Annotated in this window: 48 protein-coding genes and 1 tRNA gene (2 of these 49 running past the window's edge); 21 read left to right on the forward strand and 28 right to left on the reverse strand. The window is 66.1% G+C overall.

Annotated elements, in window-relative coordinates; all coding sequences use genetic code 11:
* A protein-coding gene (gene hemDX, locus AB3X99_RS11325; protein WP_368617049.1) for a fused uroporphyrinogen-III synthase HemD/membrane protein HemX crosses the window boundary here: on the forward strand, nt 1-510 show its end. 1,530 nt of this gene lie to the left of the window's left edge; the window shows 510 of its 2,040 coding nt (coding positions 1,531-2,040); its start codon lies beyond the left edge, outside the window; its stop codon occupies nt 508-510.
* 2 nt (nt 511-512) lie between these two features.
* Entirely contained in the window at nt 513-1,712 is a 1,200-nt protein-coding gene (locus AB3X99_RS11330; RefSeq protein ID WP_368616961.1) for a heme biosynthesis protein HemY, read from the forward strand.
* A gap of 87 nt (nt 1,713-1,799) precedes the next feature.
* Here AB3X99_RS11330 and AB3X99_RS11335 read toward each other — a convergent pair whose 3' ends face one another.
* The 3 genes from AB3X99_RS11335 to AB3X99_RS11345 all read right to left on the reverse strand — a co-directional run bounded on the left by AB3X99_RS11335 (nt 1,800) and on the right by AB3X99_RS11345 (nt 5,510).
* Nucleotides 1,800-3,119 carry an MFS transporter gene (locus tag AB3X99_RS11335; RefSeq protein ID WP_368616962.1) on the reverse strand — a complete coding sequence of 440 codons (1,320 nt, stop codon included), beginning with the start codon at nt 3,117-3,119 and terminating at the stop codon, nt 1,800-1,802.
* A 161-nt stretch (nt 3,120-3,280) separates the two neighbouring features.
* Nucleotides 3,281-4,039 carry an SDR family oxidoreductase gene (locus tag AB3X99_RS11340; RefSeq protein WP_069265421.1) on the reverse strand — a complete coding sequence of 253 codons (759 nt, stop codon included), beginning with the start codon at nt 4,037-4,039 and terminating at the stop codon, nt 3,281-3,283.
* 31 nt (nt 4,040-4,070) lie between these two features.
* A complete protein-coding gene (locus AB3X99_RS11345) occupies nt 4,071-5,510 on the reverse strand; it encodes an aldehyde dehydrogenase family protein (protein ID WP_368616963.1) in 1,440 nt (479 codons plus the stop codon).
* A gap of 321 nt (nt 5,511-5,831) precedes the next feature.
* Here AB3X99_RS11345 and ppa point away from each other — a divergent pair, with 321 nt between their 5' ends.
* On the forward strand, nt 5,832-6,359 hold the full coding sequence (gene ppa / locus AB3X99_RS11350) for an inorganic diphosphatase (protein WP_028207725.1): 528 nt from the start codon (nt 5,832-5,834) through the stop codon (nt 6,357-6,359).
* A gap of 71 nt (nt 6,360-6,430) precedes the next feature.
* Here the strand turns inward: ppa and AB3X99_RS11355 are convergent, their stop codons facing one another.
* The 3 genes from AB3X99_RS11355 to AB3X99_RS11365 form a co-directional block, all read right to left on the reverse strand.
* The gene (locus AB3X99_RS11355; protein ID WP_368616964.1) at nt 6,431-9,283 is read right to left on the reverse strand and encodes an EAL domain-containing protein; all 2,853 of its coding nucleotides are present in this window, start codon (nt 9,281-9,283) and stop codon (nt 6,431-6,433) included.
* 159 nt (nt 9,284-9,442) lie between these two features.
* Nucleotides 9,443-9,784, reverse strand: coding sequence for a GIY-YIG nuclease family protein (locus tag AB3X99_RS11360; RefSeq protein WP_368616965.1), 342 nt, complete (start codon nt 9,782-9,784; stop codon nt 9,443-9,445).
* Between the two features lie 71 nt (nt 9,785-9,855).
* A complete protein-coding gene (locus AB3X99_RS11365) occupies nt 9,856-11,028 on the reverse strand; it encodes a GNAT family N-acetyltransferase (RefSeq protein ID WP_069265509.1) in 1,173 nt (390 codons plus the stop codon).
* Between the two features lie 228 nt (nt 11,029-11,256).
* On the opposite strand from AB3X99_RS11365, the gene AB3X99_RS11370 reads away from it, so the two are divergent.
* Both AB3X99_RS11370 and AB3X99_RS11375 read left to right on the forward strand, forming a co-directional pair.
* Complete coding sequence (locus AB3X99_RS11370) at nt 11,257-13,368, forward strand: NAD(+) synthase (protein WP_368616966.1); 2,112 nt, start codon at nt 11,257-11,259, stop codon at nt 13,366-13,368.
* Nucleotides 13,369-13,443: 75 nt separating this feature from the next.
* Nucleotides 13,444-13,782, forward strand: a complete 339-nt coding sequence (locus tag AB3X99_RS11375; protein WP_027795598.1) for a P-II family nitrogen regulator — start codon at nt 13,444-13,446, stop codon at nt 13,780-13,782.
* A gap of 176 nt (nt 13,783-13,958) precedes the next feature.
* Here AB3X99_RS11375 and AB3X99_RS11380 read toward each other — a convergent pair whose 3' ends face one another.
* The 5 genes from AB3X99_RS11380 to AB3X99_RS11400 all read right to left on the reverse strand — a co-directional run bounded on the left by AB3X99_RS11380 (nt 13,959) and on the right by AB3X99_RS11400 (nt 18,990).
* Nucleotides 13,959-15,134 (reverse strand): porin, encoded by a 1,176-nt coding sequence (locus tag AB3X99_RS11380; RefSeq protein ID WP_069265406.1) that lies wholly within the window; start codon nt 15,132-15,134, stop codon nt 13,959-13,961.
* Between the two features lie 579 nt (nt 15,135-15,713).
* Nucleotides 15,714-16,496: an ABC transporter ATP-binding protein gene (locus AB3X99_RS11385; protein WP_368616967.1), complete on the reverse strand. Its 783-nt coding sequence runs from the start codon at nt 16,494-16,496 to the stop codon at nt 15,714-15,716.
* 30 nt (nt 16,497-16,526) lie between these two features.
* Nucleotides 16,527-17,249 carry an ABC transporter permease gene (locus tag AB3X99_RS11390; RefSeq protein WP_028210520.1) on the reverse strand — a complete coding sequence of 241 codons (723 nt, stop codon included), beginning with the start codon at nt 17,247-17,249 and terminating at the stop codon, nt 16,527-16,529.
* A gap of 19 nt (nt 17,250-17,268) precedes the next feature.
* Nucleotides 17,269-17,958 carry an ABC transporter permease gene (locus tag AB3X99_RS11395; RefSeq protein ID WP_368616968.1) on the reverse strand — a complete coding sequence of 230 codons (690 nt, stop codon included), beginning with the start codon at nt 17,956-17,958 and terminating at the stop codon, nt 17,269-17,271.
* A 255-nt stretch (nt 17,959-18,213) separates the two neighbouring features.
* The gene (locus AB3X99_RS11400; protein WP_368606932.1) at nt 18,214-18,990 is read right to left on the reverse strand and encodes an ABC transporter substrate-binding protein; all 777 of its coding nucleotides are present in this window, start codon (nt 18,988-18,990) and stop codon (nt 18,214-18,216) included.
* Between the two features lie 435 nt (nt 18,991-19,425).
* Between AB3X99_RS11400 and AB3X99_RS11405 the strand changes: the two genes are divergently transcribed.
* Nucleotides 19,426-20,124 (forward strand): pirin family protein, encoded by a 699-nt coding sequence (locus tag AB3X99_RS11405; protein WP_368616969.1) that lies wholly within the window; start codon nt 19,426-19,428, stop codon nt 20,122-20,124.
* A 119-nt stretch (nt 20,125-20,243) separates the two neighbouring features.
* On the opposite strand, the gene AB3X99_RS11410 is transcribed toward AB3X99_RS11405, so the two are convergent.
* The gene (locus AB3X99_RS11410; RefSeq protein WP_368616970.1) at nt 20,244-20,813 is read right to left on the reverse strand and encodes a periplasmic heavy metal sensor; all 570 of its coding nucleotides are present in this window, start codon (nt 20,811-20,813) and stop codon (nt 20,244-20,246) included.
* A 234-nt stretch (nt 20,814-21,047) separates the two neighbouring features.
* Here AB3X99_RS11410 and AB3X99_RS11415 point away from each other — a divergent pair, with 234 nt between their 5' ends.
* Entirely contained in the window at nt 21,048-21,779 is a 732-nt protein-coding gene (locus tag AB3X99_RS11415) for a response regulator (RefSeq protein WP_028207713.1), read from the forward strand.
* A complete protein-coding gene (locus AB3X99_RS11420) occupies nt 21,763-23,079 on the forward strand; it encodes an ATP-binding protein (protein ID WP_342947894.1) in 1,317 nt (438 codons plus the stop codon). The genes AB3X99_RS11415 and AB3X99_RS11420 overlap by 17 nt, the downstream gene beginning before the upstream one ends.
* 122 nt (nt 23,080-23,201) lie before the next feature.
* Here AB3X99_RS11420 and AB3X99_RS11425 read toward each other — a convergent pair whose 3' ends face one another.
* Both AB3X99_RS11425 and AB3X99_RS11430 read right to left on the reverse strand, forming a co-directional pair.
* On the reverse strand, nt 23,202-23,468 hold the full coding sequence (locus AB3X99_RS11425) for a hypothetical protein (protein ID WP_028207711.1): 267 nt from the start codon (nt 23,466-23,468) through the stop codon (nt 23,202-23,204).
* 177 nt (nt 23,469-23,645) lie between these two features.
* Nucleotides 23,646-25,325, reverse strand: a complete 1,680-nt coding sequence (locus AB3X99_RS11430) for a diguanylate cyclase (RefSeq protein WP_069265401.1) — start codon at nt 25,323-25,325, stop codon at nt 23,646-23,648.
* 765 nt (nt 25,326-26,090) lie between these two features.
* Here AB3X99_RS11430 and AB3X99_RS11435 point away from each other — a divergent pair.
* Both AB3X99_RS11435 and AB3X99_RS11440 read left to right on the forward strand, forming a co-directional pair.
* Nucleotides 26,091-27,854: an ABC transporter permease subunit gene (locus tag AB3X99_RS11435; protein ID WP_069265400.1), complete on the forward strand. Its 1,764-nt coding sequence runs from the start codon at nt 26,091-26,093 to the stop codon at nt 27,852-27,854.
* Nucleotides 27,855-27,894: 40 nt separating this feature from the next.
* A complete protein-coding gene (locus AB3X99_RS11440; RefSeq protein ID WP_069265506.1) occupies nt 27,895-29,244 on the forward strand; it encodes an AAA-associated domain-containing protein in 1,350 nt (449 codons plus the stop codon).
* A gap of 83 nt (nt 29,245-29,327) precedes the next feature.
* Here AB3X99_RS11440 and AB3X99_RS11445 read toward each other — a convergent pair whose 3' ends face one another.
* From AB3X99_RS11445 to AB3X99_RS11455, 3 genes are all read right to left on the reverse strand, one after another.
* Nucleotides 29,328-29,822, reverse strand: coding sequence for a hypothetical protein (locus tag AB3X99_RS11445; RefSeq protein WP_342947991.1), 495 nt, complete (start codon nt 29,820-29,822; stop codon nt 29,328-29,330).
* A 68-nt stretch (nt 29,823-29,890) separates the two neighbouring features.
* Entirely contained in the window at nt 29,891-30,403 is a 513-nt protein-coding gene (locus AB3X99_RS11450) for a hypothetical protein (RefSeq protein WP_368616971.1), read from the reverse strand.
* Nucleotides 30,404-30,743: 340 nt separating this feature from the next.
* On the reverse strand, nt 30,744-31,826 hold the full coding sequence (locus AB3X99_RS11455; RefSeq protein WP_368616972.1) for a sigma-54 interaction domain-containing protein: 1,083 nt from the start codon (nt 31,824-31,826) through the stop codon (nt 30,744-30,746).
* A gap of 390 nt (nt 31,827-32,216) precedes the next feature.
* Here AB3X99_RS11455 and AB3X99_RS11460 point away from each other — a divergent pair, with 390 nt between their 5' ends.
* The 4 genes from AB3X99_RS11460 to otsA all read left to right on the forward strand — a co-directional run bounded on the left by AB3X99_RS11460 (nt 32,217) and on the right by otsA (nt 36,622).
* A complete protein-coding gene (locus AB3X99_RS11460) occupies nt 32,217-32,534 on the forward strand; it encodes a hypothetical protein (protein WP_368606590.1) in 318 nt (105 codons plus the stop codon).
* A 309-nt stretch (nt 32,535-32,843) separates the two neighbouring features.
* Nucleotides 32,844-34,229 carry a sigma-54 dependent transcriptional regulator gene (locus AB3X99_RS11465; protein ID WP_069265395.1) on the forward strand — a complete coding sequence of 462 codons (1,386 nt, stop codon included), beginning with the start codon at nt 32,844-32,846 and terminating at the stop codon, nt 34,227-34,229.
* Between the two features lie 477 nt (nt 34,230-34,706).
* Entirely contained in the window at nt 34,707-34,928 is a 222-nt protein-coding gene (locus AB3X99_RS11470; RefSeq protein ID WP_069265394.1) for a hypothetical protein, read from the forward strand.
* A gap of 221 nt (nt 34,929-35,149) precedes the next feature.
* On the forward strand, nt 35,150-36,622 hold the full coding sequence (gene otsA, locus AB3X99_RS11475; protein WP_083245302.1) for an alpha,alpha-trehalose-phosphate synthase (UDP-forming): 1,473 nt from the start codon (nt 35,150-35,152) through the stop codon (nt 36,620-36,622).
* Between the two features lie 170 nt (nt 36,623-36,792).
* Here otsA and AB3X99_RS11480 read toward each other — a convergent pair whose 3' ends face one another.
* The 9 genes from AB3X99_RS11480 to AB3X99_RS11520 form a co-directional block, all read right to left on the reverse strand.
* Nucleotides 36,793-37,383 carry a hypothetical protein gene (locus AB3X99_RS11480; RefSeq protein ID WP_069265393.1) on the reverse strand — a complete coding sequence of 197 codons (591 nt, stop codon included), beginning with the start codon at nt 37,381-37,383 and terminating at the stop codon, nt 36,793-36,795.
* A 110-nt stretch (nt 37,384-37,493) separates the two neighbouring features.
* Complete coding sequence (locus tag AB3X99_RS11485; protein WP_368616973.1) at nt 37,494-38,900, reverse strand: MFS transporter; 1,407 nt, start codon at nt 38,898-38,900, stop codon at nt 37,494-37,496.
* Nucleotides 38,901-38,971: 71 nt separating this feature from the next.
* Nucleotides 38,972-39,475, reverse strand: coding sequence for a YbhB/YbcL family Raf kinase inhibitor-like protein (locus AB3X99_RS11490; RefSeq protein WP_133181928.1), 504 nt, complete (start codon nt 39,473-39,475; stop codon nt 38,972-38,974).
* A 186-nt stretch (nt 39,476-39,661) separates the two neighbouring features.
* On the reverse strand, nt 39,662-40,111 hold the full coding sequence (locus AB3X99_RS11495) for a very short patch repair endonuclease (protein WP_069265390.1): 450 nt from the start codon (nt 40,109-40,111) through the stop codon (nt 39,662-39,664).
* A 40-nt stretch (nt 40,112-40,151) separates the two neighbouring features.
* Entirely contained in the window at nt 40,152-41,480 is a 1,329-nt protein-coding gene (gene dcm / locus AB3X99_RS11500; RefSeq protein WP_368616974.1) for a DNA (cytosine-5-)-methyltransferase, read from the reverse strand.
* Between the two features lie 138 nt (nt 41,481-41,618).
* Nucleotides 41,619-41,882: a hypothetical protein gene (locus AB3X99_RS11505; RefSeq protein ID WP_069265504.1), complete on the reverse strand. Its 264-nt coding sequence runs from the start codon at nt 41,880-41,882 to the stop codon at nt 41,619-41,621.
* Between the two features lie 118 nt (nt 41,883-42,000).
* Nucleotides 42,001-42,273, reverse strand: coding sequence for a hypothetical protein (locus tag AB3X99_RS11510; RefSeq protein WP_368616975.1), 273 nt, complete (start codon nt 42,271-42,273; stop codon nt 42,001-42,003).
* Between the two features lie 116 nt (nt 42,274-42,389).
* Nucleotides 42,390-42,464, reverse strand: a tRNA-Arg gene (locus tag AB3X99_RS11515).
* 184 nt (nt 42,465-42,648) lie between these two features.
* On the reverse strand, nt 42,649-42,831 hold the full coding sequence (locus AB3X99_RS11520) for a rubredoxin (RefSeq protein WP_368616976.1): 183 nt from the start codon (nt 42,829-42,831) through the stop codon (nt 42,649-42,651).
* A 233-nt stretch (nt 42,832-43,064) separates the two neighbouring features.
* On the opposite strand from AB3X99_RS11520, the gene AB3X99_RS11525 reads away from it, so the two are divergent.
* The 4 genes from AB3X99_RS11525 to AB3X99_RS11540 all read left to right on the forward strand — a co-directional run bounded on the left by AB3X99_RS11525 (nt 43,065) and on the right by AB3X99_RS11540 (nt 50,323).
* The gene (locus tag AB3X99_RS11525; protein ID WP_368616977.1) at nt 43,065-44,993 is read left to right on the forward strand and encodes an ATP-binding cassette domain-containing protein; all 1,929 of its coding nucleotides are present in this window, start codon (nt 43,065-43,067) and stop codon (nt 44,991-44,993) included.
* A gap of 296 nt (nt 44,994-45,289) precedes the next feature.
* The gene (locus AB3X99_RS11530; RefSeq protein WP_368616978.1) at nt 45,290-47,281 is read left to right on the forward strand and encodes a DNA topoisomerase IV subunit B; all 1,992 of its coding nucleotides are present in this window, start codon (nt 45,290-45,292) and stop codon (nt 47,279-47,281) included.
* 38 nt (nt 47,282-47,319) lie between these two features.
* On the forward strand, nt 47,320-49,635 hold the full coding sequence (gene parC, locus AB3X99_RS11535; protein ID WP_368616979.1) for a DNA topoisomerase IV subunit A: 2,316 nt from the start codon (nt 47,320-47,322) through the stop codon (nt 49,633-49,635).
* A gap of 229 nt (nt 49,636-49,864) precedes the next feature.
* Nucleotides 49,865-50,323 carry a CopD family protein gene (locus AB3X99_RS11540; RefSeq protein WP_069265385.1) on the forward strand — a complete coding sequence of 153 codons (459 nt, stop codon included), beginning with the start codon at nt 49,865-49,867 and terminating at the stop codon, nt 50,321-50,323.
* Between the two features lie 39 nt (nt 50,324-50,362).
* Here AB3X99_RS11540 and AB3X99_RS11545 read toward each other — a convergent pair whose 3' ends face one another.
* A complete protein-coding gene (locus AB3X99_RS11545) occupies nt 50,363-51,313 on the reverse strand; it encodes a LysR family transcriptional regulator (RefSeq protein ID WP_368616980.1) in 951 nt (316 codons plus the stop codon).
* A gap of 150 nt (nt 51,314-51,463) precedes the next feature.
* Between AB3X99_RS11545 and AB3X99_RS11550 the strand changes: the two genes are divergently transcribed.
* The 3 genes from AB3X99_RS11550 to AB3X99_RS11560 are packed head-to-tail and all read left to right on the forward strand — an operon-like array spanning nt 51,464 to nt 55,145.
* Entirely contained in the window at nt 51,464-52,783 is a 1,320-nt protein-coding gene (locus AB3X99_RS11550) for an MFS transporter (RefSeq protein WP_368616981.1), read from the forward strand.
* Nucleotides 52,784-52,827: 44 nt separating this feature from the next.
* Entirely contained in the window at nt 52,828-54,099 is a 1,272-nt protein-coding gene (locus tag AB3X99_RS11555; protein WP_368616982.1) for a Zn-dependent hydrolase, read from the forward strand.
* A gap of 23 nt (nt 54,100-54,122) precedes the next feature.
* Nucleotides 54,123-55,145 (forward strand): histone deacetylase family protein, encoded by a 1,023-nt coding sequence (locus AB3X99_RS11560; RefSeq protein ID WP_368616983.1) that lies wholly within the window; start codon nt 54,123-54,125, stop codon nt 55,143-55,145.
* A 20-nt stretch (nt 55,146-55,165) separates the two neighbouring features.
* On the opposite strand, the gene AB3X99_RS11565 is transcribed toward AB3X99_RS11560, so the two are convergent.
* Nucleotides 55,166-56,272, reverse strand: the 3' portion of a protein-coding gene (locus tag AB3X99_RS11565) for a chromate transporter (protein ID WP_368616984.1). It continues 99 nt past the right edge of the window; only the last 1,107 of its 1,206 coding nucleotides appear in the window; its start codon lies off the right edge, out of view; it ends in the stop codon at nt 55,166-55,168.

A 56,272-nucleotide genomic window follows, 5' to 3' on the forward strand; every position in this document is an offset into this window, starting at 1 on the left:
CTCGCCATCAAGCTCGACACCGCGCTCGGCCAGATCGACTCGCTGCCGCTTTCAGGCGAGGCGATCGTCGCGCATACGAAGCCGGAGGCTGCACAGCCTGCCGATATCGCCCAGGTTGCCGCGGCGACCAGCCAGCCGAAATGGAAGGTGTGGATCGACACCTTCGTCGACGGCGTGGGCAAGCAGATCGCGAGCCTCGTGCAGGTGCGCCGCATCGACAACGCGGACGCCATGCTCGTGTCGCCCGATCAAGGCTATTTCGTGCGTGAGAACCTGAAGCTGCGTCTGCTTTCGGCGCGCCTGTCGCTGCTCTCGCGCAACCAGGACACGCTCAAGTCCGACCTCGCGGCCGCCGACGCCACGCTCGCACGCTACTTCGACAGTGCGTCGAAAGACACGCAAACGGTGCGCGGACTGCTCAAGGAAGTGAACGACGGCTCGGCCGCCGTCACGCTGCCCACGCTCGACACGAGCCTGAAGGCGATCCAGCAATACCGGAGCCGGGGGTAAGCATGGCGATCCGTGGACTCCTCTGGCTCGCGCTTCTGTTCGCGATTGCCGTCGCGCTCGCGACTGTCGGGCGCTTCGACACCGGGCAGGTGCTGCTCGTCTATCCGCCGTATCGTGTGGACGTCTCGCTCAACCTGTTCGTGGTCGGCATCGTGGTGGCGTTCCTGCTGCTATACGCGATCCTGCGTTTCGCGCGCAACATCGTGACGATGCCGCGCCGCGTGGCCGCCTATCGCGCGCGCATGCGCGCCGAGAAGGCGAACTCGGCGCTGCGCGATGCCGTGGGCAATCTCTACGCGGGCCGCTTCTCGCGCGCCGAGAAAGCCGCACGCGATTCGCTCGCCGACGCGAAGAATACGAGCGCCGCGGGCCTGATCGGCGCGACGGCTGCGCACCGTCTGCATGAATACGCGCGCCGCGACGAATGGCTCACCCAGGTCGACGACCCCGACCTCCAGGAAGCGCGCCTCATGGCGACCGCCGACATGCGCGCCGACGGCCGCGACGCCGATGGTGCGCTTGCCGCGCTCACCGAAATGCGCACGCAGGGCGGCCGCCGCATCCACGCGCAACAGATCGCACTGCGCGCGCAGCAGCAGCTCAAGAACTGGAGCGAAGTGCTCAAGCTCGTGAAGACGCTGGAAAAGCGCGAAGCGTTGCACCCGGCCGTGGCCGTGCGCCTGCGCCAGCTCGCGGCGGAAAATCTGCTGCGCGACCGTCGTCACAACGCCGATGCGCTGCTCGAACTGTGGCAGTCGCTCTCGAACGTCGAGCGTCACTCGCCGCGTCTCGCCGACTGCGCCGCCGAACTGCTGATCGCGCTCGATCGCCAGGCCGACGCGCGCAAGATCGTCGAGGAAGCGCTCGCGCAGAACTGGGACGCGCGCTTGCTGCGCCGCTATCCGGACACGGCGGGCAGCGACGCGCTGCCGCTCATCCAGAAGGCCGAGGTTTGGCGCAAGGAGCGCCCTGAGGACGGCGACCTGCTGTTCGCGCTGGGCCGCCTGTGCCTGAAGCAACAGCTCTGGGGCAAAGCGCAGTCGTTCCTCGAAGCCGCGCTCAAGTCCGCGGACGCCACGCAGAACGAGCCGCTCAAGATCCGCTCGCATCGCGCACTCGCGCGTCTGCACGAGCAGCTCGGCGACGGCGAGAAGGCCGCTTCGCACTATCGGGAAAGTGCGCTGTCGATGAACGTGGTGTAAAGCAGCCCGCGACGAATCCGAAGCCGCAATAAAAACGACCGCCTGCAAAACAGGCGGCCGTTTGTTTTTGCTGAAGCCGTAATGCGCTTAGCGGTTCACGAGCTTCGCAGGCGCCGAAAGCGCGAGCAAACCGCCCAGGATCATGGACGCCGCCAGCATGTACATGCCCGAATCGTTGGCCTTGGTGGCCTCTTTGAGCCAGCCCACCGCATACGGGCTCAGGAAGCCCGCGAGATTGCCGATCGAGTTGATGAGTGCGATACCGGCCGCCGCGCCCGTGCCCGCGAGCCAGGCCGTGGGCAGGCTCCAGAACAGCGGCAGCGTGGTGAGAATGCCCATGGTCGCGATGGTGAGCGCCGTCATGGCGAGCGTCGTGTCGTGGGCCCACGTGACCGAAAGGACGAGGCCGAGCGCACCGATGGCGGCCGGCACGGCGATGTGCCAGCGGCGCTCGCGCGTGCGGTCGGCGCTCTTCGCCACCAGCACCATGCCGACCACGGCCGCGGCGAACGGAATCGCCGAAAGCAGGCCGATCGTGAGCGCGTCTTTCACGCCCGTCGCCTTGATGATGGTGGGCAGCCAGAAGCTCACGCCGTAGAGGCCCATCACGAACGAGAAGTAGGTGAGGCTCATCACCAGCACGCGCGCGCTCGTGAGCACGGTCATGATCGGCGGGTCCTCCTTGGTGGCATCTTCAGCGGCGATGTTGCGCTCGAGCAGCGCGCGCTCTTCTTCCGTGAGCCACTTCGCTTTTCCGATGCGGTCGTCGAGCACGAAGAACACCAGCACGCCGACGATCACCGAAGGCAGCCCTTCGAGCAGGAACAGCCACTGCCAGCCTTGCCAGCCGTTCGCGCCGTCGAAGGACTTGAGAATCCAGCCCGACACCGGACCGCCGATCACGCCCGACAGCGCGATGGCAGTCATGAACCACGTGGTCATGCGCCCGCGGCGGTGCGCCGGATACCAGTAGGTGAGATAGAGGATGATGCCGGGGAAGAAGCCCGCCTCGCACAGGCCGAGCAAAAAGCGCATCACGTAGAACATGGTGGGCGTGGTGACGAACATCGTCAGGATGGAGACGAGGCCCCACGTGACCATGATGCGCGCGATCCACACGCGCGCACCCACGCGATGCAGGATGATATTGCTTGGCACTTCGAACAGAAAGTAGCCGACGAAGAATATGCCCGCGCCGAAGCCATAAACCGCATCGGAGAGATTGAGCGCCGAACTCATCTGCAGCTTGGCGAAGCCCACGTTGACGCGGTCCAGATACGCGACCACGTAACACAGCATGAGAAGCGGAATGAGACGCCACGCGACTTTGCGGTACGTGGCTTCTTCGAAGGCGGAGGGCGGGGCACCCGCTCCCGCTTGCGGCAGATGATTCGCTGGACTGGCCATGGTGTCTCCTAAGCGATCTTGCTCGTTGGCGTGTTTGTAGTATTGCCGCCTTGATACGGCGGGTATTCGACGCGAAAGCACGATCATTCTATACGCGCCGCCGTGGCGCGACGGCGCGTATCTGTCGGGGAAAACACCGATCGGTCAGCTGGCGGGCGCCACTATACGCAGCGCCCGCCATCCACTTCGATGCAGGTGCCGGTAATGAACGCCGCCTCATCCGAAGCGAGATAGAGACACGCATTCGCCACGTCCTGCGGCGTGGAAAAGCGCCCGAGCGGAATGGTCGCGACGAAGCGCTGGCGGTTCTCGGGCGTGTCGGGCACGCCCATGAACTCCGCCGTGAGCCCCGTATCGCCGATCACGGGATTCACGCAGTTCACGCGAATCTGGTCGGGGCCCAGCTCGGCCGCCAGCGCCTTGCTGGCCACGATCATCGCGCCCTTGCTGCCGTTGTACCAGACGAGCCCGGGCCGGGGCCGGATGCCGGCCGTCGACGCGATATTGACGAACGCGCCGCCGCCGCGCTCCCGAAAGTGCGGTACGAACGCGCGCACGCTCCAGTAGAGGCCCTTCACGTTGACGGCGTAGACGCGGTCGAACTCCGCTTCGCTCACTTCGAGCACGGGCTTGTTGCGATGCGTAGTGCCCGCGTTGTTGACGACGATCTGCACGCTGCCGAAGTCCTCGATGGCCGCCTCGCGCAGCGCGTGCCAGTCGGCTTCGCGCGTGATGTCGCCTTGCACGGCAATGGCCTTGCCGCCTGCGAGCGCGATCTCGCTCGCCACGCGCTCGGCGGCGTCACCGTTCAGATCGTTGATGACCACGTTCGCGCCTTCGCGCGCGTAAGTCCTGGCGATCCCTTCGCCGAAGCCCGAGCCGCCGCCGGTCACGACGGCCGTCTTGCCTTTGAGTCGCATGGTGTCTCCGTATGTATGAGTATCGACATGTTCAGCCGTGCCGGATCGCAATCGTCTTGAGCACCGTGAAGCCATAGAGCGCTTCAAAGCCTTTTTCGCGCCCGTGTCCCGAGTGCCGCGTGCCGCCGAACGGCAATTCGACGCCGCCGCCCGCGCCGTAGTTGTTGACGAACACCTGGCCCGCGCGCACGCGCCGGGCGAGACGCATCTGGCGCGCGCCGTCGCGTGTCCAGATGCCGGCGACGAGGCCATAAGGCGTGCCGTTGGCGAGCGCGAGCGCTTCTTCCTCGCTCTCGAAGGGCATGGCCGCGAGCACCGGGCCGAACACTTCCTCCTGGGCGAGGCGACTTTGCGGCGGCACGTCGCGCAGGAGCGTCGGGACTTCGTAGAAGCCGCCGCTGGGCGCATCGGCTTCGAGCGTGCCGCTTGCCGCCGTGGCGATGCGGCTCGCGGTCGCTTCGTCGAGAAAGGCGCGCACACGCTGGCGCTGCTTCTCGTTGATGAGGGGGCCGCAGTCGAGATCGGCACTGGCCGGACCCACGCGCAACTTGCCGAACGAGGCGGCGAGCCGGTCGATGAGCGGCTCGTAGGCGTTGCGCTCGATCAGCACGCGGCTGCCCGCCGAACAGGTCTGCCCCGCGTTCTGCACGATCGCGGCGACGAGCACGGGCAGCGCGGCGTCGAAATCGGCATCGGCGAAGACGATTTGCGGCGACTTGCCGCCCAGTTCGAGCGTGACGGGCACGTGGTGCTCGGCGGCCATCTGCGCGACGAGCTTGCCCGTTTGCGGCGAGCCCGTAAACGAGATGTGGTCGATGCCCGGATGCGCGCTGAGCGCCGCGCCCGCCTCATGCCCGAGCCCGGTGACGATGTTGAGCGCGCCCGCGGGCAGACCGGCTTCGCGCGCGAGTTCGGCTACGCGCAGCAGCGACACGCAGGCGTCCTCGGCGGGCTTCACCACGCACGCGTTGCCGGTGGCGAGCGCCGCGCCCACGCTGCGGCCGAAGATCTGCATCGGGTAATTCCAGGGCACGATGTGGCCCGTCACGCCGTGCGGCTCGCGCACCGTGAGCACCGTGTAGCCGGCCTGGTAGGGCAGCGTTTCGCCGTGCAGCTTGTCGGCGGCGCCGGCGTAGAACTCGAAATAGCGCGCGAGCGCGGCGGCGTCGGCGCGCGCCTGCTTGAGCGGCTTGCCGGTGTCGCGCGCTTCGAGCTGCGCGAGTTCTTCCTTGTGCTGGCCGACGAGACCCGAGAGCGCGAACAGCATGCGCCCGCGTTCGGCGGCGCTCAGTGCGCCCCAGGCGCCCTCGAAGGCTTTGCGTGCGGCCGTGACGGCCGAGTCGATGTCGGCTGCATTGCCGCGCGCGAGTTGCGCGAAGGGCTGGCCGGTGGAGGGATCGATCGCGGCGAGCGTCTCGCCGCTGGCGGGCGATTGCCACTCGCCGCCGATGAAGTGCTTCGCTTCTTCCATGTATGCGCCTCGTAAGTAGGGAGTGAAGCGGGGATGAAACGCGGAAGGGAAACGCAAAAACGGGAAACGTCGCCGAAGCGTGGCTCGGATCGCCCCAAGGAGGGCCGCGCCGGCAGATCGATTATCGCGCCAATTGCGGGCGCCACGCGCGGGAATTCAGCAGCCACTTCATCTGCGTGCGGGAAAGCCCTGGGCCGAACTGCCGGCCGCCCTGGCCGATTGGCTATAATGGCGTCCATCCTCCAACGTCCGCGACGTTCGGTTCCGCGCCGTTTTTCCGCGCAAGCCGTCGATTTTTCCCCTTCTCAACAGAGAGCGCTCATGAGCTTTGCAAATGTCCCCGCCGGCAAGGATCTGCCGCAAGACTTCAACGTGATCATCGAGATTCCCGCGCAAAGCGATCCGGTGAAATACGAAGCCGACAAGGACCTGGGCCTGCTCGTCGTCGACCGTTTCGTCGGCACGGGCATGCGCTATCCCGTGAACTACGGCTTCATTCCGCAGACGCTCTCCGGCGACGGCGACCCGGTCGACGTGCTCGTGATCACGCCGTTCCCGCTGCTGGCCGGCTCGGTCGTGCGCTCGCGCGCGCTCGGCATGCTGCAGATGACCGACGAGTCGGGCGTCGACGCGAAGCTGATCGCGGTCCCGCACGACAAGGTCTGCCCGATGACGGCCAACCTCAAGTCGCTCGACGACGTGCCCGAGTACCTGAAGGACCAGATCAAGCACTTCTTCGAGAACTACAAGGCGCTCGAAAAGGGCAAGTGGGTCAAGGTCGAAGGCTGGGTCGGCATCGAAGCCGCCCACAAGGAAATCACCGAAGGCGTGGCGAACTTCAAGAAGTAACTCGCGCTTCAGGGTTGATCGAAAACCGCACGTGCCTGCCAGGGCCGTGCGGTTTTTTCATGGGCGCCCGATCAACCCACTTCGGCGACGTCGCGCAGCTCCGGCCCGCGCAGGATGTCGAGCCGCGCGGGCCTGCCCACGCCGTAGCCCTGCGCGTAGTCCACGCCCATCGCGATCATCCAGTCCACGATGGCGGCATCCTCCACGCACTCGGCGATCGTCAGCTTGCCCGCGGCATGTGCGACCTGGTTGATCGATCGCACGATGGCCTGGTCCAGCGGGCTGTCGATGATGCCGCGTATGAAGCTGCCGTCGATCTTCAGATAGTCGACGTGCAGATGCTTGAGGTAGTTGAACGACGACATGCCCGCGCCGAAGTCGTCGAGCGCGAAGCGGCAGCCCTGCGCGCGCAGACGTTCGATGAGCGTGATCGCGTCGTCCAGGTTCGTGATCGCGGCGGTTTCGGTGATCTCGAAACATACGCGCTCGAACGGGATGGACCAGATGCGCTGCTGCTCCTCGATATAGTCGGCGAGTTGCTCGTCGCCGAGCGAGGCGCCCGAGAGGTTGATCGACCAGGTGCCGTAATCGTGCGTACCTTCGGCAATCATCGCGAACGCGCTCGCAATCACCCAGCGGTCGATGGCCGGCATGAGGTCGAAGCGCTCGGCTGCGCCGATGAACGCGGAAGGCTCCACGAGCGCGCCTGAGGCGGACTGCATGCGCAACAGCAGTTCGACGTGCGTGTCGTCGGGCCCCGATGCCGATGTGGACGACTGCGCGAGCGAGAGGATCTTCTGGCCGAAGAGGCAGAACTGGCCGTGCTCGAGCGCCGCCTTGATGTCGGAGACCCACGCCATCTGCGCGTGGGTTTGCGAGAGCTCCTCGTCGTCATAGCGAAAACGGTGCACGCGGTTGCGGCCTTTCTTCTTCGCCATGTAGCACGCGACGTCCGCGGCTTTCATCACTTCCTTCACGGAAGCGAGACCCGCCGCCTCGCCGACGAGGCCGATGCTCACGCTCGTCTGCACGATGCGCCCGGCGCCCGTGAAGCGGATCGCGGCGATACCCGCGCGCAGGCTTTCCGCGAGCAGCGACGCGTGCGCCGCCGTGCAGTGGGGCAGCACGACGCCGAATTCGTCGCCGCCGAGGCGCGCAATGATGTCCTCGCCGCGCAACTCGCTCTTGAGCACGCGGCAGACCTGGCGGATCAACTCGTCGCCGGTCGAGTGACCGCAGGTGTCGTTGACGACCTTGAACTGGTCGAGGTCGAGAAACATGACCGCGTGGCCGGGCTGTCCGGGCGGTGCGCCCCCGCTGGCTTCCAGCAACGCGGCGAGGCGCCGCTCGAACTCGCGGCGGTTGTAGATGTCGGTGAGCTCGTCGTGGGTCGCCTGGTACGCGAGGCGGGCGGCATGCTCGCGCAGCGCGCTCACGTCGTAGAGCACGATGACGGTGCCGATGACGCGGCGTTGCGCGTCGCGCAGCTTCGACACCGAATAGTCGACCGCGAGGCGCGAGCCGTTCGGGCGCATCACATGCAGACTCGCGCCGCCTGCGTTGCCCGTCGCTTGCGAATTCATCAGGATGGCGAAGCCCTGCGGTTCTTGTGCGTCGTTGCGCACGTCGCAGATCGCATCGAACGGTTGCCCGTGCATCTCGGCGGCCGCGCGGCCGAGCATGCGTTCGGCCACCGCGTTGCAGTAGGTCACACGCGCGTGCTCGTCGGTGCGGATCACGGCTTCGCCGATCGAGGCCAGTGTGACCTCCGCCAGTTCGCGTTCCGTATAGGCCTTCGCTTCGGCAGTCTTCAGCTCGGAAATGTCGAACAGGCAACCGACCATGCGCACGGCGCGCCCGCGTGCATCGCGCACCGCCTGACCGCGCGCGCGGCACCAGCAGTAGCTGCCCTCGAGCGTGCGCAGACGAAACTCCACGTCGAAAGTCGTTGCGCGCGCAAGGTGTTGGCGCAGCGCGTGGCGCACGAGGGTGAGGTCGTCCGGGTGGACGAGCTGGGTGAGGCCCGTGTCGCTTTCGAAGCGCGTGCCCACGTCGTAGCCGAGCTGCTCGTAGAGCCAGTTCGAGAAGTAGCATTGCCGGCTGCCGACCTCCCAGTCCCAGAGTCCGGCGTTGATGCCTTCGAAGCCTAGCGTGAGGCGCTCCTCGTTCTTGCGCACTTCGGCTTCGAGGCGGTCGCTGCGCGCGAGCGCGCGGCGGATGAACTGCGAGAACACGCCGAGCAGCACGATCGCGGAGCCGGCGAGCGCGAGCGTGAGGAGCGAGCGTGTGGCGCGCGCCGCGTCGTCGAGCGAGCGGGAGAAGCCGCTTTCGATGGGCGCGAGCTGGCTGTCGATCTCGCGCAGTTCGTGCACGAGGTTCGCGGACTCCGGCGCGTGCAGTCTGCCCGCCTGCACGAGCGCGTGCAGGCGTTCGCCGGTATCGGCAAGACGCAGAATATGGCGGTCGCCAATCTCCCAGAACGCGACGGCCGGGCGCATCCACGGCGTGTTCTTGAGCGTGCGGTAGCCCCAGGTCATGCCGTCCATATCGGCGGGCGCGATGCGGCCCAGCTCGAAACCGTGCCGGATCGCCGCGATGTCCGGCTGCGCGCGGTTCATCTCCAGCCGTGCCGCGCGGTCGCCGAGCGGCACGGCAATGCCGGCGAGGAACGTGCGGTAATCCGCTTCGTCGCCGGTGCGCGCGTAGCGTTCCAGCGCGTGGACCGCGTCCTTCTGGCCCTTCGACCAGCTGCTTTCCCCCGCCACATAGGCGAGCAGGATCGACATGATCGCGAGGCTGACCGCCGCGATCACCGCCATGACGGCAGCGAGCAGCCATAGCGGCAGCAGGACCGCGGTCGTGCGCCGCAATCCGTGCCAACCGGGGGCAAGCCGGGTCGTCTCCGTTTTAATGGGTCTCTTCATGCTTCACCGGTCCCCGTCGGCTTGCGAGGTGAAATGAGAGCGCGCGCCGGGGGCCAGGACCGGCGTCTTGTGAGCAATAACGGCGGGGGCAGCGGCGGCTTTAGGATTTAGACGGCGCGTTCGATGAAAAGAGCAAACGCTCTTCCGGGAGGCGTTTGCTCATTCTGGCGCTGCGGTTTCCGGGGCTGCTTCCGCGGCCGTTTCCGCGGCCGTTTCCGGCGGCGGTGGTGGCGGCGGCAGGACCGATTCGAGCGTGCGCACGCCGGCCGCGAGCGCGCGCTTTTCGCGCGGGGTGAGGCGCTTGACCCAGTACTCGGCGCTCGAGGCGCGCGCCCGGTCGGCGAACTCGAATTGCGCGAGCACCTGTACCGGCTTGCGCGAGCGCGTGTAGCGCGCGCCCGTGCCGCTCGCGTGCTGGGCGAAACGGGCGGCGACGTCGATGGCGATGCCCGTGTAGACGCTGCCGTCGGCGCATTCGAGCATGTAGAGGAACCACGGCATAGTTCTGGAAGCGATGATCGTTATGGGCGTGGGCGTTTCAGGACACGTCGTGCGCAAGTTTTACGGATGAATCACGCACGAAACGGATTGCGCTCATTGAGCTCGTGCATGTAGGCGTGAATGTGGTTCGTCTCGCTTTCGAGAAAGCGCGCGACGGCATCGGAGAACGCCGGATGGGCGAGCCAGTGTGCCGAGCGCGTGGCGGTGGGCAGGAAACCGCGCGCCATCTTGTGTTCGCCTTGCGCGCCGCCTTCGAACACGTCGAGCTTTTCCTCGATGCAGAATTCGAGCGGCTGATAATACGCGGTCTCGAAGTGCAGGCAGGGCACGTGTTCGAGCGCGCCCCAGTAGCGGCCATAGAGCGTGCCGCCCTGGCCATTCTCACCGCGCTGCCAGACCACGAGCGAACTCGCGATCGGCTTGCCTTCGCGCTCGGCGATCACGAGCAGCAGATTCTCGGGCATCGTCTCGCCGATCATGCGAAAGAAGTCGAGATTCAGATACGGCGACGAGAAATGCTCGCGGTAGGTTTGCCGGTAGCAGCGACTGAAAAAGCGCCACTCGGTGTCGCTGATGTCCTCGCCGCGCACACGCCGCATCGTCACGCCCGCGTCGTGCACCTTGCGACGTTCCGCGCGGATGTTCTTGCGCTTCTTCTGTTCGAGAGTCGAGAGGAAGTCCTCGAAGTCGCGATAGCCGTCGTTGAGCCAGTGAAATTGCACGCCTTCGCGCTGCATCATGCCGAGGTCGGTCAGTGCCTCGGCGTCTTCGGTGGTCGGAAAGAGCACATGCAGCGACGAGACGTCGGCCTGCTCGGCGAAGGCGAGCAGCGTCGCGGCCAGATGGCGGCGCGCGGTCGTGTCGGCGGCGATCAGGCGCGTGCCCTGCACCGGCGTGAACGGCACGGCGCACAGGAGCTTCGGGTAGTACTCGAGGCCGTTGCGCTTGTACGCGTCGGCCCAGGCCCAGTCGAACACGTACTCGCCGTACGAGTGGCCCTTCAGATACACGGGCGCGGCGGCGGCGAGGCGGCCCGTGCGCGCGTCGGTGAGCGTGACGAATTGCGCGGCCCAGCCCTCGTTCGGCGTGGTGCAGCGCGTGGCGTCGAGCGCCGCGAGGAATTCGTGGCGCAAAAAGGGCGTAGGCTGCGCCTGACGCGCGAGCAGCGCGTTCCATTCGGCGGCGTCGACCTCGGACGGTGAGCCGAGGATGCCCGTGCGATAATCGAAATGTTCCTGTTTCATGCGTGCCCGTTGGCGTGGGATGCGGCTTGGGTCGTTCAGCAGCGCCTGCAGCGGCAAACGGTCATGGTAAAGCAAACGTCCCGAGCGGGTGAGGACCGCCGCGCTTCGTGCAGCGGCGTCAGCCAGGCAGCATCGAGCGGTTTCAAAGCGGCTTCAAGCGGCACCAGGCAGCCCAAACGTCAGAGCGCGCGCTTTCGTGCGCAGCGCGCCCGCCTCAAGGTTATCGAAATGAAAGAGCGCTTCTTCAATCTCTATACGCACGGCTTTGCGCGCGTGGCCGTGGGCGTGCCGCGCTGCCGTGTGGCCGATCCCGCATTCAACGCCAGCGAGACGCTCGCGCTCGCGCGCCAGGCCGCGGCGCGGGGCGCGGCGCTTGTCGCGTTCCCCGAGCTGGGGCTTTCGGCCTATACCTGCGACGACCTGTTCCATCAGCAAGCGTTGCTCGACGCCTGCGAGCGCGCGCTCGCGCAGATCGTCGAAGCGTCGGCCGCGCTGCCGCTCGTGATGATCGTGGGGCTGCCGGTGCGCGCGGGGCATTCGCTCTTCAACTGCGCAGCGGTCGTGGCGGGCGGGCGTGTGGCGGGCGTCGTGCCCAAGAGCTTCCTGCCGAACTACGGCGAATTCTACGAGCCGCGCCAGTTCAGCGCCGCCGATAGCGCGAGCACCGACACCGTGCGCCTCGCCGGCGCGGATGTGCCGTTCGGCGCGTCGCTGCTGTTCGAGGTGCCGCAGGTTGCGGGTCTGCGCTTTCACGTGGAAATCTGCGAGGACGTCTGGGTGCCGATCCCGCCGTCGTCGTTCGCGGCGCTCGCGGGCGCTTCGGTGCTCGTCAATCTTTCGGCGTCGAACGTCGTGGTGGGCAAGGCGGGCTACCGTCAGCAGCTGGTCTCGCAACAGTCGGCACGTTGTCTCGCCGCGTATCTGTACACCTCGGCGGGCAAGGGCGAATCGACCACCGACATGGCCTGGGACGGCCACGCGCTCGTGTGCGAAAACGGCGAACTGCTCGCGCAGTCGGAGCGCTTCTCCGACGACTCGCACCTCATCTTCGCCGATGTCGATCTCGCACGGCTGCAGCAGGAGCGCATCCGCCAGACCACGTTCGGCGATTCGATCCGCCGCCACGCCGATGAAGTCGCGAAGTTTCGCGTGATTTCGTGCGAGCTGGCCGGCGAGGGCGCCTGGCAGCGCGACACGCTCGCGCTCTCGCGCCGCGTGGAGCGGTTCCCCTATGTACCGGCCGACCCGAAGCGGCGCGACGAGCGCTGCAACGAGGTCTACAACATCCAGGTGCAGGCGCTCGTGCAGCGGCTTTCGCAGGCGGGCATCAAGAAGGTGGTGATTGGCGTCTCGGGCGGGCTCGACTCCACGCATGCGCTGCTCGTGTGCGCGAAGGCGATGGATCGCCTCGGGCTGCCGCGCGCGAACATTCTCGCGTACACCATGCCTGGTTTCGCCACGAGCGAGCGCACGCTGCGCCAGGCGCGCGAACTGATGGCGCTCGTGGGCTGTACGGCGCGCGAAATCGACATTCGCCAGAGCTGCATGCAGATGCTCGAAGACCTCGGCCATCCGTACTCGGAAGGCAAGCAAGCCTACGACATCACGTTCGAAAACGTGCAGGCCGGCGAGCGCACGAATCACCTGTTCCGCCTCGCCAACTTCAATCACGCGATCGTGATCGGCACGGGCGATCTCTCCGAGCTTGCGCTCGGCTGGTGCACATACGGCGTGGGCGATCACATGTCGCACTACAACGTGAATGCGAGCGTGCCGAAGACGCTCATCACGCACCTCGTGCGCTGGGTGGCCGAAACGGGCCAGATTGGCCAGAACGGGGAGAGCGGCCGCGACGTGCTCGAAGCGATTCTCGCCACCGACATCAGCCCGGAGCTAATCCCCGGCAAGTCCGATGGCGCGCCCGAGCAGAAAACCGAGAACACGATCGGCCCCTACGAGCTGCAGGACTTCAACCTCTACTACACGCTGCGCTTTGGCTTCGCGCCTTCCAAGGTGGCGTTCCTCGCGCGCCACGCGTGGGGTGACCGCGAAGCGGGTGCATGGCCCGAGAACGCGAAGGTCGCACGCAATCAGTACGATCTCGCGTCAATCAAGCGCAATCTGCGCATATTCCTCGACCGCTTCTTCCGCCAGAGCCAGTTCAAGCGCACCTGCATTCCGAATGCGCCGAAGGTCGGCTCGGGCGGCTCGCTCTCGCCGCGCGGCGACTGGCGTGCCCCCAGCGATTCGGAGTCGGTGGTCTGGCTCGCCGATCTGGAGCGCGTGCCCGATGAAGCGGGCGGGCCGAGCGCGGCGCCTGCGGGCAAGCCCTCGGCGTGAGCCCCGGCCGCACAGCGTAGAATCCCGATATGTTCCGAAATTTCCGACAAATCCGATAACGAGACGAGGTTCGCCATGAAACGCATTACTGCCGTGATCAAACCGTTCAAGCTCGACGAAGTACGCGAGGCGCTCGCCGAAGTGGGCCTCACGGGCCTGACCGTCACCGAGGTCAAGGGCTTCGGCCGCCAGAAGGGCCACACGGAGCTTTACCGCGGCGCCGAATACGTGGTCGATTTCCTGCCAAAGGTGAAGATCGAGGTGGTGGTCGCGAACGACCAGGCCGACCAGGTGATCGACGCGATCATCGGCGCGGCGCGCACCGGCAAGATCGGCGACGGCAAGATTTTCGTGACTGACGTGGAGCGCGTGATCCGCATCCGCACGGGCGAGGAAAACGAAGCGGCGGTTTGAGACCGTGCGCCTTCGAAGCACCTGATGCACCAATAGAAAAGGGGACGGCGCCGCTCGCGCGGCCCGTCCCCAGAATAAAAAACGGTGCGATACCCTTTCGGACATCGCACCGATACGCGCCTCTCGCAGCAGCGTGAAAACGTCGATGTAGCTGTTCTTTCTACACTCGTTTCGAATTAGAACGAGTGCTGGATACCTGCGTACACGCCAACCTGGCTGTGGCCCGGAACCGGGTTGCCCGTGCTTGCAGCCGTACCGAAGTTGTTGGCGTTCAGACCGAAGTTGGCCGTCTTGCTGTTCTGCACCGTGCCTGCCTGGATGTCGAGCAGCGTGCGCTTGGACAGGTTGTACGAGCCGCCGATCGTGTACAGCGTGGCGTTGCCGCCGCCGTTGTTCGCGTTGACGTGGTAGACCGCTGCGATCAGCGCTGCAGCCGGCGTCATTTGCCACGTCACACCGCCCCACTCGTGGTCGAGCGTGGTCGGCTGGCCGATGATGCCCGGATTCATGCCCGACGAACGGATGGCTTCGTAGCCGCCCTGAACCTTGAACGCGCCGAGGAACAGGTTGAACATGGCCATGTAATCGCGCGAGTAAGCGAACACGCCGTTGCCGTTACCTTGCGAGGTGGAGAGCGGCGTCTTCGTGCTGCCGTCCAGCGCGTTGTACAGGCCGCCCAGCTGACCATTGTTCGGATTGCGGATTTCGTCATACAGGCCGCGGATCTGGAACAACGAGCTCGTGTAGGTCAGTTGCAGGCCAGCTTCACGACCCGACGGCGTCGTGTTGTTGCCGTTCCAGTTCGTCGCGTTCGAGAACGCGTACTGGCCGTAGACGTCAAAGCCGAACCAGTTCGGCGACTGGTACGAAATGTTGTTGCTCGATTGCGGCCAGTTGCGGCCACGGACCATCGAGGCCGACGACCAGTTCGACTGACCGAACGGGTCGAAGTCCCAAATGCCGTTGGAGATGAACAGCATGCGGCCAGCGAGCAGCGTACCGAACTGGTCGTTCGCGACACCGATAGTCGCCCAGCGATTCCAGAGCGAGCCGGCCGAGCCGAGCGTGCCGTTGGCGGTGCTGAAGCTGCCTTCCAGGTGGAACAGAACCTTGTTGCCGCCACCGATGTCTTCAACGCCCTTCATGCCCCAGAGGCTGGTGCCCCAGTAGCCGCTCTCGAGCTGAACCTGGCTGGAGCCGTGGGTGGCTTGACCATTTGCGCCGCTGCCGGCACCAATGCCGTTCATATACGCCACACCCATGTCCAGGCGGCCGTAGAGCGTGACGCTGCTTTGTGCATGCGCGATCACGCCAGCCGACATCAATGCTGCGGCGAGCAAAGCTTTCTTCATCTTCTCCTCCATACCCTGTCAAAGAGTCAACCTTAGTACTGCGAAAGACGTCCGTGCGCTTGGCGGCGCTGCGAACAGAAATCGTCGCGTAAGGGAGAATTACCCCGAGGACCGGCGTACGGGCTGGTGCCGCTGCATGACCCGGGCTGGGTCGTCTTGCAGGTCCCCTGGTTGACTGGCATCTCCCGTTCTTTTTGAAGTGAAACTACTTTTAATGAACTTTGTTTTGCTACTTTGGTTACTAATTTAGCAAAAAAGGTCCGCGCTGGCGAACTAATTCGTGCTCGCACCCCGGGATGTCGTCAAATTGCAATATGGTCTTCCTGGATGGTGGTCAGAGAGGTACTACAACCAGGTCGAAACCCTTGTGGGACAAGGGACTCACGTCAATTGAATGGCTGAGTTCAGGATTGCCACTATTGACGGAAGATTTCGCAAGGAGTAATGCGAAAAACGCCGTTTTTAAGGCTAAACGGACGGCTTCTGGAGGATGAAAGTCCCAAAAAGAAAAGGCGCTGTAAGCGCCTTGTAAAACTACTTTTGCTACATCGCCGAAAGGCGGCGACCCTGCGAGTCGTCTTATTTGAGGCTGCCTGAAAGGAACTGGCGCAGGCGCTCGCTCTTCGGATTGGCGAAGACCTCGGCCGGCTGGCCTTCCTCTTCCACGAGACCCTTGTGCAGGAACATGACGTGGTTCGAAACGTTGCGCGCGAAACCCATTTCGTGTGTGACCACGATCATCGTGCGGCCTTCCTCGGCGAGCTTCTGCATGACCTTGAGCACTTCGCCAACGAGTTCGGGATCGAGGGCCGAAGTGGGCTCGTCGAACAGCATCACGTCGGGGTGCATCGCGAGCGCGCGGGCAATCGCCACACGCTGCTGCTGGCCGCCCGAGAGGTGCGAGGGGTATTGCTTCTCCACGCGCGGCGCGAGACCGACCTTCTCCAGATAGGCGCGCGCGCGCTCTTCGGCTTCCTTGCGCGGCAGGCCCAGCACGTGCACGGGCGCTTCGATCACGTTCTCGAGCACCGACATGTGCGACCAGAGGTTGAAGTGCTGGAACACCATGGCGAGCTTGGTGCGCACGCGCTGGAGTTGCTTTGCGTCGGCGGGGTGCAGTGCGCCCGTGCGCTTGTCCGCGCGAGTGGCGACTTCCTCGCCATCCACCACGATGCGCCCTTCGTTGGGCTGCTCGAGGAAGTTGATGCAACGCAGCATGGTGCTTTTGCCCGAACCGGACGAGCCGATCACGCTGATCACGTCGCCGGCATTGGCCTTCAGGGACACGCCCTTGAGGACTTCGTTGTCGCCGTACTTCTTGTGGATGGAGTCGACGAACAGCTTCTGCTTCTGGGAATTCATCAATTGACCTTTAAACACGCCCTGGCGGGCTCACTTGCCTTGCGGTCGCAGGTACGCGAGCCAGCGGCGCTCTGCGCGGCGGAACAGCCACACGAGCGTGAAAGAAATGATCAGGTACAACAGCGCGGCGATGCCGAATGCGCCGAACGACTGATACGTCGCCGAGTTCACGTCGCGCGCGATCTTCAGGATGTCCGGCACGGTCGCCGTGAAGGCCACGGTCGTTGCGTGCAGCATCAGAATGACTTCGTTGCTGTAGTAGGGCAGGGCGCGGCGCAACGCCGAAGGCAGAATCACGCGGCGGTACAGCGTGAATTGCGACATGCCGTACGCGCGCGCAGCCTCGATCTCGCCGTAGGGCGTCGCCTTGATCGCGCCCGCGAAGATTTCGGTGGTATACGCGCAGGTGTTGAGCGTGAACGCCAGCAGCGTGCAGTTCATGCCGCTCCTGAAGAACGCGCTCGTGAGTTCGTGGTTGCGCACGATCTCGAGGCTGTAGAGGCCCGTGTAGCACAGCAGCAGCTGCACGTAGAGCGGCGTGCCGCGAAAGATGTACGTGTAGAGCCACACGAGCCCGGCGAGCCACTTCTTCTTCGACACGCGCGCCACGGCGAGCGGCACCGAGAGGCAGAAGCCGAGTCCGATCGAGATGACGAGCAGCCACAGCGTAATGGCCACGCCGCTGAAATGGTAGCCGTCGGAGAAGAGGTAGTTGCGCCAGTACTGCTGGATCAGTTGGACGAAGTCTTGCATGGTCTTGGCCTCGCGCGATTCAGAGATCCGCCTTGCGCACACCGGTGGAGTAGCGCTTGTCGAGATACATCAGCACGAAGTTGGAGACCGTGGTGATGACGAGATAGATCGCGCCGGCGAGCAGCGTGAAGAAGAAGAAACGCAGCGTGCCCTTGCCGGCGTCCTGGCTAGCCTTCACGACGTCGGCGAGGCCGATGATCGAGACGAGCGCCGTGGACTTCAAGAGCACCTGCCAGTTGTTGCCGATGCCGGGCAGTGCGAAGCGCATCATCTGCGGGAACATGATGCGCGTGAACACCTGCCAGCCCGTCATGCCGTAGGCGTGGCCCGCTTCGAGCTGGCCGCGCGGCACGGCGAGGAACGCACCGCGGAACGTCTCGGTGAAGTACGCGCCGTAGATGAAGCCGAGCACGACCACGCCCGCGAGGAACGGATCGATGTCGATCTGATCCCAGCCGAGCATGTCGGTGAGATTGTTCAGCCAGATCTGGATGCTGTAGAAGAGCAGCAGCATGAGCACGAGATCGGGCACGCCGCGAATGAGCGTGGTGTAGAGCGTGCCCGCGCCATGCGCGACGCGGTTTTTGGAGAGCTTGGCCGCCGCGCCGATCAGCCCGAGCACGAACGAGAGCGCGAGCGACAGCACGGCGAGCTTGACGGTCTGCCAGGTGCCGGCGAGGATCAGCGGGCCGTAGCCTTGAAGAAACATGGGCAAGTCCTTGACGATGCGTTTCTCACACCGCGAAAGGCGCGGCTGTCTGCCGCGGTTCAAATCCGTTCATGGCCGCGCGGTTTATAGCCTGGTCGCGCGCGGCCGATGCAATTGCGCTCGTGAGCGCGCCTGTGACTGTATACGAAGCCCGGTGGCGGTCTATCGGGGAGCCCCCGGGGCTTTTGATGTGTCGTGGCGCGAGGCGCGAGCGGTGGTGTCTCGTTGTTTATTTACCTGCGTGTGCTTTCCCGTTCACTTGCCTTTGTAGATATCGAAGTCGAAGTACTGCTTCGCGATCTTGTCGAACGTGCCGTCGGCGTGAATCGCGGCCAGCGCCGTGTTGAACTTCGCCTTCAGGTCGGCGTCGTCCTTGCGCAGGCCGATCGCGGTGCCGTCGCCGATCGTCGCCGGGTCTTCCACTTCCGGGCCCGCCCACGCGAAGCCCTTGCCGCGCGGCGTTTTCAGGAAGCCGAAATCCGCCTGGACCTCGTCTTGCAGCGTGGCGTCGAGGCGCCCGGCGATCAGATCCTGGTAGACCTGATCCTGATTCTGGTACGAGATCACGTTCACGCCCTGCGGCGCCCAGTGCGCCTTTGCGTACGCTTCCTGGGTCGAGCCCTGCTCGACGCCCACGTTCTTGCCCTTGAGCGAAGCCGGCGTGGGCAGAAGCGGCGAGCCCGTGCGCGCGAGCATGCGTGCGGGCGCATCGAACATCTTCGCGGAGTAGTCGATCTGCTGGGCGCGCTGCGGCGTGATGGTCAGCGACGACACGATCGCATCGAACTTGCGGGCCTTGAGCGCCGGGATGATGCCGTCGAGGTCGTTCTCGACCCAGACGCACTTCACGTTCATGCGCGCGCACAGGGCTTTCGTGAGGTCGACATCGAAGCCGACGATCTGTCCGTTCGGCGCTTTGGATTCGAACGGCGCATAGCTGGCGTCCACGCCGATGCGCACGGTTTTCCACTCTTTGGCGGCGGCGCTGCCTGCGATCAGGGCGAGCGCCACGCACACTGCAAACTTCTTCATCATTCTCCTGTCGAGCCGGAGCGAGTGCTTTTTTTAGCACTGACTCCGTCCCATGCACGACTGATACGGGCGGCGCGGCGCGGTAGGGGCGCGCGGCCGACGCAAGGCGGACCGGCTCGTGGCCGTTGGCCGCCATTCTAGGTGATCAAAAATGCGGGTCGGAAAGCGCGACGCACTCCGGCCCCTGCGGCAGCGCGCGCTGGCGGGGCGGATAATCGCCACGGGGTGTCCACCCCGGGGCCATCAGGGCTCACGCCGGCCGAAAAGCGCGGTATTTTACCCGAAGCCGGGGGGCGTGCGGGTCTGACGCAGGGCGACGTCGGCAGCGCAGCGCATTGATGTTGCTGGTGAAACGATGCGGTGCGCCGCTGCGGATTGTGCAAGTGGGCCGCCGCCCTTACCTTCGGACATCGACATGATTGACCGGAGATTGCCATGCTGACTATCCGACGCGCCGACGAACGCGGCCATGCCAACCACGGCTGGCTCGACTCGTACCACAGCTTTTCGTTTGCCGACTATTTCGACGAAGCGCACATGCACTACGGTGCGCTGCGGGTGCTCAACGACGACCGCATCGCGGGCGGCCAGGGCTTCGGCGCGCACGGCCACCGCGACATGGAGATCGTGACCTATGTGCTTTCCGGCGCGCTCGCCCACCGCGACAGCATGGGCAACGGCTCGACCATCCGCCCCGGCGACGTGCAGCGCATGAGCGCCGGCACCGGCGTGATGCACAGCGAGTTCAACGGCTCGAAGGAAGAGCAAGCGCACCTGCTGCAGATCTGGCTGCTGCCGCGTGAGCGGGGCGGGGCGCCCGGCTACGAGGAGAAGCGTTTCGACGACGCCGACAAGCGCGGGCGGCTGCGCCTCGTCGCCTCGCCCGACGGGCGCGACGGCTCGGTGACCGTGCAGTCGGATGCCGCGATCTACGCGGCTCTGGTCGACGGCGACGAGCGCGTCGAGTATTCGGTGCCTGCCGGGCGGCGCGTCTATCTGCACGTGGCGCGCGGTGCGCTCGACGTGAATGGCCAACGCCTCGAAGCCGGCGATGCCGCGATGATCGAGACCGAGGCGGCCGTCGCGCTTGCAAACGGTGCCGCGGCCGAAGTGCTGCTGTTCGATCTCGCCTGAGCCGTTGACTGGCAGCGGCAAGCGGCCGCCCGCGCCATGAAAAAAAGCGCCGCGGGGTGCGAATCCCGCGGCGCTTTGTCGCGCCGCTTTGTCGCGCAATGCGCGCGCGTGTGTGCCGATTACTGCTGGGCGGCCGGTGCCGAAGCGCCGCCCTTGTGGTGCTGCTCCCAGCGCTCGCGCATCTGCTCGTGGCGCTGCTCCATCTTCGCGAAGCGTTCCTTGATCGCCGTGCTCACGGTCGTCTTCTGCTGGTCGTTCAGGCCGTTGTAGAAGGCGAGCCACGCTTGCGTGGTTTGCTCGCGCAACTGCCGGTTCTGCTGCTCGACCTGCTCGTGCGCCGTGTGCATGGCGTTCAGGTCGAGGATCGGCTGATTCTTCATCGAATCGAACTGCTGCTTCATCTGCTCATGATTCTTGCGCATGGCTTGACCGTTCTGCTTCATCGTGTCGAGCGCGGCCTGCCATTGCTTTTCCTGCGCGGCGTTCAGGTTCAGCTTGTCGTGCAGCTTCTTGAAGCCGAGCATGAAATCGCCGTGCATGCCGGGGCCGTCATGCATGCCCGGAGCGCCGTGCATCATGCCCGGACCGCCCGGGGGCGGCGGGGTTTGGGCGTTGGCGGCGGTGGCGCCCAGGGTGAGCGCGAGCGAGGCAGCGGCGATGGCGAGAAGGCGCGAAGTCGTCTTGTACATGGTGATGCTCCTGACAAATCCATGAGGGTTTTATCCGGTCTGGCGCGGCGCTTTCGGAAAGTGGTGGCGCTCGCAACCGGTGTCCCTAGCGTATCGACCGGGCAGCCAGCGCGTGTTACGCGGGGGGGCGCCGAGATTACGCGACATTACACGCGCCTTTCGCGGTAACACCTCGTAACCCAGCTGGAAGAGCTGTAAGCAAACGGCCCGTGCGCGCGCGTTACACTTCATCCCATGGCTACTCAAATCCTTGTCGTCGACGACGACCTCGAACTACGCGACCTCCTGCGCGACTATCTCGCGCGCCAAGGCATGGAAGTCTCGGTGCTGCACGACGCCGGCTCGCTGGAGCGGCGGCTCGAGCGCGAGCGCCCGGACCTGATCGTGCTCGACCTGATGATGCCGGGCGTGGACGGCCTGACCGCGCTGCGCAAGCTGCGCGCAGCCGGCGACGACATCCCCGTGATCATGCTGACGGCGCGCGCGGACGACGTGGACCGCATCGTCGGCCTCGAACTGGGCGCGGACGACTACCTCGGCAAGCCGTTCAACCCGCGCGAACTGCTCGCGCGCGTGCAGGCGGTGCTGCGCCGGCGCCGCACGGTGCCTTCGGCCGCGGCGCCCGAGCAGCGCGAGCCGTACGCGTTCGGCCGCTTCACGCTCGACTTCCAGTCGCGCACGCTGCAGCAGGAGGGCAAGCCCATCATGCTGTCGGGCAGCGAGTTCGCGCTCCTGAAGATTTTCGTGAATCACCCCATGCGTACGCTCACGCGCGAGCGTCTGCTGGAATTGCTGCACGGTCCCGAGTACGACGGCACCGACCGCGGCATCGACGTGCAGGTATGGCGTCTGCGACGCATTCTCGAAAGCGACCCGTCCACGCCGCGCTTCATTCAGACCGTCCGCGGGCGCGGCTACGTGTTCGTTCCCGACGGAGAGCAGGGCAACCATGCGCCAGCCGGTTGATTCGCTGTTCGGGCGCCTCGCGGTCATCTTCATCGGCGTTCTACTGGTGTCGCATGTCGCGTGGTTCACGCTCATGCGCGTCGAACACAATCAGATGCAAACGCGCTACGCCGTCGAGGAAGCGACCTTCCTCGTCGACGCGGTGCGCCAGCACGTCGAGCGCGAGCCCGACCAGCCGCTGCCTTCGCGCGTGCAACTCGTCGATCCGGCGAGTCCCGCCGTGCCGCCGGTCACCGACCGCATGCCCGAGCCGCTGCGCCGTTTCATCGACGACGTGCGCGAACGCATGCCGCCTGGCACCGACGTGCGCGTCGGGCCGCCCGGCGGGCCGCCCACGCTCTGGGTGCGCGGGCCGCAGGACGCCCGCTGGATCGTGCTGCCGGGCCAGCCGCTGCGGATCATGCGGCCGCTCGACAAGTTTCTGCCTTGGGTCATCACCATTTTCGCCACCGCTGTGGTCGCCGCGCTCGTGGCCGCGTGGATGCTGCAACAGCCGCTGAGCGCGCTCGCGCAGGCCGTGGGGCGCTTTGGCCGCGGCGAGCCTGTGCCGCCCGTGCCCGAACGCGGGCCGCGCGAGCTGCGTCAGCTCACGCTGGGCTTTAACCAGATGGTCAAGGAAGTCGAGCGTACGGAGAAAGACCGCGCCGTCATGCTGGCGGGCGTGGCGCACGATCTCAAGACGCCGCTTGCCCGGCTGCGCCTGCGCGCCGAAATGATGGACGAGCAAAAGGTGCGCGACGGCGTGGTGCGCGATGTCGAGTCGATGGCGCATATCGTCGACCAGTTCCTCGTGTTCGCGCACGACGGCGCCGATCGCAGCGAGCCCGTCGAGGTCGACGACCAGTGCGAGCGTATCGCGCGCAACCACCGCACGGCGAGCGGCGAGACGATTGCGATCGAAACGCGTCTGCGTGCGGGTCCGGAGTTTCGCCTGCCTGCGGCCACGCTCGAACGCGTGGTCTCGAACCTGCTCGACAACGCGCATGCGTACGGCGCACCGCCTGTCGTGATCGAGAGCGAGCGCGGCGCGACGGGTTTTTCGCTCACCGTGCGCGACCACGGCAAGGGCATCCCCGACCAGGAGCTGACGCAGGCGAGCCGGCCGTTCGTGCGCCTCGACCCGGCGCGCGGCGGCAACGGCCACAGCGGCCTCGGCCTCGCGATCGTCGAGCGGCTCGTGCGCCGCGCGGGCGGCGAGCTTTCGATCGGCAACGGCGAGAGCGGCGGGCTCGCGGTGCGCATGACGTTTGCGTTCGACGTGGTGGAGCGCACCGTCACCGAGGCGGCGCAGATCTGGTAAATCGCGCTGGAATGGTTTGGCGCAGGCCCTCAGCGAACGGGCGGGGCATGGCCGGAGGGGCTCGCCCGAAGGCGCCGGTACAGCGACGCCAGGTTCAGCCAGGTCAGGTTTGGCGCAGCCGCTCAGGCCGTAAAGAGCGTATCGAGCGCGGCGGCGGCCTCGTTGTCCACCGTGTTGTAGGTCACGGTGTCGGCCTCGAAGATGTAGTGCGTGGTGTACTTGCCGAGGCGGGCAAGAATCTCTTCCTGAATCAGCTCGGGCGTGGCGTCGAGTTTCAGGTACCACGCGGTCGATGACAGGCGCGTCTGGAACGCGCCGTACTCGACCATCAACTGGTCGAACGCGAGCGCATCCTGATCGCGGCAGACAATGACCAGATTTCCCTTCATGCATGCCTCCAGATTTGTGCGGAACACCGAAGTGACGCGGTTTGACTCATGCGCACCGTATGGACTGGCGCGCACCGTTCATCCCATGATACCGCGCCTCGCCGGTTGAGCCGGGCGAGCCCCGCAGCCTGGTACGGACATCGCTCGTGTGATGGGTTGGGCAAGCTCGTTGCGCACTCACCAGGTCGGCGCCGCGGCGCGCGGCGGCACGACGCCTTCGGCCGTCATGGCCTCGCAACGGTCGCGCCCGGCCGCCTTCGCCATATAGAGCGCGAGGTCGGCGCGGCTCATCAGACGCTCGGGCTGATCCTGCGCGGCCGCAAGTTCGGTCACGCCGATGCTCACGCTCACGCTCGCTTCCTCGGGCAATTCCACGCAAATGCGTTTGCTCACCTGCTCGCGCAGGCGATCGAGCACCATGAGCCCCGTGGCAAGCGAGGTCGCGGGCAGCAGGATGCCGAACTCCTCGCCGCCCAGGCGTCCGACGGCGTCGTCGGCGCGCAGTTCGGCGCGGCAGGTCTCCACGAAATGCTGGAGCGCGCGGTCGCCCGCCGGGTGGCCGAAGCGGTCGTTGATCTGCTTGAAGTAGTCGAGGTCGGCAATCGCCATGCACAGCGGTTCGCCTGCCTCGTAGGCCGTGTCGATCTCGCGGCGCAGCAGGTCGAGGAAGTAGCGCCGCGAGAGCGCGCCGGTCAGGGCGTCGTGGCGCGCCTCGGCGGCGAGCAGGGCGTTCGCGGCCTGCAACTGCCCGGCGAGATCGCGGCTCGCGTGGTGCAGACGCCGCTCGCGCACCCACGACACGGAGATCACCGCCGCGAGCGCCGCGGTGCCCGCGAGCGTGAGGAAAATGAGGAGCCGGTCGCGCCGATGGTTCGCGATCAGCTCGGACCACGCATTGACCGGATCGACGAGGTGCGCCGAGAGCCCGGAGTTCAGGCCGCCGCGCTGCTCGTAGAGGGCAGGCGTGCGCTGGCCCGGCAAGGCGACCATTTGCGCGGCGTCGGCGCGCGGGATCCACGGCGCTTCGCTCAACACGGGTTTCGATGCCGAGCGCAGCTCGAGCGGCGCGAAGTGCTCGCGCAGATAGGTGTTCACGCGGTCCAGCGCATTCATTTCGGCGACGTGTGAGCCCGGCAGTGCGCGTCCTTCGAGCGCGCTGTCATGGGCCATGATGATGACGCCATTGTTGTCCGCGACGAAGGTGCCGGGGCGGGTGACCCAGTGGCGCAGCCGCGCGATGCTGACCTTCGCGACTACGGCGCCGACCAGCAGGCCGTCGTCATAGGCGGGCGCGGCGACGAAAATGCCTGGCTCGCCGCTTGCCGTGCCCACGCCGTAGGCCTCGGAAAACGCCCCGAGCAGCGTGTCGTTCAGATACGCGCGCGGACGCATGTCCACGCCGACGTAGGAGATTTTTTCGAGCGCATTGCTCGACGCGATGCAGATGCCGTTCGCGTTGACGAGCCAGATTGCATCGAGCCCGGAGAAGCCCTGGGCGTCGTGGAGGAAGCGGTCGACCCCGGCGAGCGCCGGCACGCCCTGCAGCTCCTTGCGCCGCGCCAGTTCCGTCGAATCGCTCGACGCGGCATAATGCGCGGCCCCAGTGAGCGCCTGCTGGACGACGCGGGTTTCGGCCATCGTCGCCGGAATGGCGCGCGACATGGCGAGGTCGCTGGCGATCACTTCGGCCATGTTGTCCACGACCGAGCGCATCATCTGGCGCTGTGCGGCGAGCGCGGCCTCGAACTCCTGGCGGACCATGCGGTCCGCGAGCCAGCCGGCCGCCGCCCAGCAGACGAGCGCGACCACCACGACCCCGAGGGGCCCGGCTGCCTGACGCAAGAGTCTCCTGTTCATCGGCCTTCTGGTTCGTGAGTGGTATTGAGGCGTGGGTGTCGGCGCCCGGGGCGTAGGAGCGCTACTGACGGAGCGTGTCGATTTTACCCCTCGAAACGGGGCTGGCGAGCCCGCTATCTAAGCGTCAGTGCGGCGTTGCGAGGCGGCGCGAGCGGGCGGCGGCGAGAGCGTGGACCGCTAACATGCAAGGCGCATGCCGTCAGCACGGCGACACGCGGCGATGAGCGGGGTCGCCGGGGCGTTAAACGCGGTTGGCGCGGCTTCGCGTGAACGGTTCACGCGCGTGCCAGCGTGTGGCGCGCAAGCGACGCCCACTGGCGTTGGCGGCGCGAATGAGGCAAGCGCGGAGGCGGCCCCGGCGTCGTTGTGTCATCAAGGCGTCATCGATGCGTCATCACGATGACGTGCACATCCCGCGCGCGGCGCCTTCTGGAAGCTCTCCAGAAGGCCGGCGAAAGCGCCGCGAAAGCCCGTGTGGTCTGGCTTTCGAGGCGCGCCGGGCGCGGTTGTGAGTGTCATCAAGGTTGTAGTAGTGTCGTGCCGTTTCAGTCGAGGCAAGCCCCCCGCCAGTTGCCAGCCGCAACTGCGGCGCGGGCGGTGCGTACCACCGCGGCATCGTCGCCGTGTCATCAACGCCAACGAAATTCTGAGTCCATGCGCCTTGCCTTTGTCGATCCGCCATCCCCGCAGCTCGTGCAGTGCCTTTCCGGCGGCACGGACGTCAAGTCGTCCGCCTTTCTGAAACCCGGCGCGGAGGGCGTCTGAATGGAGTTCAGCTTCAACCTGAACCGCACGGCCAACGCCTCGGCGTGGCGCGTGCTGCCGAACCGCTGGGACTTCGTGGCGTTCCCGCTGATGATCGGCCTGATCGCGATGGCGGCCGTGGGCTTTCACGAAACGATGGCGCCCATTGCCACGTTGAAGGCGCAGCCCATCTCGCTCGATCCCGCGAACCTGCCCGAGTACGCCATGCGCACCACGCTGCGCATGCTTGCGGCGATGGTGGCGTCGCTGATCTTCACGCTCGTCTACGGCACGCTCGCGGCGAAGAGCCGCCGCGCGGGCCAGGTACTCGTGCCGATTCTCGACATCCTGCAGTCGGTGCCGGTGCTCGGCTACATCTCGTTCACGGTCACGTTCTTTCTCGCGCTCTTTCCCTCGCGCGTGCTGGGGGCCGAGCTCGCGGCGATCTTCGCGATCTTCACGAGCCAGGCCTGGAACATGACGTTCAGCTTCTACCAGTCGCTGCGCACGGTGCCGCGCGATCTGGATGAAGTCTCGCGCGGGTTTCATCTGACCGCATGGCAGCGCTTCTGGAAGCTCGAGGTGCCGTTCTCGATGCCGGGCCTCATCTGGAACATGATGATGTCGATGTCGGGCGGCTGGTTCTTCGTGGTGGCCTCCGAAGCGATCACGGTGGGCAACAACACGATCACGCTGCCGGGTGTCGGCGCGTATCTGGCCCAGGCGATCGCGGAAAAGAACCTGCACGCCGTGGGCTGGGTGATCCTCGCGATGGTCGTCGTGATTCTCGCCTACGACCAGTTCCTGTTCCGCCCGCTCGTCGCGTGGGCCGACAAGTTCCGCATGGAGAACACGAGCTCGGGCGACGCGCCCGAATCGTGGCTGCTCGACCTGATTCGCCGCACCCATCTCATTCATCAACTGCTCGTGCCGCTCGGCTGGCTCTTCGCCAAGGCTGCGCGCATGCCGATCAAGCTGCCGTCGTTTCCGAACGTGACGTTCGCGGCGCCCGTCGCGCGCGGCCGCCCCGGCTTGCGCGCACGCATTGGCGACGCCGTGTGGGCCGTGCTCGTGATCGCATTGACCGTGTTCGTCGTATGGCGCGTGGTGACCTTCGTACGCACGGGTGTGACGCTCGACGAAGTGTGGCACGTGCTCGGCCTCGGCTTCATCACGCTCTTTCGCGTGGTCTTGCTGATCGCTATCGCTTCGGTGATCTGGGTGCCGCTCGGCGTGCTGATCGGCCTGCGCCCGGCGCTCGCCGAGAAGGTGCAGCCGCTCGCGCAGTTCCTCGCGGCGTTCCCGGCGAACCTGCTGTTCCCGGTGTTCGTAATCGTGATCGTGCGCTTTCACCTGAACCCGGACATCTGGCTGTCGCCGCTAATCGTCCTCGGCACCCAGTGGTATATCCTGTTCAACGTGATCGCGGGGGCCAGCGCCTATCCGAACGACTACAAGGAAGCGGCGAAGAACTTCCGCATTCGTGGCTGGCAGTGGTGGCGTCAGGCCATGCTGCCGGGCATTTTCCCGTACTACGTGACGGGCGCCATCACGGCTTCGGGCGGCGCGTGGAACGCGAGTATCGTCGCGGAGTTCGTGCAGTGGGGCGACACGAAGGTCGTCGCGCACGGCCTCGGCGCCTACATCGCGCAGATGACGGCGGCCGGCGATTACCCGAAGATCATCCTCGGCATTGCCGTGATGTCGCTCTTCGTCACGCTGTTCAACCGCCTCTTGTGGCGCCCGCTGTACACGTACGCCGAGTCCCGTCTGCGGCTCGACTGATCGACGACTGATCGAACAACGAATGATCGAAGGTAACGCGATGCAAAACCCCAAGACGCTGAGCGCCGCGCACGGCGATGTGCAGACGGCCCCGAACCCGCCGCGCCTCGGCGAAGAAATTCTGAACGTGAAGGACGTGTGCCGGGGCTTCAAAAAGAACCAGGGCGAGCTGCTCGTGCTCGACGACGCCAACCTCCAGCTGCGCGAGGGCGAGATCGTCGGGCTGCTGGGCCGCTCGGGCTCGGGCAAGTCCACGCTGCTGCGCATCATCGCGGGCCTGATCTCGCCGACCTCCGGCGACGTCACCTGGCGCGGCAAGCCGCTCGAAGGGCCGGCCGAAGGCGTGGCGATGGTGTTCCAGACCTTCGCGCTGTTCCCGTGGCTCACGGTGCTGCAGAACGTGGAAGCGGGCCTCGAAGCGCAGGGCGTAGGCGCAGGCGAGCGCCGCGAACGGGCGCTGGCGGCCATCGACCTGATCGGTCTGGACGGCTTCGAAAATGCGTATCCGCGCGAGCTTTCGGGCGGCATGCGCCAGCGCGTGGGTTTCGCGCGCGCGCTCGTGGTCGACCCGATGCTGATGCTCATGGACGAGCCGTTCTCCGCGCTCGACGTGCTCACGGCCGAAACGCTGCGCACCGACCTGCTCGACCTGTGGACGCAAGGCCGCTTGCCGATCAAGTCGGTGCTGATCGTCACGCACAACATCGAAGAAGCGGTGTTCATGTGCGACCGCATCCTGGTGTTGTCGTCGAATCCGGGCCGCGTGGTGGCCGAGATCAAGGTACCGTTCAAACATCCGCGCAACCGTCTCGACCCGGCGTTCCGCAAGCTCGTGGACGACATCTACGCGAAGATGACCGCGCGTCAGACCGACGAGACGACCAGGAAGGGCCTCGAACTCGGCAGCTGGCTGCCGCGCGTGTCGACCAACCTGATGGCCGGTCTGATCGAAACGCTCGCGATGGCGCCGTATCACGGCCGCGCCGACATGCCGGAAATTGCGCGCTCGCTGCATCTGGAAGTGGACGACCTGTTCCCGATCGCGGAAGTGCTGCAGAACCTCGGTTTCGCCGACGTGCGCGAAGGCGACGTGCTGCTCACGCCGCCCGCGCGCGTGTTCGCGGAGTTCGGCACGCAGGAGCGCAAGATGATGTTCGCCGAACATTTGCTGCGCCACGTGCCGCTCGCGGCGCGCATCAAGAAAGTGCTCAACGAGCGCCCGGGCCATCGCGCGCCGCGCGTGCGTTTCGAGCAGGAGCTGGAGGACTTTCTCTCCGATGGCGCGGCGGAAGAAACGCTCGACACCGTGATCGACTGGGGGCGTTATGGCGAGATCTTCTCGTATAACGACCAGTCGGAAATCTTCAGCCTCGAAGACGTGGAGTCCTGAGCGACGCGCTTTTCGCCAGGCATTAAAAGCGGTCGCGGGGTGCGTTCACCCGGCGACCGTTTTTCGTTTGCGGATGAGGCAGGCTATTGCAGCGTGCCCCAGCGCTCCACCGCGGGCTCGGCCGTGGCCCACTTCCAGCCCGACTGGTCCTGACAGGCGCTCGCGGTGAACCACTGCTCGGGCGCGTCGGCTTTCTCGCCGTCCTGCACCGAGAATACGAAGTCCTTGCACAGCGTGAGGGCGTTGGCGAACGCGCGCGTCACGCGCACCTGGCCGTGGCCGTTCTCCACGGGCAAATCGTGCTTGATGCGCCAGAGGTCCATGCCGCCCACGGGCAGGCGGCCGGCTGTTTCGGCGATCAGTGCCTGCTGGTCCGCGTGCATGTTTTTCATGAAGCGGCCGACGGCTTCGTCGGTGGCCGCCTGCACGGCAATGCCTACGCCGATGCCCACGGCAGGATTCGCCGTGACGATGCCCGTTGCCGCCGCAGCCGCAGCGCCGCTTGCCGCGCCGATCGACGAGCAGCCGCTCGCCGCGAGCGCGATGCCCGCGCAGAGCGCGGCCAGCGCGATGAGCATCACGGGGCGAGCCGTCGACGACTCCGTTGCAACGTGCCGTACGCGCTTCGCGCGCGCGTTCATGCCGTTCATTGCAGCGCACCCCACCGGGCGGTAGCGGGTTCGGCCGAGGCCCACTTCCAGTTGTCGCCGTCGCGGCACACCGATGCGACGAAGAACGCGCTCGAGGCGGGTTTGTCCTTCGTGGCCTCGTGGTCGACGGAGAACACGATCTCCTTGCAGTCGAGCGCACCGCTGCTGATCGTGCGGCTCACCGTGACGCGGCCGTGTTCGTCGTCCTCGATCGGGAACGAGTGCGTGATCGACCATGGCGCGACCGCGCCGACTGCGAGCGGGCCCGCCGCGTGGGCGATGCTGTTCTGGGTGTTGGTGTGGACGACGCGCTCGGAGTACTGCACGCCGGCCTTCGCCGCGGCCACGGCGCCAAGGCCGATGCCGGTCGCCACGGCGGCGTTGCTCGTCACTTTCGAGGCAACCGCTGCGCCGGCGATACCGGCGCCCGTTTGCGCGCCTTCGGAGTAGAGCGAACTGCACGCCGAGCACGCGAGGCTCGCCACCGTGGCGAGCAGCGGGAGCGACATGACGCGTCGCCGGGGAGGATGCGCGGAAGGGCGCGGGCTGCCGCCGGCAATCGTTTCCATGACCGCCGCTGACACCGATGGCGCAACGCGCGCCCGAGCACTTCGTTCTTGCATGATGATTCCCTGCCGCTAGCCGGATAGCGCCGCATTGCGCGGATATCCGGCATGTTTTGCTTACTTGACGTGCTGCGGATTGTGCAGCACGGCATTGCTTACGGGGATAGGTAAAGTGCAAGAAATTGCAAAAGGGCGTGCACGGCAGACCGACCTTTGATCGGTCTGCCGTACTGCTCCCGCCTCGTCGCGCAACGAGCGTGCCGCGATGGACGGGGGAGGGCAATCAGGCTTCGTCCGCGTCCGGCTCGGTGGGCGCTTCGCTTTCGCCATCGTCGGCGCCGTAGCTGCCGAGCCGGTTGTAGAGCGTCTTGAGGCTCACGCCGAGCGTGCGCGCCGCGAGACGCTTGTCGCCGCCGCAGTATTTGAGCGTGCCGAGAATGATCTGCTTCTGCGCATCGGCGAGCGGCGTGCCGATCCAGACGCTCATGGCGTCGCCCTGGGTAACGGGCTTCTTCACGCGCGGCACCAGCTGCGGATGCGCGATCTCCACGACCTTTTCCGCGAGGATGTACGCGCGGTACACGGCGTTTTTCAGTTCGCGCACGTTGCCGGGCCACGACCAGTTGCGCACGGTTTCGAGCGCGCGCTTGCTGAACGCCTTTTGCGTGCCTTCCTGGTCATTCAGTTCGGTGAGGAAATGCTGCGCGAGCAGTTCGCGGTCGCGCTCACGTTCACGCAGCGGCGGCGCGCGCAGCGGAAACACCGCGAGCCGGTACATCAGGTCCTCGCGCAGGCAGTTTTCCTTCACGGCTGTTACGGGGTCGCGGTTGGTGGCGGCGATGATGCGCACGTCGCCGCGAATCGCTTCGTTGCCGCCCACCGGAAAGTACTCGCCGGTTTCGAGCGCGCGCAGCAGCTTCACCTGATGCAGCAGCGACATCTCGGTGATTTCGTCGAGGAACAGCGTGCCGCCGCGCGCGTGCTCGAAGTGGCCGTCGCGCGCCTGCACGGCGCCCGTGAAGCTGCCTTTTTCGTGACCGAACAACTCGGCCTCGATCAGTTCGTCGGGAATCGCGCCGCAGTTGACCGCGATGAACGGGCCGTCGCGGCGTTCGCTGTGGGCGTGGATGGTCCGGGCGATCAGTTCCTTGCCCGTGCCCGATTCGCCGACGATGAGTGCCGTCGCCTCGGTCACGGCCACGCGGTCGATCTGCGCATAAAGATCCAGCATGACCGCCGACGAGCCGTACAGCAGACCGTACGACTGCAATCCCGTGACGCGCGCCTCGGCGTCCGCTGCGGGAGTTCCGTTGTTTTCGCTGTTGCGTTTTGTGGCGGCGGGCGAGCCCGGCTCGATTGACGCCATAGGGATGTTCGTCCTGCAAAGGTAGTGCGGGGCGTTTGCTTCTGCGCGCATCGGCATGCTTCTGCGCGTATCGGCGAACAGGCCCTGCGATCCGGGGCTGGCCGTCCAGGACAGGTGCGGAACTTGCCGCTCCGACGGCCGCGAGGTTTGCGTCTTCGAGCCTGGTATCTCGCTTTCGCGTAAACATTTAACCACTGCCGCGCCTGATAGGGCAATGGACCTGTCCAGGCACAGCGCGAGGGAGTGTGGCACGCATCCTGCTGCGGAACTCGAGAAGCCCGGAGCCGTCTGCATTGGATAGGGGCAGCGGATCGGCCACGCCCCGGGCGATGTCATTCGAGTCAACTCGCGTCTTCCGTCTTTGACGAGGCGTATCTGGGAGAAAGCGATATGTCGAAGAACCGCAGCGGTTTGGTAGGAACCCTCGTAACCGTCGGTGCGCTTGGCGCCATGGCTGGCATGCTGGCCTGGCGTTTCTCGCAGCGTCATCGCATGCAACGGCAAACCTTTTATCGCGATCTGAGCCGCTGGGAAGGCGAAGGCGGCTCACTTGCCGATACCACCGGCAACAACGGGCTGGGCCCGGAAGTGGCCATGGCCGGGGGCGCTTCGGACTTGCCTGCACATGGCGCGAAGGGCCGGATGCCGAATGGCGTGAACGGCGCGAATGGCTCGGCTGGCATGCCGTGGCCGTTTCCGCACAGCTAGAAGGCAGGCGTGGCAGGGCCACGCGAGAGCCGTGCCCGCTTGTCTCGAATAAGTCTATAATAGTGATATCAACAACAATCGAGGTTCGGGCGGCCCGCGGCTGACGGTATTGTTGCTCCGTTGTAGCAAAACCGCGCATATTCAGGCTTTTGCCGTCTTGGGTGTGCGTCCGACCGTTTCGTACTCCACTGCAGCGCAAACACGTGCGTCGCGACTTCCGCGGTGCCGGGCAACGTTGTCCGGCACGCCTGCGAAGGGCGCGGCGCGCGCGCTTTGGAGCCATTCACCTATCAAGGCTGACGAGACGCGATGCCACATGTATTGATTGTCGATGACGATGCGCAAACCCGCGAGGCGCTGGCGGCCGTGGTGAGCGACGACGGGCTCACCACTGCCCAGGCAGGCGACCTGCGCGAGGCGCGCATCCAGCTCGTGCGGCAGACGCCGGACGTGGTCTTCACCGACCTGAAGCTGCCCGACGGCAGTGGCACCGACCTTTTCGAGGATCTCGACCCGCGCTCGGGCGTAGAACTCGTGGTCATCACCGGGCATGCGACGGTCGAGACGGCAGTCGATGCGCTCAAATCCGGCGCGATCGATTACCTGGTCAAGCCGATCAACCTCCAGCGCGTGAAGGCGATCCTGAACCGCCTGCCGCGCGCGGGCGACCTCAAGGCCGAAATCGGCACGCTGCGCGGCGAGTTGCGCCGCATGGGCCGCTTCGGCCTGATGCTCGGCAATTCGCCGACCATGCAGGAGGTCTACGACCAGATCAGCCGTGTTGCGCCGACGCCCGCCTCGGTCATGCTGGTGGGCGAATCGGGCACCGGCAAGGAAGTGGCGGCGCAGACCATCCACCAGTTGAGCCTGCGCCGCAAGCACGAATTCCTCGCGGTGAACTGCGGCGCGATCTCGCCGAACCTGATCGAGTCCGAGATGTTCGGCCACGAGCGCGGCTCGTTCACGGGCGCCGACCGGCAGCACAAGGGCTATTTCGAGCGCGCGAACGGCGGCACGCTGTTCCTCGACGAAATCACCGAAATGCCGATCGAGCTGCAGGTGAAGCTGCTGCGCGTGCTCGAGACCGGCATGTTCATGCGCGTGGGCACGACCAAGGAAATCGAGACCGACGTGCGTCTGATCGCGGCGACCAACCGCGACCCGGAGCAGGCCGTCGCCGAGGGCAAGCTGCGTCTGGACCTTTATCACCGCCTGAACGTGTTTCCGATCAGCCTGCCGCCGCTGCGCGAGCGCGGCAAGGACGTCGAGCTGCTCGCCCAGGCGTTCCTCGACGAGCTGAACGAGCGTCACGGCACGAAGAAGCAGTTTCCCGCGGCGGTGCGCGACATGCTGGCCGCCTACCCGTGGCCCGGCAACGTACGCGAGCTGAAGAACTACGTGCAGCGCGCGCACATCATGTCGGGCAACGACGGCGATTTCACGGCGACGGTGCCGCTGCAGATCTCGCTCTCGAAGCCGATTGCGGGCACGGCGGTGACGATCCCGTTCGGCACCTCGCTTGCCGATGCGGATCGCCAGCTCATCCTCGCGACGCTCGAGCAGTGCGGCGGCGTGAAGACGCGCGCGGCGGAAATCCTCGGCATCAGCCTGAAGACGCTCTATAACCGTCTTGTGGAGTACGGCAACGAAAGCGCCGGCAAGGGCGATGCGCCCGCGCGCGTAGCCGGCGCCTGAGCAGCATGTGCGAGCGCGTCCGCCTGGGCGCGCTCGCACGGGCGGTACGACGCTTGCAGTGTGAGTTTCGCGTCCATGATGAGGAGCGAAAAATGCTGAGCTGCAAATCCAGTGATGCCGTCCGCGTGAAGCCCTGGCTCGCGCATACTCCGCAGCCCGACGAACCGCCGCCGGACCAGCCCGGTGAGCCCGACGTGCCTCCTATTGGCGATCCGCCAGAGCCGCCGGGCGAAGTGCCGCACGCGCGGCCCCGATTCGACCCTTCGGTCTCCTCTCGATTTCGTCGTTCGCCTGGCGCATTGCCCGCCACGTGAGCATCTGCTCGCGCGGCCTTAAGAAGTCATCAGCAGATCCTGATGGTTTTTATGTACTAGTTACAAAGGCCCCACCATTTTTACCGGCGGATTCACGCGGCAAACCCTGGACTATAAAAAAGCGCCACGGCCGCGTGGCCGCCTTCCCGCTGGAGGCATCGACATGAGACATCCTGCCTTGCGCCGCTCCGCACGTTACACGGGCAAGCGTGGCCCGCGCGATTCGCAAGAGAAAAGCAGTCCGCAGCAGTCGAACGCGCCGGACCCCGCGGGCCAGAATCGCGCAGCGCCCGGCGTGCCGCCCGACGGCGAGCACAACCAAGGCGGGGCGCGGGCTGAGGGCATCGAGTACCAGCGCGATCTCGGCTCGGAACAGGACGCCTGATTCGCTTCGAACCGCAGTTCGCCGCGCGCTGTTTGCAGGCCGGTTTCCTGGTCTCGCTAATCACCGGGCATTCCGGACTTGCGCGATTGCCGCGCGGAATTTGCTCGCGCCGTCACTTGCGAGGAAAGATTTTTGCTCCGACCCTGTCGATCCGGCACGCGTCTTGCGTGCGTACCTGAAGCATTGTCTTCGGACCCAACGAAACAGGAGGTAGAGCCGCAATGGGCAGACTGATCGTGGTATCGAATCGCGTTGCGCCGACCCAGGAGGGCCGTCCCGCAGCGGGCGGGCTCGCAGTCGGCGTATTGGACGCGCTCAAGGAAACCGGCGGTGTGTGGTTCGGGTGGAGCGGCGAGACCGTCGCGGAACCGTCCGCACCGGTCATCGAGCAGCAGGGCAGCGTCACCTACGCGACGGTGGGTCTTACCCGGCGTGACTATGACCAGTACTACAAGGGCTTCTCGAATACGACGCTCTGGCCGACGTTCCACTACCGCAACGACCTCGCGCGCTATGAGCGCCAGGAGTACGGCGGTTACCTGCGCGTAAACGTGTCGCTCGCGCGCCAGTTGCAGCCGCTCATCGAGCCCGACGACATCATCTGGGTGCACGACTATCACCTGATTCCGTTCGCGCGCTGCCTGCGCGATCTCGGGGTGAAGAACCCGATCGGCTTCTTCCTGCACATTCCGCTGCCGGTGCCCGAAGTCATGCGCTCGGTGCCGCCGCACGAAGAACTCATGAAGTTCATGTGCCACTACGACGTGGTCGGTTTCCAGACCGACGCGGACCGTCAGGCCTTTCTCGACTACATCGAGCGCGGCGGTCATGGCACCGCAAGCGACGACGGCATGGTCCACGCGTGGGACCGCTTCCTCAAGGTCGGGGCGTACCCGATCGGCATCTATCCGGACGCCATTGCCAAAGCCTCGTCGCAGTTCGCCGACCGCAAGGCCGTGCGCAGCCTGCGCGAAGCCATGCGCGGACGCAAGCTGATCATGAGCGTGGACCGGCTCGATTATTCGAAGGGGCTCGCCGAGCGCTTCCAGGCGTTCGAGCGCCTGCTGCAGAACGGGCCGGGCTGGCATGGCCGCGTCTCGCTCCTGCAGATCGCGCCGCCGACGCGCTCCGACGTGCAGACCTACCAGACGATTCGCCGCAATCTCGAAGGCGAGGCGGGCCGGATCAACGGCCGTTTCGCGCAGCTCGACTGGACGCCGATCCAGTACCTGAACCGCAAGTACGAGCGCAATCTGCTGATGGCGCTGTTCCGCGAGGCGCAGGTGGGCTACGTCGCGCCGCTGCGCGACGGCATGAATCTCGTGGCGAAGGAATACGTGGCGTCGCAGAATCCCGACGATCCCGGCGTGCTGGTGCTTTCGCAGTTCGCGGGCGCGGCCGAACAACTGCCAGGCGCGCTGGTCGTGAATCCGTACGACCTGAACCAGACAGCCGAGGCGCTCGAGCGCGCGCTCTCGATGCCGCACGCCGAGCGCGTCTCGCGATACAACGACATGATGGCGTCGCTGCGCGAGAACAATCTTTCGGTGTGGCGCGATACGTTCCTTGCCGATCTGCGCAGCGTGGCGACGGCCGCTTCGGTCACGGCCAGGGCGCGCAACGCCGCACCGGCGGGGAAAGCTCCCGTGCAAACGAGCGCGCCCGAACAGCCGCATCGCGCAGCGCGCGCGTAGCGACGGGGCGGTGAGCGGCGAGGCGGCGTGACGCCCTTAGCCCTCTAACGTTTTTCTCGACGCAATTGCATCCGCGCGGCGGCCTTCGGGCCGCCGCGTTTTTTTACGTCCGCGAGATCGATACCTGGCGATACCCGTCGATAACCGTCGATCCGCGGCGCAGCGTGCGCTCAGACCCGCTGGCCGCTCGGTGCGGCGAACGGCATCGGCGCGCGGGTCGGATCGAAATCGGCCCAGTGTCCGTCGTGCCATTGGCCCGAAGCGCACTCGATATCGGCGGCGCCGCTGTCGCGCAGCAACTGCGCAGCGAGATCCTGGTTCTCGTAGCAGACGTGCACCGAGAGCAGCACGCCGTCGCTGCGCGTTTCGCGATGCACCCGCTCGTGGTGCGCCGAGATTTGCTGCGCAGCGGCTTTTGCCCCGACGCTCGCGCCGATGCGCGCGCCGATCCAGGCGCCTACGCCGGCCGCGATCACGACCGAAGGCAGCGCAGCCGAGAACGCGCTGAAAATCACCACGCCCACTACGGCGCCCGCCACGGCGCCTGCGGTGATATTGCGGGTGTGATGCGGGTGCCCTGCGGCGAGCGTAGGCGGCGCGCCCATCGCCGTCCCCTGGACGCTGTGGTGCGCATGCTGGCCGCGCGGATTGACGAAGAACAGGTTGACGTCTTCTTCGAGGAAGCCGCCCGCGTACAGCTTTTCGGCGGCGGCTTCGGCGGCGGGAAAGGTCGTGAACCGACCAGCGACGATCAGTGACATGGGAAGCCCCCTTTGCCGGACTCGGCAGGTTGACTCGCCGGGCGCAGCCGCGAATGCGGCTCGCCCTGAATCCATGTTAGTGCCTGCGCGCGCGCAGGGTTAGGCCGCGCTTAGCGCGGCGTGCGCGCCGCGGTGCCCGGCATGAGGCGCAGCAGGCTCACCACTGCCGCGACCGCGGCAAAGGCCGTCGCCACGTAGAGCGCCATGGTCGGCCCGTGTTGCGGTGCCACGCCGAAGATGAGCGCGACGAGCGCCGCGCCGAGCGTTTGCCCGGTGAGGCGCGCGGTGCCGAGCATGCCGCTCGCGCCGCCGCTGCGCTCGCGCGGTGCAGAGGAAAGAATTTGCCGGTTGTTGGGCGACTGGAACACGCCGAAGCCCGCGCCGCACAACGCCATGCGCCAGCAGATATCGAACACCGTGGGATGCGCGCCGAGTGTCGCGAGCAAGAGCAGACCGAGCGCGAAGAGCGCGAGTCCGATGCCGCCAAGCATGCCCGCCGGATATCGGTCGGAGAGCGCGCCCGAGAGCGGCGCGGCGCCGACGATGACGAGCGGCCAGGGCGTCATGAGGAGGCCCGTGTCGACCTGCGAGAAACCGAAGGTCTCCTGCAGCATGAAGGGCAGCGCGACGAACGCGAGCATTTGCGCGCAGAACGAGCACACCGAGGTGCTGATCGACAGTGCGAAGACGGGGTTGGCAAGCAGATCGACGGGCAGGAGCGGCGCGGCCTGCGTGAGCTGGCGGCGCACGAAGAACCAGCCGATCACGATCGCCAGCACGAATTCGAGCGCGACGAGGCGATTGCTCTCGCCGTGGCCGAGGCCGTCGACGGCAAAGATCAGGAGGCCGAACACGATGGCGTTGAGCACGGCGCTCAAATAGTCGTAAGGCGCGGGATGCCGCTCGTTCACGGGCAGCGCGCGCAGGCCCAGCATGAGCGCGGCGATGCCGATCGGCACGTTGATCGCAAAGAGCCAGGGCCACGTCGCGATGGCGAGCACGCCCGAGGCGAGCGTCGGCCCGACCGCCGAGGCGATCGCGACGACCATCGCGTTGATGGCCACGCCCCGGCCGAGCTGCGCGCGCGGATAGATCATGCGCACGAGCGCGGTGTTCACGCTCATGATCCCCGCGCCGCCGAAGCCCTGCACCATGCGTGCGAGGGCGAGTTCGGGCAGCGTGGTCGCCAGCGCGCAGCCGAGCGACGCGACGGTGAACAGCACCATGCCGGCCAGATACACGCGCTTGTAACCGATGCGGTCGCCGAGCGAGGCGAGCGGCAGGAGCGCGATGGTCACCGAGAGCTGATACGCGTTGACGATCCAGATCGAACTTGCCGCGCTCGCGTGAAGATGGCGTGCGATGGTCGGCAACGCGACGTTGGCGATCGCGCCGTCGAGCACGGCGAGCGTGATGCCGAGCGCGACCACGAGGATCGCGTAGTAACGTTGCGGGAAGGGCAGGCCGTTTTCGATGTCGGCGGTGGAATGGGCGGAGCGTTCGGAAAGCGTGGGCATCGACGGGAGAGGCGGCGCGCGATGGACGTGCGCCGCCGGCTGGATGTTGTTTTCTGGTGTTCCGTGGCGGCTTATTTCAGTTCATAGAGCCCGACGTAGGTGGTCGAATCCACCTCGTTCAGATGCGTCATGAAACGCGCTACCGCGTTCGTCGTTTCCGGCGTGACGGGCAGTTGCGCTGCCTTGAGCGCATGCACGCGGAAGATGTAGCGATGGGGTTTGTCGCCGCGCGGGGGCGCCGCGCCGCCGAAGCCGACCGTGCCGTAGTCGTTGTGCACCTGCACCGCGCCCTGCGGAAGCAGGCTGCCGTCGGCCTTGCCGGCGTTGCGGGCGAGCGAGCGCACGTCGGGCGGAATGTTCACCACGACCCAGTGCCAGAAACCGCTGCCCGTCGGCGCGTCCGGATCGTAGACGGTGAGCGCGAAGCTTTGCGTGTCGGCGGGCGGCTCGTCCCACTGCAGCGCGGGCGAAACGTTGTCGCCGTCGACACCGAAGGCCCGGTCGTCGAACTCCTGCGCCTTCGGCATGAAACCGTTGCTGGGAAAGTCATCGGACCAAAGTCGGAAATCAGCCATCGGGTGTCTCCTTCGCTTGGGGTCGTGGGACGGTTGCGCCAGCACGTGTGACGCGTGCAGGTGGGCGCGCAGCCGGTCGATCGAGTTTATCACCGCGGGCCCTACAGGCAGGGCCAGCTTCGCAGCGCGAGATGCGCAGCGCATCGGCTTGCGGTCACGTTTCGCGTGACATGTCGCGAGGGCGTGTTACGACCGCGCCTCGAACCAGGTCGACGACTCGTCTTCGAGCCATGCGGCCAGCCGCTCGACGACCGCTTGCGGATCGTGCTGCGCGCCACGCAACGCGCATTCCCAGATCACTGCCACGCGCCAGCCCTGGGCTGCGAGCGCGGCGAGCGCCTTGGCGTCGTTCAGTCGGTTGCGCGCGATCTTCTCGCGCCAGAACTCGGGGCGCGTTTGCGGCCACTTGAAGAGCGCGCAGTTGTGGCCGTGCCAGAAGCAGCCGTGCACGAACACCACGGCGCGCCGGCGCGGCAGCACGATGTCGGGCCGGCCCGGCAGCTCGCGCACGTTCAGGCGAAAGCGAAAGCCGCGCCGGTGCAGCAGACTGCGGATCAGCTTTTCGGGCTTCGTGTTGCGTCCGCGTATGCCGGACATCATCCGGCTGCGGGTCGCCGTATCGACGACGTCCACCATCGTCTGTCGCCTCGCTTCGGTTGGCCGTGGCGCGCGCCGGTCAGCGGCCTCCCGCCGTGGCCGTCGCCGAGGCCGCGTTGCGCTTGGCGCGCGTGGTGCGCGCGACGGCGGGAACCGTCGTCGCTTGCGCACGCGGTGCTTCGTGCCGTGCGGCCAGTATCGCGTCGAGATGCGGCATCATCGTGCGCGCGACTTCGCGCATCACCGGCATCACCACGCTGTTGCCGAACTGGCGGTACGCCTGGGTGTCGCTCACTGGAATGCGGAAGGTGTCGGGCAGACCCATCAGCCGCGCGCACTCGCGCGGCGTGAGGCGGCGCGGGCGCAATCCTTCGCCTTGATAGACGAGGATCTCCGAGCCGTCCTTGTGATAGCGCGCAGAAAGCGTGCGCGTGACGCTGTCGGGAAACGCGAGGCCGAAGCCAAAGCCGTTGCCGGCCGCGCGATGCTTCTCGGCGTATTGCTGCAGATAGGCCCAGAGCCCCGGCGTGAGCGTGTACTTCGGCTGCACGCGGCGCGCGCCGTGATCGAAGAAGCGCTCGCCGTCCCACGGCAGCAGCGGCTCGCAGCCGTCGGTACGGTGCAGGATCGAGGCGAGCCGCGGGCCTTCCTCGGGTAGCGCGAGCGCGTCCCACGAAAACGCCGCCGGCTCGCGAAAACCGACGATGATGATGCGTTCGCGATGCTGCGGCGTGAAATGGCTTCCGTCGATCACGCGGTAGTGCACGTCGTAGCCGAGTTCGTCGCGCAGCACCTGGAGGATCACGTCGAACGTGCGGCCACGGTCGTGCGAGACGAGGTTCTTCACGTTCTCGAGCAGGAAGGCGGCGGGCCGCTTCTCGGCGATGATGCGCGCGACGTCGAAGAACAGCGTGCCCTGCGTGGTGCAGGCAAAGCCGTGCGGACGGCCAAGCGCGTTCTTCTTGCTCACCCCCGCGATCGAGAACGGCTGGCACGGAAAGCCCGCGAGCAGGACGTCGTGATCGGGGACGTCGGCGGCGTCCACGGCCGTAATGTCGCCGATGAACGGATGATCCTCGCCGTAGTTTTCCAGATAGGTCTTGCGCGAGAACGGATTCCATTCGCTCGTGAAGACGCACTCGCCGCCGTGGGCCTCGAACCCCTTGCGAATGCCGCCGATGCCGGCGAACAGGTCGATGAAGCGAAAGCGCGCCGCGCCGCCATTGGCGTGAGCGCCGCCTTGCAGCAGTTCGCGCAGTGCGGCTTCGAGCATCGCGGGGCAGGGCGTCTCGCCTTTTTCCCAACGCCGCACGGTCTTCACGTCGCGGCCGACGTGTGTGGCGATCTGCTGTTGCGTGAAACGCTTGCGTGCCTGCTGGAGCAGGTCTCTCGGTTCGGCCGTGAGCACGGAGTCCTCGTTAGGGTATTTTTGCGGACATTATGACCGATGGTCGACCCGCGGCACCAGGAATTCCCGATGTGCGTGCGCGGACGTGCGCCGCGCAGGCGAATGCCTGCACGCGCGAGCGTTGAATACAGCGGGAAGTCAGGAGTGTTGCGGGCCGGCGTTTGCCTGCTTCGCGAGGGCCGCGGAGGCCGAGGCGACGTTTAGCTCGTGCAGGTCGAGGATGAGCAGCAGGCTGTCGATTTCGCACAGCTGGCCCTTGTTCACGTGACCGGTGTCGAGCAGGCGGTGCAGGCGCTGGCGCCAGTAGAGCGCGGGGAGAATCGGCCCGCCGAAGTCGCCGGCGAGTGACAGCGGCATCACGCGGCGAATGTGCGCGATATCCTGATCGATGAGGGTCGACATCATATGACCGGCGGGGAGGGGACGCGTGGAGTCCATGAAGGCCTTTACGGCACTATTTTTCCCTACTTTAGGGTTATTTAACTCGGTATTTACCCGTAATTAGCCGGTCAGCTTCCGTTTATTCGGCAGCCGGCGGCGTCGCGCCTTGCACCTGGGCCGCGCTTTCGAAGAAACGCCGCGTCGCTTCGAACGAGTTCAGCATCTGCTCGGGCCAAGGCGTCTGCAGCATGACGGCCTGGTGGTTCTCGAACGCGGCGCCCAGCTGGCGGGCGAGTTCGGGCGAATTGAGGTGGCGCAGCAGCACGCTCACGACGATGGCGGTGGCCTGGCTGGCTCCGGCCGTCTGCAGTTCGGAAGCGGTGAGGGCGGCGACTTGCTTGTTGATGTCCATGGAAAACCTGCTCGGGAAAGAGGGTGCGCGAGTGCGCGAAAGAGACGGGACGGGAATCTGCGAACCGGTTGCGGATTTCGCGGCCCGGCCTGCGCGGCTCGGGATGGCCCAGCGGCTGGTCCCCCTGGCAGGAATCGAACCTGCATCTAGCGCTTAGGAGGCACTTGTTCTATCCATTGAACTACAGGGAGCGCGAGGTCGAGCATGGCTCCGTTCGATCGCCATGTTTCCCAAGTGACCCGTCATGGCGCGGAGCGGCGCGCGAACCGGTTCGGCCTTGCAGGTCCGAGCGATATCGCGGCGCAGGGCCCAGAGTATAGCAAACGTGTTCGGGCGCGAAAATGACGCCCTTTAGCTGCGTGGGAATCGTCGCAATCAGAACTCGACGACGGCGAATTCCGCCTTGCCCACGTCGCACAGCGGGCAGCGCCAGTCGTCGGGTATTTCCGCAAAGCGCGTGCCGGCGGAGATGCCTTCGTCGGGCAGACCTTCTTCCTCGTTGTAGATCCAGCCGCAGATCAGGCAGACCCAGCTCTTGTACTCGATTACTTCGCTCACAGCGTGTCCTTCGTCTAGTCGATTCGATGCTTGACCCTTCATGCGGCCCTTTATGTGCAAGGCTGGGCGGCGCGGGCGACCCGCGATGTTACCGGAAAACGGCTCGCGTGCTGCCGCGCTAAAGGGAAGCTAAACGCGGAAGCCCGGCCTGCGCGGCCCGACCTCCGCGGCCCGACCTGCGCGGCCCGGTACAATGCCCCCTTCAGGTCCACCGCACGCATCGCTTTCCATCCATGTCGCTTTACACCATCACAGACGCGCAACTGGCGTTCGGCCACGTCGCGCTGCTCGACCACGCGGACTTTTCGCTCGAAGCCGGCGAGCGCGTCGGGCTGATCGGCCGCAACGGCGCGGGCAAGTCGTCGCTGCTCACGATCGTCGCCGATCTCGCCAGGCCCGACGACGGCCTCGTCACGCGCCAGCAGGCGCTTTCGACCGTCTACGTGCCGCAGGAGCCCGACTTCGACGCCGACGCCACGGTCTTCGACACCGTCGCCTCGGGCCTCGCCGACGTGCGCGCGCTGCTCGACGAATACGACACGGTCGCGCACAAGCTCGCGGACACGCCCGAAGGCGCCGAACACGACGCACTGCTCGCGCGCATGAACACGCTGCAATCGTCGCTCGATCATGCCGACGCCTGGAGCTGGCGCACGCGCGTTGCCACGACGCTCGCGCAGATCGGCCTCGAAGGCGAAGCCCGCGTGGGCGCGCTCTCGGGCGGCATGCAAAAGCGCGTGGCACTCGCCCGCGCGCTCGTTGTGCAGCCCGATATCCTGCTGCTCGACGAACCGACCAACCACCTCGACTTCGACGGCATCCGCTGGCTCGAGGAACTGCTCGTGGCACAGCGTTCGAGCCTGCTCTTCATCACCCACGACCGCGCGTTTCTCGACCGCGTGGCCACGCGCATCGTCGAACTCGATCGCGGCAAGCTGCTTTCGTATCCGGGCAACTTCTCGCAGTACCAGGAGCGCAAGGCGCAGCAGCTCGAAGTCGAGCGCGTGGAGAACGAGAAGTTCGACAAGCTGCTCGCGCAGGAAGAAGTGTGGATCCGCAAGGGCGTGGAAGCGCGGCGCACGCGCAGCGTGGGACGTATCGCGCGCCTCGTGCAGATGCGCAGCGAGCACGCCGAGCGCCGCAACGTGCAGGGCAACGTGAAGCTCGACGTCGCGCAGGGCGAGAAGTCCGGCAAGATCGTCGCCGAACTCACGGACGTGACCAAGCGCTATGGCGGCCGCACGATCGTCGATAACTTCTCGTCGACGGTCATGCGCGGCGACAAGATCGGCTTCGTCGGTCCGAACGGCGCCGGCAAGACCACGCTGCTGAAGCTGATTCTCGGCGAGTTGAAGCCCGATGAAGGCACTGTGCGCGTGGGCACGAACCTGCAGGTCGCGTACTTCGACCAGATGCGCGCGCAGCTCGACATGGAAAAGAGCCTCGCCGATACCATCAGCCCCGGCAGCGACTGGGTCGAGATCAACGGCGCGAAGAAGCACGTCATGAGCTATCTCGGCGACTTCCTGTTCGCGCCCGAACGTGCGCGCTCGCCCGTGAAGTCGCTTTCGGGCGGCGAGCGTAACCGTCTGCTGCTCGCGCGTTTGTTCGCGCGGCCCGCGAACGTGCTGGTGCTCGACGAACCGACCAACGACCTCGACATCCCGACGCTCGAACTGCTCGAAGAGTTGCTCACCGACTACGACGGCACCGTGCTGCTCGTCTCCCACGACCGCGCGTTCCTCGACAACGTGGTGACGTCGGTGATCGCGTCCGAGGGCGAGGGCAAGTGGCGCGAGTACGTGGGTGGCTTCACCGACTGGCAAACGCAGAGCACGCGTGCGCAGGAGATTGCCGAGGCGCGCGCGCCGAAAGAAGCGGCTGCTGCGGCTGCCGCTCCCAAGGAGAGCGCGGCGGGCCGCAATGCGCAACGTACTGTGAAGCTTTCGTTCAAGGAGCAGCGCGAGCTCGAGGACCTGCCCAAGCGTATCGAGGCGCTGGAGACCGAGCAGAAGACGATCGGCGCGAAGATCGAGGACGGGTCGATCTTTGCGAAGGACGCGGCCGAAGGCACGCGGCTCACCGAGCGCTACGCGGCGATCGACGAGGAATTGCTCGTTGCGCTGGAGCGGTGGGAGGAGCTGGAGAGCAAGCGCAAGTGATGCGAGACAAAGCGGCCTGATGAAGGCCGCTTTTTTTAAGGCGGGCGGCCCTTACTCATCCGTTCAGCCAGCCAACCCCCAAGCAAATTGCCGTGCGAGCCCAAATCAGTACAATACCTCGCGAATTCGAACAACTGCGCGAACCACTGCGCCGCCGCGAGCGCACCTGCCACCGCGGCGCGCAGCTGGTTCACCTCGTTGTTTCGTATCGGTTTTTTTGAACGCTCAACGCGTTTTCCCCGCAGATGTCCACAGGACCTGTGGACAAGCGCGCGGACAACCCCCTGTGGATCACCATGTCAACGAAGAAGTCCAACGCTGGAAACACTGGCTATAGCGAAGCGTCGATCAAGGTGCTCAAGGGCCTCGAGCCCGTCCGGCAGCGGCCGGGCATGTATACGCGCACCGAGAATCCGCTGCACATCATCCAGGAAGTCATCGACAACGCCTCGGACGAAGCGCTCGGCGGCTATGGCAAGCGCATCACCGTGACGCTGCACGCCGACCATTCCGTCTCCGTCGAGGACGACGGCCGCGGCATTCCGTTCGGCCTGCACCCCGAAGAGAAGGTGCCCGTCGTCGAAATCGTCTTCACGCGCCTGCACGCGGGCGGCAAGTTCGACAAGGCCGCCGGCGGCGCCTATACGTTCTCGGGCGGCTTGCACGGCGTGGGCGTCTCGGTCACCAATGCGCTGTCCACGCGCCTCGACGTGACCGTCTGGCGCGACGGCAAGGTCGCCGAAATCGGTTTCTCTGACGGCAACGTCACGAAGCAACTCACTACGCGCAACGCCGCGCGCGACGACAAGAAGAGCGGCACGCGCGTGACCGCTTGGGCCGATCCCAGGTATTTCGACTCGCCCAATCTGCCGCTCGGCGAACTGCAACGTCTGCTGCGCTCGAAGGCCGTGTTGCTGCCGGGCGTCGAGGTCGAACTCGTCATCGAGAAGACCGGCGAGCGCCAGACCTGGAAGTATGAAGACGGCCTGCGCGGCTATCTGCTCGAAGGCATGGGCGGCGCCGACCTGCTGATCCCGCTGTTCGAAGGCGAGCGCTACGCCGACGCGCGCACCACCGACGACACCTTCGCCGAAGGCGAGGGCGCCGCGTGGGTCGTGGCGTGGAGCGAGGAAGGCTCGCTCACGCGCGAGTCGTACGTGAACCTGATCCCAACGCCCGCGGGCGGCACGCACGAAAGCGGCCTGCGCGACGGTCTGTTCCAGGCCGTGAAGAGTTTCGTCGAATTGCACAATCTCCAGCCGAAAGGCGTGAAGCTGCTGCCCGAAGACGTCTTCGCGCGCGTCTCGTTCGTGCTCTCGGCCAAGGTGCTCGACCCGCAGTTCCAGGGGCAGATCAAGGAGCGCCTGAACAGCCGCGACGCCGTGAAGCTCGTGTCGTCTTTTTCGCGTCCGGCTCTGGAGCTGTGGCTCAACCAGCACGTCGAGCACGGCAAGAAGCTCGCCGATCTCGTCATCAAGCAGGCGCAGGCGCGCACGCGCGCGGGCCAGAAGGTCGAGAAGCGCAAGAGCTCGGGCGTGGCCGTGCTGCCCGGCAAGCTCACCGACTGCGAATCGACCGATATCGCACGCAACGAACTCTTCCTGGTCGAGGGCGACTCGGCCGGCGGCTCCGCGAAGATGGGGCGCGACAAGGAGTACCAGGCCATCCTGCCGCTGCGCGGCAAGGTGCTCAACACGTGGGAGACCGAGCGCGACCGGCTCTTTGCGAACAACGAAGTGCACGATATTTCGGTGGCGATCGGTGTCGATCCGCACAGCCCCGACGAGACGGTCGATCTTTCGAATCTGCGCTACGGCAAGATCTGCATTCTCTCCGATGCCGACGTCGACGGCTCGCACATCCAGGTACTGCTGCTCACGCTCTTCTTCAAGCATTTCCCGCAGCTCATCGAGCGCGGCCACGTGTGTGTGGCGCGCCCGCCGCTGTTCCGTGTCGATGCGCCCGCGCGTGGCAAGAAGTCCGCGCAGAAGCTCTACGCGCTCGACGAAGGCGAACTCGAAGCGATCCTCGACAAGCTGCGCAAGGACGGCGTGCGCGAAACGCAATGGACCATCAGCCGCTTCAAGGGCCTGGGCGAAATGAGCGCCGAACAGCTCTGGGACACGACGATGAACCCCGACACGCGGCGTCTCTCGCCCATCGCGCTCGGCGACCTCGACTACGAGTCCACGGTTGCGCGCATGACGATGCTCATGGGCAAGGGCGAAGCGGCCTCGCGCCGTTCCTGGCTCGAAGAGAAGGGCAACGAAGTCGAAGCGGATATCTAAGCGCACGCGCCCATACAAGATTACGGAACGATTGAAACATGGACGATCTCTTTGCTGAAGTGACGGACGCCCCGAACGGCGACACGCTCACGCTCGGCCACTACGCGGAACGCGCCTATCTCGACTACGCGGTGAGCGTGGTGAAGGGCCGCGCGCTGCCCGACGTCTGCGACGGCCAGAAGCCGGTGCAGCGGCGCATTCTGTTCGCGATGAACGAAATGGGCCTCGGCGACAACGCCAAGCCCGTGAAGTCCGCGCGCGTGGTGGGCGACGTGCTCGGCAAGTACCACCCGCACGGCGACCAGTCGGCCTACGACGCGCTCGTGCGCCTCGCTCAGGACTTCTCGATGCGCTATCCGCTCATCGACGGCCAGGGCAATTTCGGCTCGCGCGACGGCGACGGCGCGGCGGCCATGCGCTACACCGAAGCGCGGCTGACGCCCATCGCCAAGCTGCTGCTCGACGAAATCGACATGGGCACTGTCGATTTCATGCCGAACTACGACGGCTCGTTCCAGGAGCCGAAGACGCTGCCCGCGCGCCTGCCGATGCTGCTGCTCAACGGCGCGTCGGGGATTGCGGTGGGTCTCGCTACCGAAATCCCGTCGCATAACCTGCGCGAAGTCGCGTCGGCGGCGGTGGCGATGATTCGCAACCCGAAGCTTTCGCATGCGGAGATCATGGAAAAGCTGCCGGGGCCCGATTTCCCGGGCGGCGGCCAGATCATTTCGAGCGATGCGGAAATTGCGGCGGCTTACGAGTCGGGCCGCGGCAGCCTCAAGGTGCGCGCGCGCTGGAAGATCGAGGACCTCGCGCGCGGCCAGTGGCAGCTCGTGGTGACCGAGCTGCCGCCGAACACCTCGGGCCAGAAGGTGCTCGAAGAGATCGAGGAACTCACGAACCCGAAGCTCAAGCTCGGCAAGAAGACGCTCACACCCGAGCAGCTGCAGAGCAAGCAGACCATGCTCGGGCTGCTCGACGCCGTGCGCGACGAGTCGGGCAAGGACGCGCCCGTGCGCCTCGTGTTCGAGCCGAAGACGAGCCGCATCGACCAGGCCGAGTTCGTCAACTCGCTGCTCGCGAACACGAGCCTCGAATCGAACGCATCGCTCAATCTCGTGATGATCGGCGCCGATGGCCGTCCGCGCCAGAAGGGCATCAGCGAGATTCTGGGCGAGTGGATCGGCTTCCGCTTCGCCACGGTCACGCGCCGCACGCAGCACCGCCTGACGAAGGTCGACGACCGCATCCATATCCTCGAAGGGCGGATGATCGTCTTCCTCAATATCGACGAGGTGATCCGCATCATCCGCGAGTCGGACGAGCCCAAGAGCGCGCTGATGAGCGCGTTCGGGCTTTCCGAGCGCCAGGCCGAGGACATTCTTGAAATCCGTCTGCGTCAGTTGGCGCGGCTCGAGAAGATCAAGATCGAGAAGGAACTCGCGGAGCTGCGCGAAGAGAAGGCGAAGCTCGAAGAGCTGCTCGCGAACGATGCTTCGATGAAGCGGCTCATCGTGAAGGAGATCGAAGCCGACGCGAAGCAGTACGGCGACGATCGCCGCACGCTCATTCAGCAGGAAAAGCGGGCGAGCTTCGAAGCGCGCGTGGTCGACGAGCCGGTCACGGTCGTCGTCTCGCAGAAGGGCTGGGTGCGTGCGCTCAAGGGCCACGGGCTCGATACGCAAGGTTTCACCTTCAAGGCCGGCGACGCCCTCTATGCGGCGTTCCAGTGCCGCACGCCCGATACGCTGATCGCGTGGGGCAGCAATGGCCGCGTCTATTCGGTGTCGATTGCGAATCTGCCTGGCGGCCGCGGTGACGGTGTGCCGGTCACGTCGCTCATCGAACTCGAAGCGGGCACGCATCTGCTGCATTACTTTGCGGCGAACGCGGAACAGCAATTGCTGCTGGCGTCGAGCAACGGCTTCGGCTTCATCGCGAAGATCGGCGACATGGTGAGCCGCGTGAAGGCAGGCAAGGCGTTCATGACGATCGACGAGGGCTGCGTGCCGCTCGCGCCGATGCCGATGCTGCCCGACGCGCTGCAGGTGGCGTGTCTGTCGTCGGGCGGTCGTTTGCTGGTGTTCGGCCTCGACGAGATGAAGACGCTCTCCGGCGGCGGGCGTGGCGTCACGCTCATGCAGCTCGACGACAACGAGAAGCTGGTGCAGGCGCTCGCGATCAGCGCGGCGGGCGTCGTGCTCGTGGGCACGGGCCGCGGCGGCAAGGCGACCGAGGACCTGATGGCGGGCGCGGTGCTGGCCCCGCAGATCGGCAAGCGCGCACGCAAGGGCCGCGCGCCGGACTCGAAGCTCAAGGTCGTGACGGGCATGCGTCCGGTGTTGCCGCAGTAACTTAGCTGCTCTGCATGGCGCCGGAGCGCTCTGCGTGGGACCGGAGTAAGCGCTGAAGCGCTAACTCCGGATCGCAAAGTGCTAAAGCGCTAACTCCGGCCGACACATATCCGGCGCGAATCGCGGCGCGGCATGGAATAATGCCGCGCAAAGGCATGGGACGGGAGTGCGTTGCACTCGCTCCCGTCGACATGCCGCCGATAACGACACGTTACGAGGGAAATCAAGCATGGGCCACGCGATCGCAGTCGCGCTCTTTCTGCATCTGCTGGGCGTCGCCGTCTGGGTGGGCGGCATGATCTTCGCGCATTTCTGTTTGCGCCCGGCGCTCGAAGACCTCTCGCCGCAGCTGCGTCTGCCGCTCATCGAATCGGTGTTCGGCCGCTTCTTCAACTGGGTGGGCGTCTCGGTCATCGTGATCCTGCTGACCGGCGGCTTCCTGCTCATGCAGTCCGGCGGCGAGCATGCCACCTGGCAACTGCACGCCATGGCGGGCCTGGGCGTATTGATGATGCTGATCTTCGGCCACATCCGCTTCGCCGTGTTCCCGCGCATTCGCCGCGCCGTGCAGGCGCAGAAGTGGCCCGACGGCGCGCGCGCAGTGGGCACCGTGCGCCGGCTCGTCGTCATCAATCTCGTGCTGGGTATCGTGACGATCGGCGTCGCGGTGCTCGCGCGCGGGTTCTAATCGTTTCTCCTGCAACGTTCGCGGTCTGCGCTTGACGCACTACAGGCGCTCCGCGAGCGCATGACGCTGCATGCAGCGCTCCATCGCGTCGAAGAACGCTTCTTCGGCCGCATTGCGCTTGCGTTCGCGATGCCACAGCAAGTGGATATCGACGTCCACGAGCCCTTCCTCCGGCGGCAGCCGCCACAGGCGCTGCCGCGCCAGATCGTCCCGCACCGTATGCTCGGGCAGGCAGCCAATGCCGTAGCCCGCAAAGATCAGCCGCCGCACCTCGTCCAGACTCGGTGACGACGCCACGATCCGCCCCGTGAAGCCGCGCTGGTCGCGAAACACGGTGAGCGGCGACAGGCTGTCGCCAATCTGGTCGCTCGTGAAGGAGACGAAGTTCTCCGCGAGCAGGTCGTCCATCGTCAGCTGAGAAAGCCCGAAGAGCCGGTGATGCCGCCCGCAGAACATCGCGTAGCGCTGGCGCAGAAAGCAGCGCATGTCCAGCTTGTCGATGGGCGTGCGGCACAGGCTCAGGCCCGCGGTCGCGGTTTTCTGCAGCAGCGACGAGATGATGTCCGACGAGCGCATCACTTCGATCTGCAAGTCGATGCGCGGGTAGGCCGTGTGGAATTCCGCGAGAAATTCGTCGTACACGCGCGACTCGATGCGGCTCACCGTGAGCAGGCGGATCGAGCCGGTGATGTCGGCGGTGCGCTCGTCGAGCTCGGTTTCGAGCTGGGAAATCGTGCCGTAAATGTCGCTTGCAATGCGATAGACCTCTTCGCCCGCCTCGGTCGGCACGAACTGCGCGCCGCGGCGCTCGATGAGCTTGCGGCCGAGCGCGTCTTCGAGGCGCTTGAGCGCCTGGCTCACGGCCGGCTGCGTGACATAGAGCCGGGCGGCGGCGCGGCTCAGGCTGCGCTCCTGCATGATCGCGAGGTAGGTGCGCAGCAGGTTCCAGTCAAGACGGTCGTTGAGAAAGCGGGTGGTGTCGGCGCGCATGGGCGGCTCCCGGCGCAAGGGTGCGCCAAGGGTATTAGTTAAATTTATGTGCAGAATAATAACGCGAAATTTGACTAATGATTTGTGGCTGGCGATAAAGCGTGCATGCAACACGAACCCATCCCAAACGCGCCTGAAGGAGACCGACGCATGGCCAGCCCACAACCCAGCACCCGGCAACCGGTGCGCGCCGCCGCCGCGGCGTTCATCGGCACGATGATCGAGTGGTACGACTTCTACATCTACGCCACGGCCGCCGCGCTCGTGTTCGGCGAGCTGTATTTCCCTTCCGAAGACCGCTTCGTGAGCACGATGGCGTCGTTCGCGACCTTCGCCGTCGGGTTCTTCGCGCGTCCGCTCGGCGGCCTGATCTTCGGCCACCTCGGCGACCGCATCGGCCGCAAGAAAGCGCTCATGACCACCCTGATGATGATGGGCGTCGCGACCGTCTGCGTCGGCCTGCTGCCGTCGTACGCGAGCGTCGGGATGCTCGCGCCGGTGCTGCTCGTGCTGCTACGCGTGGTGCAGGGCATCGCCGTGGGCGGCGAGTGGGGCGGTGCGGTGCTGATGGCGGGCGAGCACGCGCCCGAAGGCCGCCGCACGTTCTTCGCTTCGTTCGCGCAGCTGGGTTCGCCGGCCGGCCTGATTCTTTCGCTGCTCGCGTTCCGCTCGGTCACGTCGCTCGACAAGGCCGACTTTCTCTCGTGGGGCTGGCGTCTGCCGTTCCTCGTTTCGGCGGTGCTGCTCGTGGTCGGCATCATGATCCGCCTTGGCGTGAACGAGTCGCCCGAATTCGAGAAGCTCAAGGACCAGCGCCGCACGCTCAAGCTGCCCGTCGCCGAAGTGTTCCGCTCGGCGTGGGGCCTCGTGCTGCTGTGCATCGGCGCGAACACCATCGGCATTGCGGGCGTGTACTTCACCAACACGTTCATGATCGCCTACACCACGCAATACGTCGGCATCACGCGCTCGCTGATTCTCGACTGCCTGTTCGCGGTCGCGATCATCCAGTTCCTCGTACAGCCGCTCGCCGCGTGGCTCGCCGAACGCATGGGCGGCGCACGCTTCCTCAAGTGCGCGGCGCTCGCTGCGATGCTCTCGCCGTATCCGATGTTCGTGCTCGTGCAAAGCGGCAAGGTCGTGCCGATGGTGATCGGCATTTCGATCGCCGTCGTCTGCATGGCGAGCTTCTATTCGGTGATCGCCGGCTTCGTCTCCGGCGTGTTCCCCACGCGCGTGCGCTACTCCGCGATTTCGCTCTCTTACCAGGTATGCGGCGCGATCGCGGGCGGCCTCACGCCGCTGGTCGGCACGTGGCTCGCGCATCGCCATGTGGGGCAGTGGTGGCCGCTCGCGGTGTTCTATACGTGCCTCGCGGGCGTTTCGCTGTTGTGCATCGTCGCGCTCGACGCGCGCCGTCACCAGCATGCGTTAGACGAGGCGGGAGCCGAGGCGTTGAGCGCACGATGACGTTGTTCAGGTGTTTGAATAGTTCGACTGAAATGGATGGACCGATGAAAGACCTTTTGCAGATCGACGGCCCGCGCCTGTGGGCGAGCCTCATGGAGATGGCGCGTGTTGGCGCGACGGCGGGCGGCGGCGTGCGCCGCCTCGCGCTCACCGAGGAAGACCGGCGCGGGCGCGAGTTGTTCGCGCGCTGGTGCCGCGAGGCGGGCATGACGGTGTGGACGGACGAAGTGGGGAACCTGTTCGGGCGCCGCGAAGGCGACGATGCGCAGGCTGCGCCGGTGCTGATGGGCAGCCACCTCGACACGCAGCCCGAAGGCGGCCGCTTCGACGGCGTCTACGGCGTGCTCGCGGCGCTCGAAGTCGTTCGTGCGCTCAACGACGCGGGCGCACGCACCGTGAAGCCCATCGAGATCTGCTCGTGGACCAACGAAGAGGGCGCGCGCTTCACGCCGGCGATGCTGGGCTCGGCGGTGTTCGCGGGCGCGATGACGCTGGCGGAGGCACTCTCGCGCACGGACGCCGACGGCGTGACGCTCGGCGCCGCGCTCGACGCATGCGGTGCGCGCGGCACGCGTGCCGTGCAAGGCGTGGCCGTCGACGCCTACTTCGAAGCTCATATCGAACAGGGCCCGATTCTGGAGGCGAACGAGACGACCATCGGCGTCGTGACGGGCGGCCAGGCGATTCGCTGGTTCGACGTGAACGTGACGGGCGTGGCCGCGCACGCGGGCACGACGCCGATGCGCTATCGCAAGGACGCATGGTTCGGCGCGGCGCAGATGTCGCTCGACATCGAACGCACGATGGCGCGTTACGCACCGCTCGGTCTCGTGACGATCGGCCAGGCGCAGATCGTGAACTCGTCGCGCAACACGATCGCGGCGAACCTGACGTTCACGGTCGATCTGCGCCATCCCGACGATGCGCAACTCGATGCGATGGAGCACGACTTGCGCGCGCTATGCGCGGACGTGGCCACACAGCGGGGCCTCGGCGTGCAGATCGCACATTGCTGGACGAGCCCAGCCACGCCGTTCGATGCGCAATGCGTCGAGCTGGTCGCGCAGGCAACGGCGCGCTTTGGCTATCCACACGAGCGTATCGTAAGCGGTGCGGGCCACGACGCGATCCACCTCGCGCGCTACTGCCCGACCGCGATGGTGTTCATTCCCTGCGTGGCCGGTCTGTCGCACAACGAAGCCGAGGACGCTCTGCCGGAAGACATCACGGCCGGCGCGAACGTGCTGCTCAACGCCGTCGCGGCGCGCGCGGGCGTGCGCCTGGCCGTTGAAGTGGAAAACCCGGCCGACGCGTAAAAGAAATAGAAGGAGAACTGAGCATGAAAACCTGGTTTCACCCCGATCAGCTGCTGCACCATCCGCGCGCCTATTTCTCGCGCGGCCAGTTGCGTGCGCCGCAGGAAGTGCCACAGCGTGCCGAGCATCTCGTTGCCGCGGCGCGCTCGCTTGGCTTCGACGTGCAGGCGCCCGCCGATTTCGGCACCGCGCCCATCGCCGCCGTGCACGACATGAACTATCTGCGTTTTCTCGAGGAAGCGCACACCGAATGGAAGCGCGTGCCCGAAGATTGGGGCGAAGAGGTGATGTCGAACATCTACGTGCGTGAGCCGAATCCGCTGCGCGGCGTGCTCGCGCAGGCGGCGCGCTATCTCGCGGACGGCAGTTGCCCCATCGGTGCGAACACCTGGCGTGCGGCCTACTGGTCGGCGCAAAGCGCGCTGGCGGCGGCCGCATGCGTGAACGAAGGCGCGCGCGAGTCGTACGCGCTCTCGCGTCCGCCCGGCCACCATGCCCGCGCGGACGCGGCGGGCGGCTTCTGCTATCTGAACAACGCGGCCATCGCGGCGCAGTCGCTGCGCAGCCGCTTCGAGCGTGTGGCGATCCTCGACACCGACATGCACCACGGCCAGGGCGTCCAGGAGATCTTCTACGGTCGCAGCGATGTGCTCTACATCTCGATTCACGGCGATCCGACCAACTTCTATCCCGTGGTCGCGGGCTACGAGGAAGAGCGCGGCAACGGTGCTGGCGAGGGCTACAACGTCAATCTGCCGATGCCGCATGGCGCGTCCGAAGCCGACTTCTTCGAGCGCGTGAAAGCGGCGCTGCGGGTGCTCAGGCGCTTCGAGCCGGACGCGCTCGTGCTGGCGCTCGGCTTCGACATCTACAAGGACGATCCGCAGTCGAGAGTCGCCGTGACCACCGAGGGTTTCGGCCGGCTCGGCGCGGAGATCGGCGCGCTCGGCCTGCCTTCGGTGATCGTGCAGGAAGGCGGCTATCACCTCGAAAGCCTCGAAGACAACGCACGCGCATTCTTCGGCGGTTTTGCGGCAGCGCGCTGATCAGCGCGTGAACGCGCGCTTCAGGCCAGCAGCAGCCTCGCCCCGCACGCGAGTCCTACCGTCGCGTAGACCGCGTAAGCGGGGAGCTTGAGCTTGCCGAAGCACATCGCCGAGAAGAGGGCGGTCAGCAGATACGACAGATGCAGCGGCACGTGCCGCGCGATATGCCAGACGGCGATCGCGAGGAACGCGGTGGTCGCGGCGCGCAGCCCGCGCATGGCGTGCTCGAAGCGCGGGTTCGCCTTCATGCGGTGCAGGTGCCGCCGCGCGAGCACGACGAGGCAGCCCGACGGCACGAACAGCGCGAGCGTGGCGACGAGCGCGCCGACCCAGCCATCGACGAGATAGCCGAAGAACGGCACCACGTTCAGGAGCGGCCCCGGCGAAAGCGGCGAGAGCGTGAATGCCAGCGTGAAGTCGTCGTTGGTGATGCCGACCGCGGGCGTGACGAACAGCGTTTTCAACACGGGCAGCGCCGAAAAGCCGCCGCCGAACAGCGTCATGCCCGCGCCCGCGAGACGCGGCCAGAGCAGCGCCGAGTCGAGCGGATGCGGCAGCGGCAGCGCGAACACGACGATCAGCGCGGCCAGCGCGGCCAGCAATTGCCCATCGCGCCGTGTCACGCGTAATTCGAGCCGCTGCGAAGGCACGGGGCTTGCGAGCCAGCCCGCGGCAAACGCGACGAGCAGAATCGCCACGTAGGCCGCGCCGCTCGCCGCGAGCGCGAGGGCCGCACAGGCAGCGATCGCCACGCCCCATTCGAGCGGGCCGCGCACGAGCGCACGCGTCTGCCTGTACCAGGTCACGCCGATCAGCATGGCGAGCACCACGCTGAAATGGTCGAGCAGCGTGCGCGAGGCGACCGCATGCACGAGCGGCGTGCGGTAGAAAATGGCGAACAGCGTCATCAGCGCGAAGAAGGGCAGCACGCTCGCCACGCCCGCGACCCACGCGCCCGCGCGTCCGCGCAGCGCATGGCCGAGTTGCACCGCGACGTTGCAGCCTACCGGCCCCGGCACCATCCAGGCGAGTGCTACCAGATCCGAGAATGCGGTTTGCGTGAGACGCGCTTCGCGCTCCACGTAGTGCTGCTCGAGTTGCGCCATGAGCGCGAGGCCGCCCCATGA

The organism is Paraburkholderia sp. BR10882 (assembly GCF_040948855.1).
Lineage (GTDB): Bacteria > Pseudomonadota > Gammaproteobacteria > Burkholderiales > Burkholderiaceae > Paraburkholderia > Paraburkholderia nodosa_A.

What these genes read in the sequence shown, in the direction of transcription:
- AB3X99_RS11330 (WP_368616961.1), top strand. Translation starts at nt 513, where the DNA reads ATGGCGATCCGTGGACTCCTCTGGCTCGCGCTTCTGTTCGCGATTGCC.
- AB3X99_RS11335 (WP_368616962.1), bottom strand. Translation starts at nt 3,119, where the DNA reads ATGGCCAGTCCAGCGAATCATCTGCCGCAAGCGGGAGCGGGTGCCCCG.
- AB3X99_RS11340 (WP_069265421.1), bottom strand. Translation starts at nt 4,039, where the DNA reads ATGCGACTCAAAGGCAAGACGGCCGTCGTGACCGGCGGCGGCTCGGGC.
- AB3X99_RS11345 (WP_368616963.1), bottom strand. Translation starts at nt 5,510, where the DNA reads ATGGAAGAAGCGAAGCACTTCATCGGCGGCGAGTGGCAATCGCCCGCC.
- ppa (WP_028207725.1), top strand. Translation starts at nt 5,832, where the DNA reads ATGAGCTTTGCAAATGTCCCCGCCGGCAAGGATCTGCCGCAAGACTTC.
- AB3X99_RS11355 (WP_368616964.1), bottom strand. Translation starts at nt 9,283, where the DNA reads ATGAAGAGACCCATTAAAACGGAGACGACCCGGCTTGCCCCCGGTTGG.
- AB3X99_RS11360 (WP_368616965.1), bottom strand. Translation starts at nt 9,784, where the DNA reads ATGCCGTGGTTCCTCTACATGCTCGAATGCGCCGACGGCAGCGTCTAC.
- AB3X99_RS11365 (WP_069265509.1), bottom strand. Translation starts at nt 11,028, where the DNA reads ATGAAACAGGAACATTTCGATTATCGCACGGGCATCCTCGGCTCACCG.
- AB3X99_RS11370 (WP_368616966.1), top strand. Translation starts at nt 11,257, where the DNA reads ATGAAAGAGCGCTTCTTCAATCTCTATACGCACGGCTTTGCGCGCGTG.
- AB3X99_RS11375 (WP_027795598.1), top strand. Translation starts at nt 13,444, where the DNA reads ATGAAACGCATTACTGCCGTGATCAAACCGTTCAAGCTCGACGAAGTA.
- AB3X99_RS11380 (WP_069265406.1), bottom strand. Translation starts at nt 15,134, where the DNA reads ATGAAGAAAGCTTTGCTCGCCGCAGCATTGATGTCGGCTGGCGTGATC.
- AB3X99_RS11385 (WP_368616967.1), bottom strand. Translation starts at nt 16,496, where the DNA reads ATGAATTCCCAGAAGCAGAAGCTGTTCGTCGACTCCATCCACAAGAAG.
- AB3X99_RS11390 (WP_028210520.1), bottom strand. Translation starts at nt 17,249, where the DNA reads ATGCAAGACTTCGTCCAACTGATCCAGCAGTACTGGCGCAACTACCTC.
- AB3X99_RS11395 (WP_368616968.1), bottom strand. Translation starts at nt 17,958, where the DNA reads ATGTTTCTTCAAGGCTACGGCCCGCTGATCCTCGCCGGCACCTGGCAG.
- AB3X99_RS11400 (WP_368606932.1), bottom strand. Translation starts at nt 18,990, where the DNA reads ATGAAGAAGTTTGCAGTGTGCGTGGCGCTCGCCCTGATCGCAGGCAGC.
- AB3X99_RS11405 (WP_368616969.1), top strand. Translation starts at nt 19,426, where the DNA reads ATGCTGACTATCCGACGCGCCGACGAACGCGGCCATGCCAACCACGGC.
- AB3X99_RS11410 (WP_368616970.1), bottom strand. Translation starts at nt 20,813, where the DNA reads ATGTACAAGACGACTTCGCGCCTTCTCGCCATCGCCGCTGCCTCGCTC.
- AB3X99_RS11415 (WP_028207713.1), top strand. Translation starts at nt 21,048, where the DNA reads ATGGCTACTCAAATCCTTGTCGTCGACGACGACCTCGAACTACGCGAC.
- AB3X99_RS11420 (WP_342947894.1), top strand. Translation starts at nt 21,763, where the DNA reads ATGCGCCAGCCGGTTGATTCGCTGTTCGGGCGCCTCGCGGTCATCTTC.
- AB3X99_RS11425 (WP_028207711.1), bottom strand. Translation starts at nt 23,468, where the DNA reads ATGAAGGGAAATCTGGTCATTGTCTGCCGCGATCAGGATGCGCTCGCG.
- AB3X99_RS11430 (WP_069265401.1), bottom strand. Translation starts at nt 25,325, where the DNA reads ATGAACAGGAGACTCTTGCGTCAGGCAGCCGGGCCCCTCGGGGTCGTG.
- AB3X99_RS11435 (WP_069265400.1), top strand. Translation starts at nt 26,091, where the DNA reads ATGGAGTTCAGCTTCAACCTGAACCGCACGGCCAACGCCTCGGCGTGG.
- AB3X99_RS11440 (WP_069265506.1), top strand. Translation starts at nt 27,895, where the DNA reads ATGCAAAACCCCAAGACGCTGAGCGCCGCGCACGGCGATGTGCAGACG.
- AB3X99_RS11445 (WP_342947991.1), bottom strand. Translation starts at nt 29,822, where the DNA reads ATGCTCATCGCGCTGGCCGCGCTCTGCGCGGGCATCGCGCTCGCGGCG.
- AB3X99_RS11450 (WP_368616971.1), bottom strand. Translation starts at nt 30,403, where the DNA reads ATGTCGCTCCCGCTGCTCGCCACGGTGGCGAGCCTCGCGTGCTCGGCG.
- AB3X99_RS11455 (WP_368616972.1), bottom strand. Translation starts at nt 31,826, where the DNA reads ATGGCGTCAATCGAGCCGGGCTCGCCCGCCGCCACAAAACGCAACAGC.
- AB3X99_RS11460 (WP_368606590.1), top strand. Translation starts at nt 32,217, where the DNA reads ATGTCGAAGAACCGCAGCGGTTTGGTAGGAACCCTCGTAACCGTCGGT.
- AB3X99_RS11465 (WP_069265395.1), top strand. Translation starts at nt 32,844, where the DNA reads ATGCCACATGTATTGATTGTCGATGACGATGCGCAAACCCGCGAGGCG.
- AB3X99_RS11470 (WP_069265394.1), top strand. Translation starts at nt 34,707, where the DNA reads ATGAGACATCCTGCCTTGCGCCGCTCCGCACGTTACACGGGCAAGCGT.
- otsA (WP_083245302.1), top strand. Translation starts at nt 35,150, where the DNA reads ATGGGCAGACTGATCGTGGTATCGAATCGCGTTGCGCCGACCCAGGAG.
- AB3X99_RS11480 (WP_069265393.1), bottom strand. Translation starts at nt 37,383, where the DNA reads ATGTCACTGATCGTCGCTGGTCGGTTCACGACCTTTCCCGCCGCCGAA.
- AB3X99_RS11485 (WP_368616973.1), bottom strand. Translation starts at nt 38,900, where the DNA reads ATGCCCACGCTTTCCGAACGCTCCGCCCATTCCACCGCCGACATCGAA.
- AB3X99_RS11490 (WP_133181928.1), bottom strand. Translation starts at nt 39,475, where the DNA reads ATGGCTGATTTCCGACTTTGGTCCGATGACTTTCCCAGCAACGGTTTC.
- AB3X99_RS11495 (WP_069265390.1), bottom strand. Translation starts at nt 40,111, where the DNA reads ATGGTGGACGTCGTCGATACGGCGACCCGCAGCCGGATGATGTCCGGC.
- AB3X99_RS11505 (WP_069265504.1), bottom strand. Translation starts at nt 41,882, where the DNA reads ATGTCGACCCTCATCGATCAGGATATCGCGCACATTCGCCGCGTGATG.
- AB3X99_RS11510 (WP_368616975.1), bottom strand. Translation starts at nt 42,273, where the DNA reads ATGGACATCAACAAGCAAGTCGCCGCCCTCACCGCTTCCGAACTGCAG.
- AB3X99_RS11525 (WP_368616977.1), top strand. Translation starts at nt 43,065, where the DNA reads ATGTCGCTTTACACCATCACAGACGCGCAACTGGCGTTCGGCCACGTC.
- AB3X99_RS11530 (WP_368616978.1), top strand. Translation starts at nt 45,290, where the DNA reads ATGTCAACGAAGAAGTCCAACGCTGGAAACACTGGCTATAGCGAAGCG.
- parC (WP_368616979.1), top strand. Translation starts at nt 47,320, where the DNA reads ATGGACGATCTCTTTGCTGAAGTGACGGACGCCCCGAACGGCGACACG.
- AB3X99_RS11540 (WP_069265385.1), top strand. Translation starts at nt 49,865, where the DNA reads ATGGGCCACGCGATCGCAGTCGCGCTCTTTCTGCATCTGCTGGGCGTC.
- AB3X99_RS11545 (WP_368616980.1), bottom strand. Translation starts at nt 51,313, where the DNA reads ATGCGCGCCGACACCACCCGCTTTCTCAACGACCGTCTTGACTGGAAC.
- AB3X99_RS11550 (WP_368616981.1), top strand. Translation starts at nt 51,464, where the DNA reads ATGGCCAGCCCACAACCCAGCACCCGGCAACCGGTGCGCGCCGCCGCC.
- AB3X99_RS11555 (WP_368616982.1), top strand. Translation starts at nt 52,828, where the DNA reads ATGAAAGACCTTTTGCAGATCGACGGCCCGCGCCTGTGGGCGAGCCTC.
- AB3X99_RS11560 (WP_368616983.1), top strand. Translation starts at nt 54,123, where the DNA reads ATGAAAACCTGGTTTCACCCCGATCAGCTGCTGCACCATCCGCGCGCC.